This is a genomic window from Streptomyces rishiriensis (assembly GCF_003112535.1).
GTDB lineage: Bacteria > Actinomycetota > Actinomycetes > Streptomycetales > Streptomycetaceae > Streptomyces > Streptomyces rishiriensis.
Genome location: NZ_BEWA01000024.1, coordinates 57,672 through 113,964, shown reverse-complemented (window position 1 = coordinate 113,964; position 56,293 = coordinate 57,672). Strand labels below are relative to the sequence as shown.

Sequence of the window (56,293 nt, the reverse complement as noted above, 5' to 3'; positions counted from 1 at the left end):
CGCCCTGTTCGTGCTGGTCATCACGGTCATCGGCTTCGGCGCGACGGCGCTCGTCGGCCGCGCGGTGATCGCCGCGGCCGACCCGCGCGGCAACACCGCCTACCTGCTGGGCTCCCGCGGCGCGTTCGGCCCGGACGTCTCCACCGCCGAGACGCTCCTGTTCACGACGGTCACGACGGCGATCTTCCTCACCGTGCTCGCCTCCGTCGCCGGCATGATCCTGGCCTGCGCCAACTCCCTGGCCCACGACGTCTTCGCCGCCCGCAACCCGCGGATGTCACCGAGCCGCGAGATGCTCCTGGCCCGGCTCTCCGCGCTGGCCGTCGGCGCCCCGACGATCCTGCTGGCCACCCAGGTCCAGCACCGCAGCCTCCAGCCCCTGGTCACCCTCTCCTTCTGCCTCGGCGCCTCGGCGCTCGCCCCGGCGCTGGTCTACAGCCTCTTCTGGCGCCGCTACACCCGCACCGGCCTCCTGGCCACCCTCATCGGCGGCACCGTGTCCGTCCTGCTCCTCATGCCGGGCACCAACCTCGTCTCGGGCTCCCCCCTCGCCGCCTTCCCCGAGGCCGACTTCAACTGGTTCCCCTTCACCACCACCGGCATCGTCACCGTCCCCCTCGGCTTCGCCTTCGGCTGGCTGGGGACCGCGCTCTCGGGCCGCCACACGGCGGAGGAACAGCGCCGCCGGTACGAGGCGGTGGAAGGCTGGATCCTGGCAGGGGCCCTACGGAGAGAGGACTGACACGGTCAGTCGGCTGTGCGGCCGGTGAGGGCGGAGAGGCTGTTGCGGACGTGGTCCATGTGCGCCTGGACGTCCTCCCCGCGCGCGCCATGCTCCTGCAGCAGCCGTTCCGTCTCCCGCTCGGTGCGCTCCTCGCGGGCGCGCGCCTCGGCGAGGATCGCGGCGGCACGCACGTGTGCCTCCTCCTGACCGCGCCGGGCCGACTCCTCGGCCTCGGCGAACGTCTGCTCCGCCGCGGACAGCGCCGCCTCCGCGACGGCCACGGCCCGGGCGTACCGGGCGTCCAGGGCCGCGGCCCGCTCGGCCACCTCGCGCTCCGCGGCGGCCCACCGCTCGGCCTGCTCCCTCTCCTGCTCGGCGAGCATGCCGGCGGTGCGCTGACGCACCTCGCGCAGCGCGGCCAGCGCCTCCCCGCGGTACTCCTTCACCTCGCGCCGGGCGCCGATGCGGACCTCGTCGGCCTCGGCGCGCGCCGCGAGCAACCGCTGACGGGCGCGGTCCTCGGCGTCCGCGCGCAGCGCGTCCGCCTCCTCCTGGGCCGCCCGGCGCACATCGACGGCGCACGTCTCGGCATACGCGACGTCCTCCATCGCCACCCGCCGCGCGTTCTCGCGCACATCCGCCGCCTCTTCGACCGCGAGCTGCAGGATGCGCCGCGCGCGCTCCCCCAGCGAGTCGTACGTCTGCGGCGCGAGCCGCGTCACGACCGCACGCATCTGCTCGGCCTCCGCCTCCATGTCCTTGGCGAGGACGGTGAGACGCGCGGCCCGCTCCCACGCCGCGTCCCGGTCGGCGCAGAGCGCGGCGGTGTACGCCTCCACCTGTTCGGGCCGGTAGCCGCGGCCGCGGACGGTCACGAACCCGGGCGGTGACACCGATGCGCTGCTCATCCTTGAACCCCTCGCCACCAGACGGACACGACATGATGATTTCGCGCATATCTTGATGGATCGGACGGAAGTGTTCATAACGCGACACTCCGCGCACAGGTCACGGCCAACGCTGAAAGCGAGCCGAGCAGGTCCGAACCGCAGAAGGAGTTCGGCCGAACGCGCGGGAAGCTGGGCCCCACGCGGAGAGGGCCGGACCGAACGCGCAGGGGCCGGACCGACACCAGGGGGGCCGGACCGCATACCAAGGGGGCCGGGCCCGGTCCTCCGACCGGGCCCAACGCCAAGGGGGCCGGACCCGGTCCTCCGACCGGGGCCGACCCCCTGCGCGTCACCCGCGCGACCGCCCGCGGGTCAACGGCCGCCCGTCACAGCAGCCCGTCCCACATCTCCTCCAGCAGCACCGACCACCAGCTCTCCGGCGAACCCAGCGCCGCCGGATCGAGCGCGGCCAACTGCGCCTGGAAGTCCACGGTCCAGCGCCCCGCCTGCTCCTGGTTCAGACCGAACCGCAGCCGCCACATCCGCCCGAGCAGCGCCAGACAGCGCGCGAACTCCGGCAGTCCCGTGTTCACGAACTGCGGCGGCACCGATCCACCGCCCGGCCCGGCCTCCACCGGCACCGCCACGATGTTCGCCGTCCCGTACTGCACACAGATCGCCTTGCCGAAGTCACTGCCCATGACGAGGTACGAGCCCGCGTCCGGGGCCGGCTGGACGCCCCGCTCCGCCGCCAGCTCCGCCAGCGTCGGCACCGGCCGCCCCGGCTGGGCCTGCGCCCAGAAGAACGGCCCCATGTCCGCCGGCAGGCCCGCGACCACGAGCGTGTGCGCCACGACCGGCGGCACGCCCTGCCGCGACACCGCCGCCTGCTCGAACCGGAACACCGCCGGCCCGAACACCGCGGCCAGCTCCTGCCCGACCACCTCCGGCGGAACCGGCGGCACGGGCTGCACCGGCGGCAACGGCGCACGCACCGGCGCCGGACGCGCCGGACCGTCCGCCACCTGGTGCAACTCGCCCTGATGCGCCAGCAGTTGCTGCATGCCCTGCTGCCGGCTCGCGTGATCCGTGCCGTACGGCGCGATGCTCGTGATCCTCGCCTGCGGCCACTGCTCCCGGATCATCCGCGCACAGTACGCACCCGGCAGCTCGCACGACTCCAACTCCGTGTGCAGCTCCAGCACCTGGTCCGGGGGCACGTTCATCGCCCGCAGCTCATGGAAGATCTGCCACTCCGGGTGCGGCGTCCCCGGCGCCGAGCGCCGGATCAGCTGCTGCTCCGAACCGTCCTGCGCGCGATAGCGCAGCACCGCCTGGTAACCCGGGCCGACCGTCGGCAGCCCCGGCTGCTGCGGATACCCGTACGCCGGCGGCTGCCCCGGCGCCGGGCCGCCCGGCGGCGGCATCGCACCCGGCGGCATCGGCGGCCGGTGAGCACCCGGCGGCATACCGGGCGCGCCGGGAGCACCCGGGAAGCCGGGGACGCCCGGGACCGGCGGCGGCGGAGGCACACCGGGACCACTCTGCGCGGGCCCGGCCAGCATCGTCCGAGCATGGTGGACGGCGCCCGGCCCACCCGGGGCCTGCTGCGAGCCGGGGCCGCCGGGAGCACCGGGGGGCTGCTGCGCGCCTCCCGCGCCCGGGCCCATCCGACCGGGGTCGGCCAGCATCGTCGCGGCATGGTGAACGCCGCCGGGAGGCGTGCCCCCGGGCGGGTTCGGCCCACCGGGCGCGCCCGGTGCGCCAGGTGCACCTGGTGCGCCAGGCGGCTGCGGCGCACCGGGCCCGGCGGGCCCGTCGGGGCTCAGGGCAGACACCAGCTGCGTGGGCACGTAACCGCCCGCCGGAGCACCCGGAGCACCCGGAGCACCCGGTGCGCCCGGTGCGCCCGGCCCGGCGGACGGAGGCACGGGCGGCGGCGTGCCGCCCGGACGCACGCCGGGCGCGCCCGGCGCACCCGGCGGAGGCGGCGGCATCGCCCCCGCGCCACGGGCACGACGCGGCGGCGGCGCGGCCTTGCTGGTCGCGGCGTCGGCGATGTCACCGGCGTGCGGCGCGAGCGGCCGCGCGGGCGAACCCGGACCCGCGGCAGCGGAAGGCTGCGCGGCCCCCGCTCCGTGCGGATGACCGTAGGACGAGCCGTCGGACACGGGCGGGCCCTGCGGAGTCCCCGGCAGGGAACTCCCCGGCCCGCCCGGCCCACCGGACGCACCGGCACCCTGCGGATAGCCGTACGACGCGGCCGCCGGCCCCGACGGCACACCCGACCCACCGCCCGACCCGCCCGGCCCCGGAGCGCCGAGCGCGGGCGAGACCGCGGTGGGCGGGAGCTGGCTGCCGCCGGACATCAGCGCCGTCTTGGCGTCCGAGTCCGCCGACGGCGGCGCCGTCTCGTCGTCGGAGCCGCTCAGCGGCGGCGCGAACACCGTCGCGGGCAGCGGCACGGAACGGTCGTCACCCGCGTCGCCGTTGGTGTCCGTCCCGGCCCACGGCGTCGCCCCCGCCGGAGCCGGAGCAGAAGCCGGAGCCGGGGCAGCCGACGCCGCACCGACACCCGCGGGCACCCCGCCCTGGGTCTGCGGCAGCCCGCTCCCGGGCGCCCCGCCCTGCGTACGGGGAAGCGAAGGGTCACCGCCGGCCGGGACGCCCGCACCGGAACCCGGCCCGGCCCCCGCGGCCGCAGCCGGCTCCGCAGCGCCACCGCCACCACCGCCGCCACCGCCACCGCCGTCACCAGAACCAGCGTCCCGCCGGTCCGAGATGCCCAGCTTGTCCGCCGCCTCCTGCAACCACTCCGGCGGCGACAGCAGGAACGACGTCTGATTCAGGTCCACCCGCGCCGCAGGCGGCGGCACCGCGTCGACAGGACCGTCCGGACGGCCGTACTCCTCCTCGTACCGGCGGATCACCTCACCCACCGGCGCTGCGGGCCACAACGTGGCCTCCCCGCTGTCCCGGGCGATGACCAGCCGCTGCGCGCCCCCGTCCGAACGAGGACCCTCCGCCCGGTCCTCGGCCCACACCACGAACCCCAGCCCGAACTCCCGCACCCGCACCTCACGGTGCTGATACGCCGGCACATCCCCGTTGATCCACTCTTCGGCGCGCTCCTGCGCCTGCGCGAACGTCACCATCGTCAGCTCACTCCCCCGCACCCGCGGACGACACCGGAACCGCCCGCGCGAACCCGCCGTCCACCATCAGATTCGCCACCGTCTCCAGCTCCGGCGGATTACCGGCCAGCCGCGACAGGAACACGTCGAAGTCCTCACCGCAGGGCAGCAGCAGCCGCTCCATGCGCTCCGCCGGCGACCACCCCGGATCCACGTCCCGCACGTCGTCGTACGCGCAGAACCACACCGAACCGGCCCGCTCGCCCCGCACCTTCACGGCCAGCAGCCCGCCCTGCACGAAAGCGACGCCCAGATAGTCCTTCGTCAGATGATCACGCAGACACTTGTTCACATACACCAGGTCGTTGACCGCCGCCTCATCCCGCACCGTGAAGAACGGCTGGTCCACCAGCAGCCCCAGCTCCGCGTCCAACGCCGCGTCCACCGGCGCACAACCGCCCGCCGCCTTCAGGAACGACCGATACGCACCCGGCAACCGGTACCCCAGGTCCTCCTCGACCCCCTGCACCTGCTGCTCCGTCACCGCCACACCCGACTTCGGCAGCCCGAAATGCGCCGGACGCGTCTCCTGCAGAGGACGCGTCCCCCGCTTCGACTGATCCACCACCGCCGTCGACACCCCGCCGTGATGCCGCAGCAACGCCTTCACCTCGACCGGCACCAGCTCCAGCCGCCGCGAACCCACCACGTGATGCCACGTCCAGCCGTGCGGAGTCGCCACCGCGGACACCGTGTCCCACAGCTCATGCCCCGCAGCCGCCGACGCCGCGTTCGCCGACACGTAGTCCGTCAACCGCAACTCGTCCACGCCGAAACCCTCCGGCGGATCGGCGATCTCCGCGACCGCGCGCGCGTACGGCGAGAAATCCGGGTAACCCCGCTCGTCCACCCGCACACCCCTCGGGTGCCGTGCCGCCCGGACCGGATCCGGGAAATGCACGACCTGCCCGGCATAGGCCGCGTTCGGCGGCGCGGCCTGCTGCCCGAGCCGACCTGTAGTCATGGCGGTTGCCCCCTGCGGCACTCTGTACGGCCCGCAGCGACCCGTTCCGCCTGCGAACCGGCCACCACGCCCCGTATCGACTGTCTCCAACAATCGCCAACGCGCGTCAACCGCGCGCTCACGGTGGCGACAGCCTATGCGGTACGACGACAGCGGTCACCGGCCCTCCGCTTCCGTGACCTGCCGTCACCCCGCCGTGACAGCCAGCCCAAACCCGGGCGTGTCGCACCGCCCCAGCTTCCGCACCCGCCACGCCATTTGGCACTCTGTGACCTTCCGGGGGATGCACGGGAGGGGAAAACGATCATGAACGCGACGCAGACGGGGTCACACACCGGCAGGCCGGACGACCTGCACCACCACACCACGGGCGACCACCACACCGCCCCCACCGCCGAAAGCCACCCCGGCGCCGGCGACCCACGCATCGGCTGGTCCGCCACCGAAACCCCCCACACCCCCGCCCTGCGCCACCGCCGCGACGGCATACTGCCCACCGTCGCCGCCGCCCTCTCCGTCCGCGGCGCCACCCTCACCGGCACCGCCGCCCGCGGCGACCAGCCCCCACCCCTGCACCCCCTCGTCCAGGACTTCCTCGACACCCTCCCCAGCACCCAACGCGACCGCTTCACCGGCCGCTGCGCCGAAGCCCTCCTCATCTCCCGCCACATCGCCGCCGCCGACGCCGCCCGCAGCAGACGCGCAGCCCGCCGCCCCATGACCAACGGCGAAGCCCGCAAAACACTGAAACAAGCCAAACTCACCACCCGCCACATCCGCGAGGACGGCGACCCCCTCCACGGCAGCTTCGCCACCCCCTGCCGCGCCTGCACCGCCCTCAGCGCCCACCTCGGCGTCCGCATCGTCGACCCCGCCACCACCGACTGACCGCCCCACCCCAGGCCGGCGCCCCCCACACCCGGCCACGCACCACCAGCACGACGAACGAAGGGCAGATGCACCCCGACCGCACCTCCACCACGCGCTTCCCCGTACCCGTCGACGCCGCCCTGCGCGCCGCCGGCTGGCAACCCGGACGCTGGGACATCAAACAAGCCGAGATCTGGGCCGACACCCTCCGCGAACACACCTCACCCGCCGGCCACCGCCACGCCGTCTTCCCCGCCGCCGTCGAAGCCTGGGCCGAATTCGGCGGACTCACCGTCACCCCCACCGGCCCCGGCCGCCAGATCGCCCCCGCCACCCTCCACCTCGACCCCCTCCACGGCCTCCACCTCGCCCGCACCCTCGCCGACCTCGGCCGCGCCCTCGACACCGACGTCGCCCCCCTCGGCACCGAGACCGACACCCACTCCCTCCTCGCCATCGACGCCGAAGGCCGCGTCTACGCCCTCGACCACACCGGCGACTGGTACCTCGGCCCCGACATCGACCAAGCCCTCGGCACCCTCACCACCGGCATCGAACCCACCCGCCTCACCGCGCCCTGACCCCCGGCCGCACCGAGCGGCCCCCGGCCCACGAAGCCGACATCACCACGCCACCACAACGCCGCAACCACCACCCAGCGACCGCCACACCGCAATCACCGCTCAAAGATCACCGCTCAAAGATCACCGCTCAACGATCGCCACTCCGCGATCACCACCCAGCGATCACCACCCAGCGATCACGACGCCGGAATCACCGCCGACACCCGAAAACCCCCCGACTCCGTCGGCCCCGACACGAACACCCCGCCCAACGCCACCACCCGCTCCCGCATCCCCACCAACCCGTTGCCCCCCGACGGCAACCCCGCCGACGACGCCGACCCCGCCTCGGGCGGCGCACCGTTCTCCACCTGCATCGCGATCTCCGCCACCCGATGCGCCAACCGCACCCGCGTCTTCGCCCCCGCCGCATGCTTGTGCACGTTCGTCAACGCCTCCTGCACCACCCGGTACGCCGTCTGCTCCACCTCCCGCGCATACGCCCGCACCTCACCCTCCACCGACAACTCCACCACCATCCCCGCAGCCGCCGACTGCCCCACCAACTCCTCCAGCTCCTCCAGACAAGGCCCCTCCCCCTCCTCCACCACCGCCACAGCCACCAACGGCACCGACGCGGCCCGCGCCCCCGACCCGCCACTGCGCAACACCCCGAGCATCTCCCGCAACTCGGTCAACGCCTGCCGCCCCATGTCCCCCACCAACACCGCGTTGCGCACGGCCTTCTCCGGATCCTTCCGCGCCACCGCCTGCAACGCCGCCGCATGCACCACCATCAGACTCACCCGATGAGCCACCACGTCGTGCATCTCCCGCGCGATCCGCGTCCGCTCCTCACCACGCGCCCACTCGGCCCGCTCCTCCGCACGCTCCGCGAGCAGCTGCAACTCCCGCTCAAGGCTGTCCGCCCGCTCGCGCAGACTCTCCATCAACCGCCGCCGCGCCCCCACGTACATCCCCAGCAACAACGGCGGCGCCGTCAACCCCAGCGACGTCGTGATCGCCGCGAACGGAACGAACCAGTCCCCCAGCGTCAACGAGCCCCGGTTCATGCTCTGCCGCACCTGCACGAACGTCACGATCAACGTCCCCACCAACTGCATCCCCGCCAGCGAACCGATGATCCGTCGAGGCAACTCCGACGCGGCGAGCGTGTACAACCCCACGATCCCCATCAGGAAACCCATCTGCGCCGGCGTGATCGCGATCGCCACGAGCACGACCGCGATCGGCCACTTCCGCCGCACCACCAGCACCGAACCGGCCAGCGCCCCGAACACCACCCCCACCGCCACCGGGATCCCGGCGTCCTGCGCGAACGGAACCCCCTCCACCGCACACTCCACGGCGGACACGAACCCCAGGGTCCAGTCGAACGCCGCGCTACGCCGTCTGCTCCACCACAACGGCCCTCCCCGGGCCGCCGTGTCCTCTTCCCCCGTCGTGGTCATGACTCCACCCTACGGGCGCGGCCCCCGCCTTTTCCGGCGACTTTCTCCGACCGCCCCACACCACACACCGTAACCGAACAACATCGAAACCCACCGGTATCCCTCGAACTGCTGAACCAGACCCGTTCGATCCCGGAACCCAGCATTCCGCCCAGACGGTATGCGCATGGCACATACCCATGGCAAGTACGCGGACTTCGAAGACCTCCGCGAACGGGCGCTCGCCCTGCGACGTGAGGGCCTCAGCCGACGCCAGATCCGCGACCGGCTCCACGTCCACAACAACGACATCCTCAACCGCCTCCTGGAGGGCGAGCCCCCGCCGGACTGGACGAAGCGCCCGAACGCCAAGGACGACCTCCGGGACAGGGCACGCGAGCTACGACTCCAGGGTTGGACGTACGACCGGATCCAGGTGGAGCTGGGTTGCTCGAAGAGCTCGATCTCCCTCTGGGTGCGGGACCTGCCCAAGCCGGAGCGGCGCACATCCGCGGAACAGGCTCGGCTGGCGAACCGGCTGAGGTGGGAGCACGAGCTGGCCGTGCGGGACGAGGCGCGACAGCGGACCAAGGCTGCGGCAGCGGAACAGATCGGCGAGATGTCCGCCCGCGATCTGTTCGTCGCGGGCGTCGCCCTCTACTGGGCCGAGGGCTCGAAGGACAAGCCCTACGCCCGCCGCGAGAGCGTTCTCTTCGTCAACAGTGATCCCGGAGTGATCCGGCTCTATCTCTCGTGGCTCAACCTCCTGGGCGTGGGGCCCGAACGCCTGACGTACCGGCTGATGATCCACATGACCGCGGACGTCAGGAGCGCCGAGCGGTACTGGGCAGAGCTCGTGGGCATTGACGCCTCCGCCCTCCAGAAGACGACGATCAAGAAGCACAACCCCAAGACCGTCCGCAAGAACGTCGGCGAGAACTACCGAGGCTGCCTGGTGATTCGAGTGCTACAAGGAGCCGACCTGTACCGCCGGATCGAAGGCTGGTGGTCCGGCATGGTGGACTCGGCCGGGCGGGATCATGCCCCTCCCTGCCTCCGGTAGTGTTTAGGGCAGCAATCCGCCGTGGGGTAGCGGCATCCCGCAGGCCTTTGGAGCCTTGAGACGCTGGTTCGAATCCAGCCGGCGGAGCTGCCGAGCCGGGCCCTGACATCACTGTCGGGGCCCGCTCTCATGTCCCCCCGGAAACGCCCCGGTATCCTTCGGATGTCCCCACCTCTCCACAGCCGAAGGGCAACTCCGTGAGCGCCATTCGCCCGGCAGCCGTCGTCGTACTCGCAGCGGGTGAGGGCACCCGTATGAAGTCGGCCATACCGAAGGTCCTGCACGAGATCAGCGGCCGCAGCCTCGTGGGCCATGTGCTGGCCGCCGCCCGCGAACTGGACCCGGAGAACCTGGTCGTCGTCGTCGGGCACGCCCGCGAGAAGGTCACCGCGCACCTCGCCGAGGTCGACGCCGCCGTGCGCACCGCCGTGCAGGAGGAGCAGAACGGCACCGGTCACGCCGTGCGGATGGGGCTGGAGCAGCTCGGCGGCGCTGTCGAGGGGACCGTGGTGGTCGTCTGCGGCGACACTCCGCTGCTCACCGGCGCGACCCTGGCGCAGCTCGCTGCGACGCATCAGGCGGACGGGAACGCGGTGACGGTGCTGACGGCCGAGGTGCCGGATGCGACGGGTTACGGGCGGATCGTGCGGGACGAGGCGTCGGGTGCGGTCACGGGGATCGTGGAGCACAAGGACGCGTCGGAGTCGGTGCGGGCGATCCGGGAGATCAATTCCGGGGTGTTCGCGTTCGACGGGCAGCTGTTGGCGGACGCGTTGAAGAAGGTGCGCACGGACAACAGTCAGGGCGAGGAGTACCTGACGGATGTGCTGGGGATCCTGCGTGAGGCCGGTCACCGGGTCGGTGCGTCGGTCGCCGCCGATCACCGTGAGATCGCGGGCATCAACAACCGGGTGCAGCTGAGCGAGGCGCGTCGGATTCTGAACGACCGGTTGCTGACGGCGGCGATGCTGTCCGGCGTGACGGTCGTGGACCCGGCGTCGACGTGGGTGGACGTGACGGTGACGTTCGAGCAGGACGCGGTCGTCCACCCGGGTACGCAGTTGCACGGTTCCACGCACCTGGGTGAGGGCGCGGAGGTGGGTCCGAACTGCCGGCTGACGGACACGGAGGTCGGTGCGGGGGCGCGGGTGGACAACACGGTGTCGTACAGCGCGCGGATCGGCGCGAACGCGTCGGTGGGGCCGTTCGCGTATCTGCGGCCGGGTACGCGTCTGGGTGCGAAGGGCAAGATCGGCACGTACGTGGAGACGAAGAACGCCTCCATCGGCGAGGGGACGAAGATCCCGCACCTGTCCTATGTCGGGGACGCGACGATCGGTGAGTACTCGAACATCGGCGCTGCGAGCGTGTTCGTGAACTACGACGGACAGGACAAGCATCACACCACCGTCGGGTCGCATTGCCGGACGGGTTCGGACAACATGTTTGTGGCGCCTGTCACGGTCGGGGACGGTGCTTACACCGCCGCCGGGTCCGTGATCACGAAGGATGTGCCGCCCGGTTCGTTGGCTGTGGCCCGTGGCCAGCAGCGGAATATCGAGGGTTGGGTGGCTCGTAAGCGTCCTGGCAGTGCGGCGGCGAAGGCGGCGGAGACGGCGTCCCGCGAGGCGGAGAGCGAAGGCTGACCGGAAACAGGCGCGTCGGACTCGGCGTACCGTGATAAGTGCACACCCGCACCCCACCAGCTGAGACGGCCTCGTCGCGCCCAGCGGCGTGGTTTCTCGACATCCAGCTGAGACACCTCTGAGGAGACAGTGCTGTGACCGGGATCAAGACGACCGGCGAGAAGAAGATGATGTTCTTCTCCGGCCGCGCCCACCCCGAGCTTGCCGAGGAGGTCGCCCACCAGCTGGGTGTCGGGGTCGTCCCGACGAAGGCCTTCGATTTCGCCAATGGTGAGATCTATGTGCGGTATCAGGAGTCGGCGCGCGGTGCGGACTGCTTCCTGATCCAGAGCCACACGGCTCCGATCAACAAGTGGATCATGGAGCAGTTGATCATGATCGACGCGTTGAAGCGTGCGTCGGCCCGTTCGATCACCGTGATCGTGCCGTTCTACGGTTACGCGCGGCAGGACAAGAAGCACCGTGGGCGGGAGCCGATCTCGGCCCGTCTGATCGCGGACATGATGAAGACGGCGGGTGCGAACCGGATCCTGACGGTGGATCTGCACACGGACCAGATCCAGGGTTTCTTCGACGGTCCGGTGGACCACCTCTTCGCCCTGCCGTTGCTCGCGGACTACGTGGGCAGCAAGGTGGACCGGGCGAAGCTGACCGTCGTGTCGCCGGACGCGGGCCGCGTGCGGGTGGCCGACCGTTGGTGCGACCGGCTGGGCGCGCCGCTGGCGATCGTGCACAAGCGGCGTGACAAGGACGTGGCGAACCAGGTGACGGTCCACGAGGTCGTGGGCGAGGTCAAGGGTCGCGTCTGCGTTCTCGTGGACGACATGATCGACACGGGCGGCACGATCTGTGCGGCGGCCGACGCGTTGTTCGCGCACGGCGCCGAGGACGTCATCGTGACGGCGACGCACGGTGTGCTGTCGGGTCCGGCGGCCGACCGTCTGAAGAACTCCAAGGTGAGCGAGTTCATCTTCACCAACACCCTGCCGACGCCGGGTGAGCTGGAGGTCGACAAGATCACGGTGCTGTCGATCGCGCCGACGATCGCCAACGCGGTGCGCGAGGTGTTCGAGGACGGTTCGGTGACGAGCCTGTTCGACGAGCAGTGACGGCCACGCTGACGGTCGCTGTGTGGGCCGCCGTGACGGTCCTCGTCTAGATCGATTTCTTGTACGGCCTTCCCGCCGCGTAGACTGTCCCAGTTGCTCGGCGAGGGAGGCCGTACGCGTGCGTTGCGCGTGTGTACGGCGGTCCGTTATCGACGCGCTCTTCGTAGCAGGCCGATGGTTTGGCCGGGTGACCACCTTTCCCCAGTTCTACGAGGAGTGAACATGGCCGAGGTCAAGCTCGCAGCCGAGACCCGCACCGAGTTCGGCAAGGGCGCCGCCCGCCGTATCCGTCGTGCCAGCAAGGTTCCCGCCGTCGTCTACGGTCACGGCGCCGAGCCGATGCACATCACGCTGCCGGGCCACGAGCTCCAGCTGGCGCTGCGCACCCCGAACGTCCTGCTGAGCCTGGAGCTCGAGGGCAAGACGCAGCTGGCCATCCCGAAGGCCGTGCAGCGTGACGCGATCAAGGGCTTCCTCGACCACGTCGACCTGCTGCTGGTCCGCAGCGGCGAGAAGGTCAACGTCGAGGTCTACGTGCACACCGAGGGCGACCTGGCGCCGGGCGCCTACCTGCTCGAGCACGTGCTGAGCACGCTGACCGTCGAGGCCGAGGCCACGCACATCCCCGAGTCGGTCACCGTCTCCATCGAGGGCCTGGAGGCCGGCGCCTCCATCCTCGCGAAGGACATCCCGCTGCCCAAGGGCACCACGCTGGTGATCGACGAAGACGCGGTCGTCCTCCAGGTGCTGGCCGCCCAGGCGGAGGAGGCCCCGGCCGAGACCGAGGCCGAGACCACCGAGGCCTGATCTTCCGGATCAACGTTCCGTCGGCCGCCGCTTCCCCCGGGGAGCGGCGGTCTGCGTATGGTCCCTGTGTGCGGTGCGGTTCCCGCTTCCGGCTCCTGCCTGGAGCCCGTGCCTGTAGCCCCTGTCAGCAGCCCCCGTAAGTCGAGTCGAGGAGACGTGGACGTGACGACCGATGCCAGTGCGCCCTGGCTGATCGTGGGCCTGGGCAATCCGGGTCCGGAGTACGCGATGAACCGGCACAACGTCGGTTTCATGGTGGCCGATCTGCTGGCCGGGCGGATGGGGGGCAGGTTCAAGCGTGCGGGCAAGGCGCAGGCGCAGGTGGTGGAGGGGCGGGTGGGTCCGCCGGGCGTGGGGAGCCGGCGGGTGGTGCTGGCGAAGCCGATGTCGTTCATGAATCTGTCGGGTGGTCCGGTGAACGCGTTGCGGGACTTCTACAAGGTGCCGTTGGGGAATGTGGTGGCGGTGCACGACGAGCTGGACGTCGACTACGGGGTGCTGCGGTTGAAGTTGGGCGGTGGGGACAACGGGCACAACGGTCTGAAGTCGATGACGAAGGCGATGGGCGCGGAGTACCACCGGGTGCGGTTCGGGATCGGGCGGCCGCCGGGCCGGATGCAGGTGGCGGATTTCGTGTTGAGGGATTTCGCGTCGGCGGAGCGCAAGGAGCTGGACTACTTCGTGGACCGGGCGGCGGACGCGGTGGAGGCGTTGGTGCTGGAGGGGTTGGAGCGGGCGCAGAGCACGTACAACTCCTGATCCGTCGTTCGGGAGGTTGACGTGTGGTTCGGGCATGGCCAATGATCCCGGCCATGTCTGCCGTTGCCGTCCGGTCCCATCGTCGTCGGAGTTCCTCGTGGAGGGGGCCGGCCGGGGGGTCGGCGGCGGCGTTGCGGTGGGGGCGGTTCGTGGCGATGGGCGCGGTCGCGGTGGTGATCCTGGTGGCGGGGGTGTGGGGTTCCTGGGGTGCGGCGCAGCACGTGATGCTGACGAAGGGGCGGGAGCGGGGCACGGTGGCGGTGGCGCGGTGTGACGGGGGGTGGTGTGCGGGGCGGTATGCGCCGGTGTCGGCGGGTTCGACGGCTCGTGCGCGGGTTGTGATCGAGGACTCGGTGGCGGTGCGGGTCGGGGGGAGGTACGCGGTGGTGCTCAAGCCGGGCTCGGACGAGGCGGTGCGGTCGGGGCCTGCGGGGGTGTTGTTGGCGTGGGTGCCGTTGGGTGGGGCGTTGCTGTTGGCGTCGGTGGTGGTGGCGGGCGGTCTGGGGCGGGTGCGGGCGGGGTGGGTGCTGGCGGGCTCGGGGGTGGCGTTGTTGACGGCGGCTTTCCTGACGATGTGAGCGTTGCGGGGGTGGTGAGCGTTACGGGGGTTGTTGCTGCGGGGGGGGGTTGCGGGTGGTGGCTGGTGTGGACGTGACGGCGCCCCCGGGTTCGGGTGAACCCGGGGGCGCCGTCGTTTCGTGGGTGTCGGGCGTGTGCGTGTGGGGCGTGGGTGTGCGTATGGGCGAGGGTGTGGGTCAGCCGGTGTTGCGCAGGCCGGCCGCGACGCCGTTGACGGTGAGCAGGAGGGCGCGGGCCAGGAGCGGGTCGGGTTCGGCGCCGGCGGCCGCGGCGTCGCGCTGGCGCTTGAGCAGGGTGACCTGGAGGTGGGAGATGGGGTCCAGGTAGGCGTCGCGGATGCTGAAGGTCTGCTTGAGGGCGGGGGTGGCGTCGAGCAGTTCGCGTTCGCCGGTGATCTTGAGGACTTCGGCGACGGTGAGGGCGTGTTCCGTCTTGATGGTGTCGAAGATGTGGCGGAGTTCGTCGGGGACGAGGGTGTCGACGTAGTGCTGTGCGATGCGCAGGTCGGTCTTGGCGAGGGTCATCTCGACGTTGGAGATGAAGTTGCGGAAGAAGTGCCACTGTTCGTGCATCTCGTCGAGCACGGTGTCCCCGTCTTGCCGCGGGCCTGCCTCGCGCAGTGCCTTGAGGCCGGAGCCCACGCCGAACCAGCCGGGGACGATCTGCCGCGACTGGGTCCAGCCGAACACCCACGGGATGGCGCGCAGGCCGTCGAGGGAGACGCCGGAGCCGGGGCGGCGGGAGGGCCGGGAGCCCAGGTGGAGGTCGGCGAGCTGGTCCACCGGAGTCGAGGCGAGGAAGTACGTCGGCAGGTCCGGGTCCTCGACGAGGGCGCGGTAGGCGGCGTGGGCGGCGTCGGAGACGACGTCCATGGCGGCGTCCCAGCGGGCGAGGGCTTCGTCGGACTGGCGGGGGGCGGTGTGCAGGGCGGAGGCCTGCAGGGTGGCGGCGACCGTCAGTTCCAGGTTCTCCCTGGCGAGGGAGGGGATGAGGTACTTGTCGGAGATGACCTCGCCCTGTTCGGTGACCTTGATCTCGCCTTCGAGGGTGCCCCAGGGCTGGGCGAGGATGGCGTCGTGGGAGGGGCCGCCGCCGCGGCCGACGGTGCCGCCGCGGCCGTGGAAGAGGCGCAGGCGGACGCCGTAGCGGTGGGCGACGTCGCGCAGTCGGCGCTGGGCGCGGTGGATCTCCCACTGGCTGGTGGTGATGCCGCCGAACTTGGAGGAGTCGGAGTAGCCGAGCATGACTTCCTGGACGTCTCCGCGCAGGGCGACCAGTCGGCGGTACGACGGGTCGGAGAGCATGTCCTCCAGGATGGTGTCGGCGGCCTTGAGCTCGTCGGTGGTCTCCAGGAGGGGCACGATGCCGATCTTGGCCCAGCCCGCGTGCAGGTCGACGAGTCCGGCCTCGCGGGCGAGGACGGCGGCGGCGAAGACGTCGTCGGCGCCCTGGCACATGGAGATGATGTAGGACTCGATGACCTCGGGTCCGAAGACCTCCAGGGCGCGCTTGACGGTGAGGAAGACGCCGAGGGTCTTCTCTCCGGCGGCGTCGACGGGGGCCGGGGTGGGCGCGAGGGGCCTGCGGGACCTGAGTTCCTTGGCGAGGAGCTTGGTGCGGTACTCGCGGGGCATGTCGGTGTAGCGCCAGGATTCCTCGCCGAGCCGGTCGAAGAGCTGGCCGAGGGCGTGGTGGTGGGCGTCGGCGTGTTCGCGGACGTCCATGGTGGCGAGCTGGAGGCCGAAGGCGGCGAGGGTGCGGATGGTGCGGTTCATGCGGCCGTCGGCGAAGAGGCCGCCGCGGTGTTCGCGCAGGGAGGTCTGGATGAGGGTGAGGTCCTGCAGGAGTTCGCTGGTGCCGAGGTAGTCGCGGCCGGGCTCGTGGGGGATGCCCTTGGCGAGGCGCTGCTTGGTGTTCTCGAGCTTCTGGCGGATGCAGGTGGCCTTGAGGCGGTAGGGCTCTTCGGCGTTGAGGCGCTTGTAGCGGGGGCTGATCTCGGGGAGTCGTTCGAGGTCGGTCTGGAGGGAGGCGAGGAGTTCGTCGGTGGCGCCGGTGTAGCGGATGGAGTTCGAGAGGAATCCGCGCAGTTCGTCGATGGTCTCCAGGGCGTCGTTGATGCCGTGTTCGTGCTGGAGGATCAGGACGTCCCAGGTGACCTGGGGGGTGACGTTGGGGTTGCCGTCGCGGTCGCCGCCGATCCAGGTGCCGAAGGTGAGGGGGCGGGTGTCGTCGGGGAGCTTGACGCCGACGCGTTCCAGTTCCGCCGTCAGGTCTTCGAGGACGTCTCCGACGGCGCCGGCGTGGAGTTCGTCGAGGTAGTAGATGGCGTTGCGGGCCTCGTCGGCGGGCTCGGGGCGGACGACGCGCAGTTCGTCGGTCTGCCACACGAGGTCGATGTTCTCGGCGAGGCGGGTGTCGTAGCGGCGGCGGTCGGCCTCGATGACGGGGGTCTCGAGGAGTGCGGCGATGCGCCGGAGCTTGTTGAGGACCGACCGGCGCGCGGCTTCGGTGGGGTGCGCCGTGAAGACGGGGCGGACGTTGAGGTGGCGGACCGTCTGGGCGATGTGTTCGGGGTCGGCGTCCTTGAGGCGGTCGGCGGTGCGGGCGAGGAGGCCGCCCTCGGCGGCGCGGCGCTCGCGCAGTTGGCGGCCGCGGTGCACCTGCTCGGTGACGTTGGCCAGGTGGAAGTAGGTCGAGAAGGCGCGGACCAGCTTGGCCGCGGTCTCGAGTTCGATGCCACGCAGGAGTTCGGCGGCGGCTTCGCCGTCTTCTCGGGTGAGGCGGCGGACCTTTTCGACCAGTTCGAGGAGTTCTGGGCCCTCCTGCCGGACGAGGGTCTCCCCGAGGAGGTCGCCCAGTCGGCGGATGTCGGCGCGCAGCTCGGTGCTGGTCGTCGTGGTGGCCTGGCCAAGGTCGTCGGCACTGCTCACAGGTGCGGCTCCTTGCAGTGTTGAAGCTCGTCCGGGAGGGAACTCGGGTGCCGGGCCTCGCGGCGGACGCCGCATACGGGTCCTGACATCCGGGAAGAAAACAGAGCGGACCGCGCTGTCCGACCGTTTCCAAGGATAGGTGTCCGCGGAGACGCGCAGGCTGGCGGGCTCTTGCCGCGGGGCGGTGCGCTGCCATACTTACGTTGCCGTAGGTTACGGAACCGTAGGAATGACGCGGGGTTCCGGCGTCACGGCATCCTCCCTCCTTCCAAGACCCCCCAGGGGACGCGCATGACCACAGGTTCCAACGTGATCGAAGACCCTTCGAAGACGCCGGACGACGCCACCACGCCCTCCGCCACCCTCGGTGGCGAGCAGAAGCGATCGATCGAGCAGATCATGCTGCTGCTCTTCATCGTCGTTCCGTTCCTCGCGGTGCTGGGGGCGGTGCCGCTGGCGTGGGGCTGGGGGGTGAGCTGGCTGGACATGGGGCTGATGGTCTTCATGTACTTCCTCGGCTGCCACGGGATCACGATCGGTTTCCACCGGTACTTCACGCACGGTTCGTTCAAGGCGAAGCGGCCGCTCCGGATCGCGTTGGCGGTCATGGGCTCCCTGGCGGTGGAGGGGCCGCTGGTGCGCTGGGTGGCCGATCACCGCAAGCATCACAAGTTCTCCGACGCGGACGGGGACCCGCATTCGCCGTGGCGGTTCGGGGAGACCGTGCCGGCGTTGATGAAGGGCCTGTGGTGGGCTCACATCGCATGGATGTTCGATGAGGAGCAGACGTCGCAGGAGAAGTACGCGCCGGATCTGATCAGGGACCCGGCGATCCGTGCGATCTCGCGCCAGTTCGTGCTGTTCACGGTGGTGTCGCTGGCGATCCCGCCGCTGGTGGGCGGTCTGGTGACGATGTCCTGGTGGGGCGCGTTCACGGCGTTCTTCTGGGGCTCCCTGGTGCGGGTGGCTCTGCTGCACCACGTGACGTGGTCGATCAACTCGATCTGCCACGCGGTGGGCAAGCGTCCGTTCAAGTCCCGGGACCGCTCCGGCAACGTGTGGTGGCTGGCGGTCCTGTCCTGCGGCGAGTCCTGGCACAACCTGCACCACGCCGACCCGACGTCCGCGCGGCACGGGGTGATGCGGGGCCAGGTGGACTCCTCGGCGCGCTTCATCCGGTGGTTCGAGATGCTCGGCTGGGCGTACGACGTGCGCTGGCCGTCACGCTCGCGTATCGATTCGCGCCGTAACACCGGTGAGGACGGCTCCCGGCAGGGGAGGGCGACCGTCGAGGCGGCATGATTGACGGCGTGGCGACCGATCCCAGCAACACCTCCAGTCCCAGCGGTGAAGTGAAGCCGCGGCGCGCGCGTCGCACCAGGATGACGGGGGCGGAGCGTCGGCAGCAGTTGCTGGAGATCGGCCGCACCCTGTTCGCGGCGAAGGGCTTCGAAGGCACGTCGGTGGAGGAGATCGCGGCGAAGGCCGGGGTGTCCAAGCCGGTGGTGTACGAGCACTTCGGCGGCAAGGAGGGGCTGTACGCGGTCGTGGTGGACCGGGAGATGCGCCGGCTGCTGGACATGGTCACGTCGTCGTTGACGGCGGGCCACCCTCGTGAGCTGCTCGAACAGGCGGCGTTCGCGCTCCTGGACTACATCGAGGAGTACACGGACGGCTTCCGCATCCTGGTCCGCGACTCCCCCATCCCGCAGTCGACGGGTTCCTTCGCCTCGCTGATCTCGGACATCGCCACCCAGGTGGAGGACATCCTGGGCCGCGAGTTCAAGAACCGCGGTTTCGACGCGAAGCTGGCCCCGCTCTACGCGCAGGCCCTGGTCGGCATGGTCGCCCTGACCGGGCAGTGGTGGCTGGACGTGCGCCGCCCGAAGAAGGCGGAGGTGGCGGCGCATCTGGTGAACCTGTGCTGGCACGGCCTGGAACGCCTGGAGGCCAAGCCGCATCTGATCGGGCGGCGCAAGAGCTGAGCCGGTCCGGCGCCGTCGGCATCGGGCGGTTCGACGCATGCGGCAGGCCCCCCGTCCGCTGGGACGGGGGGCCTGTCCGCGTGTGCGCGGCGTCCGCGCGCTCGCTCAGTGCTTGAAGACGTCCTTCGTCTTCTCCTTGGCCTGTCGCGCGTCGCCCTTGGCCTGGTCCACGCGGCCTTCGGCTTCGAGCCTCTCGTTGCCCACGGCTCGGCCGACCGTCTCCTTGGCCTTGCCCTTGGCCTGTTCCATCTTCGCCTTGGACTTCTGCTCGCCTGCCACTGTTCATCACTCCCAGTCAGGTTTGCGTGCGCTCTCTGTACAGCGGGTGACCCGCCTGGCGCGTCTCAAACCCGAACGCTTCGCGAACCCCGTCCCGCCCTCACGGCTCGTCGTCGGGTTCCAGGAACTCCAGTCGGTTGCCGACGGGGTCCTGGGCGTGGAAGCGGCGGTGTCCGGGCAGGGCGTCGTCCCAGGTGATCCGCGTGCCGTGCCGTGCCAGCCGGGCCGCGTAGGCCTCGATGCCGGTGACCCGCAGTCCGGGGTGGGCCTTGCGGGACGGCGTGAAACCGGGCTCCGTGCCCAGGTGGAGCTGGACGGCGCCGGCCTGGAACCAGCACCCCCCGTTCGCCGCGAGCGCCGGCGGCTTGGGGATCTCGGTCATGCCGAGGGCGTCCACGTAGAAGGAGCGCAGCAGGTCCTCGGAGCCGGGCGGAGCGGCGAGCTGGACGTGGTCGACGGCGGCCAGCATCTCAGCCCGCCTTCGTGGCGACGGCGAACAGGCGGCGGAACGGCAGGACGGTGCCGTACCCGGCGCTCGGGTAGGCCTCGCGGAGCAGCTCGCGGTATTCGGCGACGAAGGCGTCGCGGGCCTCGGGGTCGTCGGCGAGGGCGTCGAGGGCGGGGCGCAGTCCGGTGCCCTTGACCCAGTCCAGGACGGGGTCCTCGCCGGGCAGGACGTGCAGGTAGGTCGTGGTCCACACGTCGGTCGCGCAGCCGAGGCGGGCCAGCCGGTCGAGGTAGACGCCGGGTGCGTGGACGGAGTCCTCGTGGCGCAGGACGTGGCCGAGGCGGCTCTTCCAGCGCGCGCTGCCGCTGAGCTCGCGCATCAGGGCGTGCAGGGGCGCGTCCACGTTGTGCGGGACCTGGAAGGCGAGGGTTCCGCCCGGGGCGAGGCCGTCCAGCCAGCCGGCGAGGGCCTCGAGGTGGCCGGGGACCCACTGGAGGGCGGCGTTGGAGACGAGCAGGTCGTAGGTCTCGGCGGGCGTCCAGTCGGTGAGGTCGGCGTGGGCGAAGTCGAGGTGCGGGCGCGCGTGGGCGGCGGCGTCGGCGAGCATCTGCGGCGAGTTGTCGTAGCCGGTGATCCGGGCGGTGGGCCAGCGGTCGGCGAGGGCGACGGTGACGTTGCCGGGGCCGCAGCCGAGGTCGGCGATGCGGGGCGGTTCGCGGGGCAGGGCGGGGACGCGGGCGAGGAGGTCGGCGAAGGGGCGGGCGCGGTGGCCGGCGTGGCGCAGGTACTGGGCCGGGTCCCAGGAGGGGTTCGTCGTCATGCCCCGACTCTCTCCCCGATTTATCTCGACGTCAAGATGCTCGACATCAAGAGACTTCATGTCGACACAACCACTACACTGATCGTCATGGAGGACGAGGTCGATCGGCTGGTCGCAGCGTGGCGCCGGGAGCGCCCGGACCTCGACGTGGAGCCGCTGGAAGTACTGAGCAGGGTGAGCAGACTGGCCCGGCACCTGGACCGGGCCCGCCGGCTCGCGTTCTCCGAGCACCAGCTGGAGCCGTGGGAGTTCGACGTCCTGACGGCGCTGCGGCGCGCGGGAGTGCCGTATCAGCTCTCGCCCGGACAACTGCTGACGCAGACGCTGGTGACCTCGGGCACGATGACCAACCGCATCGACCGCCTCGCGAAGAAGGGCCTGGTGGAGCGGCTGCCGGATCCGAGCGACCGGCGGGGCGTGCTCGTCCGTCTCACGGACGACGGCAAGGACCGCGCCGACCAGGCGCTCGCCGGTCTGCTCGACCAGGAGCGGGCGATCCTGGCCGAGCTCTCCCAGGCGCAGCGCGGCGAACTGGCAGGCCTGCTACGCCAGTTGACCGCCCCGTTCGACAACATCCCCGGTTAGGTCGACCGGCCCGACCCCCGCCCGCCTGGCGAGGGCGACCGCGGCGAGGGTGGAGTGCACGCCCAGTTTGCCGAGGACGTTCTGCATATGGGTGCGGACGGTGTGCGGGGACAGGAACAGGCGCTCGGCGACGGCCTTGCGCCCCAGTCCCGCCACCATGCACCGCAGCACCTCGCGTTCCCTCGGCGTGAGGGACTCCACCAGGCGTTCGCTCTCGGTGCGGTGCTTGCGCGCGGCGGTCAGCTCCCGCAGGACGCCGGTGAGCAGGGCGGGAGGCAGATGCGTCTCCTCGCGCAGCACCCCCCGGATGACGGTCAGCAGGCGGGAGAGCGAGCAGTCCTTCGCCACCCAGCCGGACGCTCCCGCCTGCAACGCGAGTGCCGCGCGGCGCGGGTCGTCCTTCTCGGCGAGCACGACGATCCGGACGTGGGGCTGTGCGCTGCGCACGCCCGTGACCAGCGATATCCCGTCGACGAGCCCGTCCTCGCCCACCTCCTGCACGGGCACGGCGGCCCGTATGCCGGGCAGCGTGCCGCCCAGGTCGGCGTCGACGAGCAGCACGTCGTACCGGCGCCCTTCGGCGGCCGCGCGCTCCAGGCTGCGCAGTGCCGCCGGGCCGCTGCCGGCCGCGGACACGTCGACGTCCGGCTCGGCGGCCAGCGCCGCGGCGAGCGACTCGGCGAAGATGCGGTGGTCGTCGACGACCAGTACACGGATGCGAACCACGAAACCCCCTTCCCCAAGCTCCTTGACGGAGCAGGGGATACCCCAAAGGTCCGGAGACGGAGAACAGCAAGAAAGAGGAAGCACACACAGAACACGGCGAACACGGAGAACACGAAGACCACGGAGAACGTCGACCAGCGCGGACACGGCGCCCACAGGGAGCGCCCTGGCCGCACGGCCGCCGCCGTGCAGACACTGCTACCCCCACCGCGGGCGTCGTACCCGGCTGTCTCGCCCCCCTGATCAGCACCGGCCCCCACCGGTGTTGTTCACAGCGTAGAGCTGTGGGCCGACAGCGGAAGGCAATGTGCAGAACTAATTCGCGGACGCGTTTATGGTGTGCCGCATGTTCCGTCTTGAGACAGAAGTCGACAGGACTCGGCGCGATCTTCTCCGTTCCCGGCTGCTGGCCGCCAACACGGAGGCCTCACCGGTTCTGCGCGCCCTGCGCGGCACCCCGGCGGAACGCGAGTCGCCCCTGCACGTGTGGGCCTGCGGTCCCGGGGGTGAGCTGGCCGGCGGTCTGGTGGGCCACACCTGGACGGCCTGGCTGCACGTCGCCCACCTGTGGGTGGACGCCCGTCACCGCGGGGCGGGCCTGGGCTCCCGGCTCCTGGCCGAGGCGGAGCGCGCCGCCCGCGACGAACGGGGCTGCACGCGGGTCCGCCTGGAGACCTGGGACTTCCAGGCCCCGGAGTTCTACCGGCGGCACGGCTACCAGGTGGTGTGCGTGATCGAGGACTACCCGCCGGGCATCACGGAGTACACGCTGACCAAGCGCCTCACGCACGAACCGGGGTGAGGCGCTCTTCGCCTCACCCCGGTGGGTGACGTCCGCGTCCGGGTCAGATCAGGCGGCGCGCTCCCGCCGAGGGCACTGCCTCGAAGACCCGCGGGGCCTTGAGGCCCGCAGCCGTGAACGCCTCGCCGACGGCCTTGGTGAGCGCCTCGACGTCGGTGGCCTCGGCCAGGACGATCGCCGAGCCGCCGAACCCGCCGCCGGTCATCCGCGCCCCCAGCGCACCGTGCGCGAGCGCGGTGTCGACGACGAGGTCCAGCTCGGGGCACGAGACCCGGAAGTCGTCCCGGAGCGAGGCGTGACCCGCCGTCAGGACAGGTCCGACGGCACGGGTGTCGCCGCCCGACTCCAGGAGGGCCACGACCTGCTCGACGCGCCGGTCCTCGGTCACTACGTGGCGGACCAGCCGGCGGACCTCGTCCTCGTCGCCGAGGCGGGCGAGGGCCGCGTCCAGGTCGGCGTACGCGATGTCGCGCAGCGCGTCGACGCCGAGGAGAGCGGCGCCCTTCTCACAGCCCGCCCGGCGCTTGCCGTACTCGCCGCCGCTGTGGGCGTGCGTGACCTGGGTGTCGACGACCAGCAGACGCAGTCCCTCGGCGGCCAGGTCGAGGGGGATCTGCTTCTGGGAGAGGTCGCGGGTGTCGAGGAACAGCGCGTGGCCGGCCTCGCAGCACGCGGACGCCGTCTGGTCCATGATGCCGGTGGGGGCGCCGACGTAGACGTTCTCGGCGCGCTGGCACAGCCGGGCGAGCTGCCAGCCCTGGAGCCCGAGCTCGAACAGGTCGTTCAGCGCCAGCGCCACGACGACCTCGAGGGCCGCCGAGGACGACAGGCCCGCGCCCGACGGGACGGTCGACGCCAGGTGGACGTCGGCGCCGGTCACCGGGTGGCCGGCCTCGCGCAGGGCCCACACGACACCGGCCGGGTACGCCGTCCAGGCCTTGTCGGACTCGGGCGTCAGCTCGTCCAGGCGCAGTTCGGCGACGCCCGCGTCGAGGTCGGCCGAGTGCAGCCGCAGCACGCCGTCCGTGCGCCGGGAGACCGCGGCGACGGCGGTGTGCGGCAGCGCGAACGGCATCACGAAGCCGTCGTTGTAGTCGGTGTGCTCACCGATGAGGTTGACGCGGCCGGGCGCCGCCCACACCCCGTCGGGTCGCGTGCCGTACAGCTCGACGAAGCCGTCCCGGACCTGCTCTGCCCCCATTACCGCTCCCCTGCGCCGTGTGCGTTGTGCTGTGCGAACTCCCACGCGTCCGCGACGATACCCGCGAGGTCCGCGCGGGACGGGTTCCAGCCCAGCCGTTCGCGGGCGGTGTCCGCCGAGGCGACCAGGACGGCCGGGTCCCCGGCGCGGCGCGCAGCCGCGACCTCGGGGATCGGGTGCCCGGTGACCTTGCGGACGGTCTCGACGACCTCGCGGACGGAGAAGCCGTTGCCGTTGCCGAGGTTGCAGATGAGGTGCTCGCCGGGCTTCGCGGCCGCGACGGCGAGCAGGTGCGCCTCGGCGAGGTCGGCGACGTGGATGTAGTCGCGCACGCAGGTGCCGTCGGGGGTCGGGTAGTCGTCGCCGTAGACCGAGATGGCCTCGCGGCGGCCCTGGGCGACCTGGAGGACGAGCGGGATGAGGTGCGACTCGGGCTCGTGGCGCTCGCCCTGCGCGCCGTACGCGCCGGCCACGTTGAAGTAGCGCAGGGAGACGGCGCCGAGCCCGTGGGCCGCGGCCTCGCCGCTGATCATGTGGTCGACCGCGAGCTTGGAGGCGCCGTAGGGGTTGGTCGGCCGGGTGGGCGCGGTCTCGACGATCGGGACCTGCTCCGGCTCGCCGTAGGTGGCCGCGGTGGACGAGAAGACCAGCTTGCGCACGCCCGCCTCGCGCATCGCGCCGAGCAGCGCCATGGTGCCGCCGACGTTGTTCTCCCAGTACTTCTCCGGCTTGACGACGGACTCGCCGACCTGCGAGAACGCGGCGAAGTGGAGCACCGCGTCGAAGGAGTCGTCGAGGTGCTCGCCCGCGTCGCGGATGTCGCCCTCGATGAACGCGGCGCCCGCGGGGACGCCCTCGCGGAAGCCGGTGGAGAGGTTGTCGAGGACGACGACCTCGTGGCCGGCCTCCAGCAGGTGCTGGGCGACGACGCCGCCGACGTAGCCCGCGCCGCCCGTGACCAGATACTTGCCGCGCGTGCCGGTGGTGCCGCTGCCGGTGGTGCCGCTCATGAACTCGCTACCTCTCGCAGTCGCTGGGCCGCGAACTCCGGCGGCACGTCGTTGATGAAGACGTTCATGCCCGACTCGGAGCCCGCGAGGAACTTCAGCTTGCCGGACGTGCGACGGATGGTGAAAAGCTCCAGGTGCAGCCCGAAGTCGTCGCGGTTGACGCCCTCGAACTCCTCCAGCGCGCCGAACGGCGCCTGGTGCCAGGCGGAGATGTACGGCGTGGGCGGTTCACCTTCGCCGAAGATCCGGTCGAAGCGCCTCAAGAGTTCCAGGTACACCTGGGGGAACTCTGTGCGCGCGTCCTCGTCGAGGGCCAGCAGGTCCGGCACCCGGCGCTTGGGGTAGAGGTGCACCTCGTACGGCCAGTGGGCGGCGTACGGCACGAACGCGACCCAGTGTTCACCCTCCAGGACGACTCGCTCGCCCGCGAGTTCACGCTGCAGGACGGCGTCGAAGAGGTTCTCCCCGCCCGTGGCCTCCTTGTGCGCGGCCACCGAACGCAGCATCAGGGCGGTGCGGGGGGTGGTGAAGGGGTAGGCGTAGATCTGCCCGTGCGGGTGACCCAGTGTCACGCCGATCTCGGCGCCGCGGTTCTCGAAGCAGAACACCTGTTCCACGGAGGGCAGATGCGACAGCTCGGACGTCCGGTCCGTCCACGCGTCGAGGACCAGTCGCGCCTGCTCCTCGGTGAGGTCGGCGAAGGCCGCGTTGTGGTCGGAGGTGAAGCAGACCACCTCACAGCGTCCGGAGTCGCCGGCCAGGGAGGGGAAACGGTTCTCGAAGACGACGACGTCGTACGAGGAGTCCGGGATCTCGCTGAGCCGGTCGCCCTGCGAGGGGCAGAGCGGGCACTCGTCGGCGGGCGGGTGGTAGGTGCGGCCCTGCCGGTGCGAGGCGACGGCGATGGAGTCGCCGAGCAGCGGGTCGCGCCGTACCTCCGAAGTGGTGACCGTGGGGTCCAGCGGACGCTTGTCCACCGCGTCGCGCACCGCGTCGTCGCGCTGGTCGTAGTAGATCAGCTCACGACCGTCGGCCAAGCGGGTCGAGGTCTTCTTCACCGCGACTCTCCTCCGTACCTCTGGACCCGCGGACCCAGATTCGTACACCTAGCGAAGCTTCCAACAGAACCAAACACATAAAACCACAAAGTCCCAGGCTAGTCATCACCACAACCAAACAAAGAACACCAAAAGAAGTGAGCAGGGAATGCGAACCCCCACACACTCGGCGCCGCAGCTGGCCGCGGCGCTGCGCCTCCCGACGAACTGGCTCGACTACACGATCCTCGGCATCTACTTCGTCGTGGTCTTGGGCATCGGCTTCGCCGCCCGCCGGTCGGTGAAGACCAGCCTCGACTTCTTCCTCTCCGGCCGCTCCCTGCCCGCCTGGATCACCGGCCTGGCCTTCATCTCGGCCAACCTGGCCGCCACCGAGATCCTGGGCATGGCCGCGAACAGCGCACAGTACGGCGCGTACACCGTCCACTGGTACTGGATCGGCGCCATCCCGGCGATGGTCTTCCTCGGCCTGGTGATGATGCCGTTCTACTACGGCAGCAAGGTCCGCTCGGTCCCGGAGTTTCTGCTGCTGCGCTTCGACAAGGCCGCCCACCTGCTCAGCTCGGCCCTGTTCGCGTTCGCCGCGATCCTGATCGCCGGGGTGAACCTCTACGCGCTGGCGATCGTCGTCGAGGCCCTGCTGGGCTGGCCGCAGTGGGTGGCGATCGTCGTCGCGGGCTTCTTCGTGCTGGCGTACATCACGCTCGGCGGCCTGTCCTCGGCGATCTACAACGAGGTCCTGCAGTTCTTCGTGATCCTGGCGGCCCTGATCCCGCTGTCGGTGCTGGGCCTGAAGAAGGTGGGCGGCTGGGGCGGCCTGACCGACAAGCTGACCGCGAGCCACGGCGACCACTTCGTCACCGCGTGGGGCGGCACCGGCATCGGCAGCGCCAACCCGCTGGGCGCGAACTGGCTGACCATCGTGCTGGGCCTCGGCTTCGTCCTGTCGTTCGGCTACTGGACGACGAACTTCGCGGAGGTGCAGCGCGCCCTGTCGGCCAAGAACCTGTCCGCGGCCCAGCGCACCCCGCTCATCGCGGCCTACCCGAAGATCTTCATGGTGTTCCTGGTGATGATCCCGGGCCTGGTGGCGGCGGTCCTGGTCCCGAAGATCGGCACGAGCGGCTCGGACCTGCAGTACAACGACGCGATCCCCTACCTCATGCAGGAACTGCTGCCGAACGGCGTGCTGGGCATCGCGGTGACGGGTCTGCTGGCGGCGTTCATGGCCGGCATGGCGGCGAACATCTCGTCGTTCAACACGGTGTTCACGACGGACATCTGGGCCAAGTACGTGGTACTGGGCCGGGAGGACGCCTACTACGTCCGGTTCGGCCGTCTGATCACGGCGGTCGGCGTGGCCGCGTCGGTGGGCACGGCGTTCCTGGCGTCGTCCTTCTCCAACATCATGAGCTACCTCCAGACCCTGTTCTCCTTCTTCAACGTGCCGATGTTCGTCGTCTTCATCGTCGGCATGTTCTGGAAGCGGGCGTCGAAGAAGTCGGGCTTCTGGGGTCTGCTCGCGGGCACCACGGCCGCGATGGTGAACTACTTCGTCCTCTACAAGCGGGACGTCATCGGCATCCCCACCGACCAGGGCGCCAACTTCGTCTCCGCCATCGCGGGCTTCGTGGCGGGCGCGGTCGTGATGGTGATCGTGTCACTGTTCACGGCCCCCAAGCCGGACGAGGAGCTCCAGGGCCTGGTCTACGGCACCGTCTCCCCCGGCATGGCCGAGCCGCCGGCCGCGGGCGACGACGCGTGGTACCGCCGTCCGGCCCTGCTGGGCTGGGGCGCGGTGATCCTGGCCGCCCTCTGCTACATCCCGTTCTCGTTCTGAGCCCTCGCGACACCTGCGGGAGGATGGAAACGCCATGTCCGAGCAATTCGAACCGTCCGAGAGCGCCGAGGCCGCCGCGGAGCGGCTGCGGCGAGCGGGGTACTCCGAGGCCGACGTCCAGCGCGAGGTCACCGAACTGGAGCACAAGTCCGCGACCGCGGCCCGCATCTTCGACCTGCGCCGCATCATCGGCGGTCTGTTCGTCGTCTACGGCGTGATCGTCACGATCGCCGGCATCACGGACAGCGACGCGGAGATCGACAAGGCCCAGGGGATCAACATCAACCTGTGGACCGGCCTGGGCATGCTGGCCCTGGGCGTCTTCTTCCTGGTCTGGCTGAAGCTGCGCCCGGTGGCCCCGGTGACGCCCACGCTGCCGCCGGAGGCCCTGAAGGAGGACCTCCCGCGCGGCGAGTAGCAGCGCTGGAGCGAGGCGGCTCCGGAGCCGGGGCCTGCGCCCTTCGGCTCCGGAGCCGCCCCGTCACCTCTAGTCCTCGTGGCTCGCGACGTTCGCGTTGACGGCGTCGTCACCGTTGTTGCAGATCTGCTGGGTCGCCGTCTGGTTCGACGAGGACCCGAGCAGCGGGAGGTTCAGGTTCGGGATGTTGATCAGACCGAACGAGATGTTCTCCACGTGATTGGCGCACTGCCTGGAGTCGCCGTCCGAGCCCGAGCCGTGGGCGGAGGCGGTTCCGGCCCCGGCGAGACCGAGGCTCCCGATCATGGCAGCCACGAGTACGGTCTTGTGAAGCTTGCGCATTACATTCCCTTTTCCGGCTGAGTGACAGGCTTCGTCACTGAATGGAGCGGTACGATCACTGACCGTATGGCGTGATGATCGGATCCGCACCTCCACAACACCCGTGTCCGCACCTACGCCACCGCCAGCTCGCACCACACGAGCTTGCCCCGGCGCCCCATGCGGGACAGCGGCTGCCAGTGCCAGACGTCCGCGCAGGCCCGGACGAGACCCATCCCCCGCCCGCTCTCCGCGCCGGTCACCTCCTCCAGCCGGCACGGCGGCTCGGGCGGCTCGGGGTCCGCGTCCCACGCCCCGATCTGGAGCACGCCGTCCCGGAACCGCAGCCGCAGACAGGCCGGGCCCTTCGTGTGCAGGACGGCGTTGGACATCAGCTCCGAGGCGAGCAGTTCCGCGGTGTCGACGAGGCCGACCAGGCCGTGGAGGGTGAGGACCAGACGCAGGGTGCGGCGGCAGACGGTGACGGCGCGGGGGTCGCTCGGAATGTAGAGCGAGTACTCCCAGGAGTCGGCTTCAGCGGGCATGGGTCAGCTCCAGGCGGGGGGTGGGGAGTCGGAGTCACGGGCGGTGGCCTGCCGCAGCCGCCATGGCAGGACGGAGCGGTGCGCTTCCGCGGTGTGCGCGGTGCGTCACTGACGGTAGGGTAGAAATTCATACCCTCGCAACCGGCTCCCGTAATCTGTCCCCCGAACGAGGAGTCCCGGAGAGGCAGTTACGCGGATGACCATGCGGAACCAACCCACGGCACGGCAGATGCGCCTGGGCTCCGAGCTGCGCAAACTGCGGGAGGCGGCAGGCCTGCCGGCCAAGGAGGTGGCGGGACTCCTCGGGTCGAGCTCGGCTCACATGAGTCAGATCGAGGCCGGGACATCGGCAATCAGCGAGGAGCGGCTGCGCAGACTGGCAGCGCACTGCGCCTGCGCGGACGAGGCGTTGATCGAAGCGCTCGTGACGATGGCGACGGAGCGCTCACGCGGTTGGTGGGACGACTATCGCGGGGTTCTGCCCCAGGTGCACATGGACGTGGCGGAGGCCGAGCACCATGCGACCTCTGTTCGCGAAGTCGTCATCCCCTATGTTCCCGGACTGCTGCAGACCCCGGACTACGCCCGAGCGGTGTTCAGTTACATGCGTCCCGAGCTCCCCGAGAGCGAACTCGCACCGCGAGTGGAACACCGCATGAGGCGGCGCTCCATCATCGAGGGCGAGGCCCCCACCCCTTACGAGACGATCGTTCACGAATTCGCACTGCGCGTCCGCGTGGCCGATCGGAGAACGTCACTCGCTCAACTGCGTTGGATCCTGGACCAGATCGAACGCGGTCACACCACAGTGCGGGTCATTCCGACGGACCAGGACGGCTTTGCAGGTGCCGGAATCTCGATGATGTACCTGGGCGGACCGGTTCCCGAACTGGACACCGGGCTTCGTGATGGACCCACCGGGGTCACTTTCATCGGCGCGGACGCCCAACTGAAGCAACTCCGAATGCTCCTGAACCGGGTGCAAGAAGCGACGCTGGACCCCACCGCGTCACGGGACTTCATCCACCGCTTGTCGAAGGAGCTGTGAGACACCACATGGACCGGACTATCATGAACTGGCAGAAATCCACCTTCTCCGGTGGCGGCGAAGGGGACACCTGCGTGGAACTCGCCGCCTCCCCCGCCCCCTCGGCCCTGCACCTGCGGGAGAGCGAGGAGCCGGGGACCGCTCTCACGACCACCCCCGCCGCCCTCGCCCACCTCCTGGCGGGGATACGCGCCGGTCTCGGCCGCTGATCAGCCCTCGGCGTCGCAGCCCGCGATCTCGCCGCTGCGGGCCGCCGCCACCAGGGCGATCGTCAAGATCACCGCCCCGTCGACGAAGTGCGACGACGGCGGGTAGCTCGCCAGGGTGTAACCGTCTCCGGTGAGGAGGGCGACGGAGAGCGCGGCGAGCGGCAGGCCCGCGGTGAGGGCGGCCAGCAGGCCTCTCAGCACGGGGCGGGCGAGGAGCCGCCGTGGGGCGAGCGCCAGGGCGACGCCGGTGGCCGTGCCCACGGCGAGGCCGGCCGCCAGGCTGCCGAGCACGGCGAGTCCGGCGGCAGCCGTCAGCGCCCGCGCGGTCCCGTACAGGCCGCCGGTCAGGAAGACGAACGCCGCCACCAGGCACAGGACTCCGCCGATGCCGGCCGGCCAGGCCCCGATCAGCGCGCCGAGGCGGGCGCCGCGCCGGACGATCGCGCGGGCTCTCATACGGGCTGCTCCGGTTCCGTCGCCGTGGCCCGGGTCGTGTGCGGCAGCGGGCCCGCACGGTCCAGGAGGCCTGTCCGGGCGGCCAGGGCCGCCGCCTCCAGCCGGGAGCCCACGCCGAGTTTCATCAGGACCCGCTGGACGTGCGTGCGGGCCGTCGACGGGGCGATGTTCATGCCGGCGGCGATCAGCCGGGTGTCCTCGCCCTCCGCGACCCGGACCAGGACCTCGACCTCGCGCGGCGTGAGCATCTGCAGCAGCCGCTGGCCCTCGTCGTCCGGCTGGGCCGCCGGGTTGAGCAACTCGCTGAACGCGCCCTGGAGCAGCTGCGGAGCCACCGCCGCCTCGCCCGCCCTCGCCTTCATGATGGCCCGCTCGACACCCTCTATGCGCTCGTCGTGGCGTACGTAGCCGGAGGCGCCGGCCGCGAAGGCCGCCGCGATGCCGCGCGGGCTCGGCACCGGTCCGAGGACCAGCACGGCCACCTGCGGACGCTCCCGCTTGATGCGCACCACCGGGTCGAAGATGCCCGGCTCGGCCGGGACCGCCGTGCCCATCAGACACACCTCCGGAGCGCGGGTGATCACCAGCTCCGCCGCGCCCGCGGCCGGGGCCGCCGCGGCGAGCACCCGGTGCCCTCGCAGTTTGAGAGCCGAGGCCAGCGCCTCGGCGAGCAGTCGGTGGTCGTCGACCACCATCAGCCGCACTCCCACCAGCAACCCCCCAGTCCCCCATGGATGCCCACACGGATCCACACGCACCAACGGGGGGCGCCCCCCGGCACCCCCTCTTCATGCCCGAGGAAGCTACACGCTTGTTCGACGTTGCGCTCCCCCTACCGGCGAGAAGTGCCCCGGATCGCCGAAAATCCTCGCATTCGAGGGTCATGCGCGATAAGTGCGCGGCCCCGCCCCTGAACAGGGACGGGGCCGTGACGACAATTAAGATGATCAGCTGCCCGCGGTGCCGAACCCGACGGCCAGGTACTGCGGGTCGCCGTTCGACAGCGCCCCGTCGTCGGCGTACACCTCCGACATGTACAGGCGTCCCTTGGCGAAGAGGACCTCGGAGTACTCCGGGGACATGGCGATCTCCACGTCGTGCACCTCGTCCGTGGCCGGGTTCTCCAGCAGCTTGGTCTCCTTGAAGGAGCTGCCGTCGATGCTGACGACCTGTCCGCCCTTGTCGTACGGCGGCCGCTTGTAGGCGATCAGGTTCGCGCCGTCCATGCGCAGCGGGTAGATCGTGTAGCCGTCGCCGGCGTCCGCGCGTTGGCCGGTGGGCTTGCCGGTGGCCAGGTCGAAGGCGACGATCTCGTTCGTCCGGCTGTGGTCGCCGCCGCTGTCGTGCTCCTCGGTCGGGACGTAGATGCGGTCGTTGCCGACGGCCAGGCCCATGCAGGCCTCGACCCGGGTGATGCCCTCGCAGTCGGCCGCGTACTCCTTGCCCGGCACCGAGATGCGGGTGCGCAGCTTGCCGGTCTTGTTGTCGATGGAGAAGAAGTCCGAGATGCCGCTGCCGTCGCCGGCGCTGTCGCCGACGTCGGCGGCCACGACCAGCGGGTCGGTGGACACGATGGACGCGTACTCGATGCCCGCGGCGAGCTTGTACTCGGAGATCACCTTGCCGGAGACCGGGTCGATGGTCTGGATGTGCAGCTCGGGGTTGTCGTAGGGGCCGCACTTGCGCACGGCCACCAGCTTGGGACCGCCGCCGTAGCCGTCGTCGTAGCAGGTGTCGGCCGGCTTCGGCGCCCACAGCGGCTTGCCGGTGTCGATGTCGAAGGCCGCGCCGCCCTCGGTGCTGCCCAGGGCGACCGTCTTCCCGCTGACCGTCACGTTGTCGAAGGTGACGGTGTTGTCCCCGGAGGCGACGGTCTTCCGCCACAGCTGCTTGCCCGCGACGAGGTCGATCGCCGCGACCTGGTCGCAGCCGGCCGTCTTGGCGGTGCTCGCCTGGAAGGTGACGGCCGTGCGGTGGTCGGCGGTGGCGAACCTGCTGGCCTCGCAGACCGGGCCGGGCAGCGGCACCGTCCAGAGCTTGGTGCCCTTGACCAGGTCGTACCCGGAGACCTCGTTGACGCTCGTCTTCACGTACGCCTTGTCGGTCAGCCAGGAGCCCTTGATGCCGACGCTGGCGTCCTTCTTGACCACGGGCATCGGAACCTTGAACAGGACGCTGGCCGCCGGGTCGGCCGGCGCCTTCTCGGTGCCGCCGGGCGTCGTGCCGCCGCCTCCGGCGCCGCCCGTGCCCTTGTCCCCTCCGCCGCCGTTCGCGCCGCCGGAGCTCGCCTCGTCCTTCTTGCCGCCGTGACCGGAGTTCGCGTACCAGACGCCGCCGCCCACGATGAGCGCGATCGCGGCGACGGCGGAGACGATGATCGCCACCTGCGCGTTGATCTTCCGGCCGGATCCCGTGGACCCCGCGCCGACCTGCGGCTGCATGGGCACGGTCGGCTGCCCCGGATACCCGTAACCGGGCTGGGCCGGATAGCCCGGCTGGGCCGGGTAGCCGTAGCCCGGCTGCTGGCCGTAAGCCGTGGCGGGCTGACCGTAGGGGCCCGGCTGGGGCTGGCCGTACGCGGAGGGCCCCGGGGCGGGGGCGCCCGGCTGGGCCGGGTAGCCGTAGCCGGGGGCGGCCGCGGGCGGCGCCTGCGGGTAGCCGTAGCCCGGCTGGGGCTGCGGCGGCTGCGGGGGCCCGGACGGCGCCGCGGGCGCGGGCGTCTGCGGCGGCTGGGACGGGTGGGGCGCCTGCGGAGGCTGCGGCGGCTGTCCCTGGGGCTGGGCCGACGCCGGAGGCTGGGCCTGGGCCTGGGCCTGGGGCTGTGCCTGGGGGTAGCCGTAGCCCGGCTGCGGGGCCTTGGTCAGGTCGGGCGCGGCAGGCTGCGGCGGGGCGTCCTGGGGCTTCGCGTCCTGCGGGACGGCGTCCTTGGGCGTGACGTCCTTGGGCGTGACGTCCTTGGGCGTGACGTCCTTGGGCGTGACGTCCTTGGGCGTGGCGGCCTTGGGCGTGGCGGCCTGCGGGGGCGGGCCGAACCCGCCCTGCGGCGGCTGCGAAGGCTGCTGCGGGGGCTCGTTCGGCGGCGGGGGCGGCGGCTGGGTCATGGTGTGGGTACCTCGGTACAACGCTCGGGAAGCTGCTGGAAGCTGCGGAAGCTCGGGAAGCTGCGGAAGCTCGACATGCTCGGGAGGACGGGCCTGGTCGACGGTGGCGGGCCGGGAGGCGGCAGGTCGCCCTACTTGCCGTAGGCGAGCATCAGCTTCTCCTTCGTGTCGTCGTTGCCCGTCAGCCTGGTGGTGGAGATGTAGAACCGTCCGCCGACCCAGTCGACGTCCCGCGAGAAGAAGCTGTCCTCGATGCCGGCCGTGCTCTTGGGCAGCTGCATCAGCGTCTTCGGCGTGTGCGCGGAGCCGGCCGTCGGGATGCCCACCACGCGGCCCGGCCCCTCGAACGACGGCTCCACGTAGGCCACGAGCTCGCCGCTCTCGGTCTTCACCGGCAGCATCGCCTCGTCCGTGGGCGACTTGACGCGCCACTTCTCCTTGCCGGTGGACAGGTCGATCGCCACGATCTCGTTGGGACCGGTCTTCGTCTCGGTGGGCAGGTACAGCGTGCCCGCGTCGGAGGCCACGCCCGCGCAGCCCGTGAGGTTGCGCTGCAGGAAGCCGCCTTCGCACTTGGGGGCGAAGTTCTCGTCGACGTGGACCTGCGAACGGAGCGAGCCGTTCGGCGTGAACGTCGTGATGTTCCAGTTCTTCTTGTCCTCGTTGGTGCTGTAGACGACCAACGGGTCGACGGAGAACGTCTTGCCGACCGTCCAGCCCTTGTCGAACTTCTGCGTCCATCTGACCTTGCCGGTCGCCGGATCCAGTTCCTGGATCTCGTCGTGCTCGGTCGGGTCGCTCGCGTCGCAGGAGGCCACCGCGATCAGCCGGGCCCCGCCGGCGAACGCGCTCGGGAAGCACGCGTTGCCGTACTTCTGCTTGTCGTACAGCTTCTTGCCGGTGCGGACGTCGTACGCCGTCCCGGACTGCGAACGGCCCACCATCAGGGTGTTGCCGGCCAGCGACAGCTCCACGCTGATCGCGCTGTCGAACAGCGCGCCGTCCGCGACGACGGCCGTCCAGCCCTTGGCGCCGGTGTTCAGGTCGACCTGCTGGAGCTGGTTGCACTTGGCGCGGTCGCTGGTGCCGCTCATGTACGCGACGACGACCTTGTCGTCCGCCGTCTTCTGCGGGGTGACCGCGCAGATCTTCTGCGGCAGCGTGAGGGCGGCCCAGGTCGGCCTGCCGTCGCCGACGTCGTACGCGACGAGTTCCTTGTAGGCCGCCTTCACGGCCGACTTGGCGGTGATCCACATGCCGGGGGCGTCGGCGCCGGAGGCAGGGGCGTCGGGCGCCTCCTTGTACCAGAGCACCTTCGCCTCGCCGGCCTTGCGGCCGGCGTTGAAGTCCTGGTCGTCCGCGCCGCCGTCTCCGCTGCCGTCGCCGGGGTTGACCGGGACGTCGCTCGCCGTGGCCTTGCCGTCGTCGCTCGGTCCGGCGACCGGCTTCCTGCCGCCCTTGTCGTCGCCCTTGGTGACCGCGAACACCGTCCCGCCGACGACCAGGAGCGCCGCCACCGCGGCCCCGACCACCAGCGCGGGCCGGCCCCTGAAGGGGTTGCGGCCGCCGCCCGGCGGGGTGCCCGGGCCGCCGGGTGCGCCGGGGAACTGGGGCTGCTGCTGCGGGTAGCCGTAGCCGGGCTGCGGGCCGTAGGGGCCGCTCGGCTGACCGTACGGGCCGGGCTGCCCGCCGTAGGGACCGGGCTGACCGTAGGGGCCCGGCTGCTGGGGCGGCCCGTACGGTCCCGGCTGCTGGGGGTAGCCGTAGCCGGGCTGCGGCGAGGGCGGAGCGGGCGGGCCCTGGGGCGGCTGCGGCGGCAGCTGCGGTGCGCCGAAGCCGCCCTGCGGCGGTGCCTGTCCGGCCGGCGGCTGCGGGCGGTCCTGCGGTGCTCCGAAACCACCCTGCTGCGGCGGCTGATCGGGCGGCTGAGCCATCGGCGTGTTCCCCCTAGTCACTGTTTTCTAGCCACGCCCCCAGGTCAGTGACCACCTGGAGCCGTCTTGAGAAGTACGCAGACGGCTCTTTCTATCACCCGGCGCTGACAGGCCAACGGGCCGGATCCGCCCCTGTTTCCAAGGGAGGACCGGCCCGTGATGCCGTCGTTATGCGCCTTCACGCACCCTTCACGCGTCCTCGGCGAGTTCCAGCCACCGCATCTCCAGTTCCTCGCGCTCGGAGGCCAACTCCCGCAGCTGGGCGTCCAGTCCGGCGACCTTCCCGAAGTCGGTGGCGTGGTCGGCGATCTGGGCGTGCAGCTTGGCCTCCTTGTCGGAGACCTTGTCCAACTGCCGCTCGATCTTCTGCAGTTCCTTCTTGGCGGCGCGCTGGTCGGCCGCGCTCTTCTCCGGCGCGGCCTTCTGCGCGGCCGCCGGGGCGGAGGCGGCGGCGGCCTCCTCCATGCGCTGCCGGCGCTCGATGTACTCGTCGATGCCGCGCGGGAGCATCCGCAGGGCGGCGTCGCCGAGCAGCGCGAAGACCCGGTCGGTGGTGCGCTCCACGAAGAAGCGGTCGTGGGAGATGACGATCATCGAGCCGGGCCAGCCGTCGAGGAGGTCCTCCAGCTGGGTGAGGGTCTCGATGTCGAGGTCGTTGGTGGGCTCGTCGAGGAAGAGGACGTTGGGCTCGTCCATGAGCAGGCGCAGGATCTGCAGGCGCCGGCGCTCACCGCCGGACAGGTCCCCGACCGGCGTCCACTGCTTGTCCTTGTTGAAGCCGAACGTCTCGCACAGCTGCCCGGCCGTCATCTCGCGCCCCTTGCCGAGGTCGACGCGCTCGCGCACCTGCTGCACGGCCTCCAGAACCCGCAGGTTCGGGTCGAGCTCGCCGACCTCCTGGGAGAGGTAGGCCAGCTTGACCGTCTTGCCGACGGCGATCCGGCCGGCCACGGGCTGCGTCTCGCCCTCGCTGCGGGCGGCGTCGGCCAGGGCCCGCAGCAGGGAGGTCTTGCCGGCGCCGTTGACGCCCACCAGGCCGATGCGGTCGCCCGGGCCGAGGTGCCAGGTGATGTGCTGGAGCAGCACCTTCTGTCCGGCCTGGACGGTGACGTCCTCCAGGTCGAACACCGTCCTGCCGAGCCGCGAGGAGGCGAACTTCATCAGCTCGCTGCTGTCCCGGGGCGGCGGCACGTCCGCGATGAGCTCGTTGGCGGCCTCCACGCGGAAGCGCGGCTTGGAGGTGCGGGCGGGGGCGCCGCGCCGCAGCCAGGCCAGCTCCTTGCGGACCAGGTTCTGCCGCTTGGTCTCCTCGGTCGCGGCGATGCGCTCGCGCTCGGCGCGCGCGAAGACGTAGTCGGAGTAGCCGCCCTCGTACTCGTGGACGTCGCCGCGCTGGACGTCCCACATGCGGGTGCAGACCTGGTCCAGGAACCAGCGGTCGTGGGTGACGCAGACGAGCGCGGAGCGGCGCTCGCGCAGGTGCCGGGCGAGCCAGGAGATGCCCTCGACGTCGAGGTGGTTGGTCGGCTCGTCGAGGACGATCAGGTCCTGCTCGTCGATCAGCAGCTTGGCCAGCGCGATCCGGCGGCGCTCACCGCCGGAGAGGGGGCCGATGACGGTGTCCAGGCCCTGTGGGAAGCCGGGCAGGTCGAGGCCGCCGAACAGTCCGGTCAGCACGTCCCGGATCTTGGCGTTGCCGGCCCACTCGTGGTCGGCCAGGTCGCGGATGACCTCGTGCCGGACGGTCGCGGCCGGGTCGAGGGAGTCGTGCTGGGTGAGCACGCCCATGCGCAGTCCGCCGGAGTGCGTGACCCGGCCGGTGTCGGCGTCCTCCAGCTTGGCCAGCATGCGGATCAGCGTGGTCTTCCCGTCGCCGTTGCGGCCGACGACGCCGATCCGGTCCCCTTCGGACACGCCGAGCGAGATGCCGTCGAGGAGTGCACGGGTGCCGTACACCTTGCTGACGTTCTCGACATTGACCAGATTGACGGCCATTTCTCTCCTGCCCGGGGGGATCGATCGACCCTCCAGGGTAGTCCGGCGGCCCGCACCGCCCGCCCACCCGTCCGGCCGGGGGGCCGGGGACCCACGGCAGCGGAGCTGGGCGGGCAGGGGGAGACGGCTCTGCGGGGCGCGCGATGTCCGACGTCGGCGCGTGAAAGGCGTGTGCGCTGCTCAGCGGCGGCGCGCACCGGCCGGCTCGCGCCCCTGGGCGTCGGGGCGTACGGGCGGTGGCGGACCGTGGACGACGGCTGGTTGCGCGCCCCCGGCGGACGCTGCCTCCCGCAAGCCCCGGCGGACGGCCCCCCACCCGAGTCCGCGCCCACAGGCCGGTCGTCAGTCGGACTCGCCCACAGGCCGGTCGTCAGTCGGACTCGCCCACCGGCCGGTCGTCAGTGGGACTCGGCGGCGGTCCCCGCCGTGGCCTCCTCGTATCTCCACATCGCCCGCACGAGGTCCCCGTCGGGCCAGCCGTCCGGGTCGAGGGGACGCAGTCGACGGGCGGCCTCCACACAGCGCGGGTCGCCGCGCAGCGCGAGGCCGAGGGCCGCGTGCACCCGGGTCTCCCGCAGTTCGTCGTCGAGGAGTCCGGCCAGCACGTCCCCGATGCCGGGCGCCTCCCCGCGGGCGTGCGTCAGCTGGTAGGCCGTCCGCTCGCGCACCGCGCGGTGCGGATCGCGCGCCAGCGCGTAGAGGGCGTCGAGCGGCGCGGAACGCGCCTGCACGCCCCCTCCTGCCCGTCCTCCCCCGTCCCACCCGGACAGCATGGACGGCACCACACAGCGCACCCGGGGATCGGGATGGGTCGCGTACCGCAGCCCGAGCGCCCCGATCTCCTCGGCGTGCTCCTCGCCCTCGTCGGCCACCGCGTCCAGCACGAGCGCCAGCACCTCGGGGTCCTCCTCCGTCGAGGCCCACGGGAAGAACAGCGCGAAGTCCTGCCCCGCGGACGCCCGGGACCCGTCGAGCGGGTCACTGGCGGCCATGAGCCTCAGCAGGTCCGCGGCGAAGAGGCGGTGCAGCCGGTCCGGGTGGTCGCGCAGGCCGGCCGCGGCCGCCCAGGTCGGTTCGTGCCGCCGCCAGGACAGCCGGACCACCGCCTCCGTCCACACCGCGTGGTCCCGGTCCGGCCGCACGAGCGCCCGCGCGAGCACCTCGTCGAACGGCGCGCCCGTCCCGAAGCACTCCTCCAGCAGGATGAGCACCCCGCCATGACCGTCGCGCACGGTCAGCCCGCCCAGGGTGATCTGCTCGTAGTGGCAGAAGCCGCCCGGGTCCTCGACCCGCTCGCGCCCCGCCGGCCCCGAAGCGCCCGTCCTGCGGCGCAGCTCGGCCTCCAGGTCGGCACCGGTCCAGAGCCGGGCCCGGTCCAGCAGCTCCGCGCGCTGTTCGGGCGTCAGCCGCACGGTCTCCGGCAGCAGCGCGGAGGTCATGGTCGTCGAGCCGCCGTCCACCGCCCGCAGCAGCGGGGTCCCGCCGTCGGGCAGCGGGCGCAGCGGGTCGGCGCCGGCCTCGACCAGCGCCTCGGCGACCTTCTCGTCGTACGCCGCGACGGCCGCGCAGAGCAGGGGAAGACCGTCGGTCGGGTCGCGGGTCTCCGGGTCCGCCCCGCCGTCCAGCAGCTCCCGGACCGCTTCGGCGTCGCCCCGCCGGACGGCCGCGACCAGTTCCGTCGACCTCACGTGCGTCCTCCCCCGGCCGGTCCCACGGTGTGACCGGCCGACGGAGCTTAGAGGGCGGGGACCGCTCACGGCAGCCCGATTACCGGCAGCCGGACCGCCGGACGCCGTACTGCCGGACCGCCCGAACGCCGTACCGCCGGACCGCCCGAACGCCGTACCGCCGGACCGCCCGAACGCCGTACCGCCGTAGCGCTACGCCGCGCCCTCGACGACCGTAGCCCCCGGCGCCGGGCCCGAGGCCACACGCACGCTCCTGCACGTGCCCGACGCGCGCAGCGTCCGCGCGATGTGCTCGGCGGCCTCGGGGTCGCGGGCGAGGAACGCGGTGGTCGGGCCGGAGCCCGAGACGAGGCACGCGAGCGCCCCGGCCGCCCGCCCCGCGGCGAGCGTGTCCGCCAGCTCGGGGAAGAGCGAAAGGGCGGCGGGCTGGAGGTCGTTGGAGACGGTGGCCGCCAGCGCGTCGGGGTCGCCCTTGGCGAGGGCGTCGAGGAGTGCGCGCGAGGCGACCGGCTCGGGGACGTCCAGCCCCGCCGTGAGCCGGTCGAACTCGCGGAACACGGCCGGCGTCGACAGCCCCCGCCCGGCCATCGCGAACACCCAGTGGAACGCGCCGCGGGTCTCCAGGGCCGTCAGCTTCTCGCCGCGCCCGGTGCCCAGGGCCGCGCCGCCGACCAGGCTGAACGGCACGTCGCTGCCCAGCTCGGCGCAGATGTCGAGGAGTTCCTCGCGGGACGCGCCGACGCCCCACAGCGCGTCGCAGGCCAGCAGGGCGCCCGCGCCGTCCGCGCTGCCGCCCGCCATGCCGCCGGCGACGGGGATGTCCTTGGCGATGTGCAGATGCACGTCGGGGGTGCGGCCGTACCGTCCGGCCAGCGCGATCGCGGCCCGCGCGGCCAGGTTCGTGCGGTCCAGGGGGACCTGCGCGGCGTCCGGGCCCTCGCAGGTGACACGGAGGCCGGCGGCCGGGGTCACCGTCACCTCGTCGTACAGACCGACCGCCAGGAAGACGTTGGCCAGGTCGTGGAAGCCGTCCGCGCGGGCGGCGCCCACCGCCAGCTGCACATTGACCTTGGCGGGCACCCGCACCGTGACGCTCACTCGGACGACTCCTCTGACGGCCCGTCGGACGGCCCGTCGGACGGCTCCTCGGGCAGCTTGTGCTCGGCGATCCTGGCGAACTCCTCGACCGTGAGGGCCTCGCCGCGGGCCTGCGGGGAGACTCCGGCCGCCACGAGGGCGGCCTCGGCCCGCGCCGCGGAGCCCGCCCAGCCGGCCAGCGCCGCCCGCAGGGTCTTGCGGCGCTGCGCGAACGCCGCGTCGACGACGGCGAACACCTCGCGCCGCGACGCCGTGGTCGCGATCGGCTCGGTCCGCCGCACCAGCGACACCAGCCCGCTGTCCACGTTCGGCGCGGGCCAGAAGACGTTGCGCCCGATCGCTCCGGCCCGCTTGACGCGGGCGTACCAGTTGGCCTTGACGGACGGCACGCCGTACACCTTCGAGCCGGGCCCGGCCGCGAGCCGGTCGGCGACCTCCGACTGGACCATGACGAGGGTGCGCTCGATGCTCGGGAAGGTCTCCAGCATGTGCAGCAGCACGGGCACGGCCACGTTGTACGGCAGGTTCGCGACCAGCGCGGTCGGGGCCGGACCCGGCAGCCCGGTCACGTGCATGGCGTCGGAGTGCACCAGCGCGAAGCGCTCCGCGCGCTGCGGCATGCGCGCCGCGATCGTCGCGGGCAGCGCGCCGGCCAGGACGTCGTCGATCTCGACGGCCGTGACCCGGTCGGCGGCCTCCAGCAGCCCCAGGGTGAGCGAGCCGAGCCCCGGGCCGACCTCGACGACGACGTCGTCGGGCCGGACCTCCGCGGTGCGGACGATGCGGCGGACCGTGTTCGCGTCGATCACGAAGTTCTGGCCGCGCTGCTTGGTGGGCCGCACGCCGAGGACCGCCGCGAGCTCGCGGACGTCGGCGGGGCCCAGGAGGGCGTCGGGGGTGGGGCTGCTGGTCACGGGACAAGGGTACGGGGGTGAGCCGGCCCTCCCGCCCGCCACCGGGCCTCACCCGTGCAGCCGCGTCCCGCAGTGCGGCCAGGGGCTGCCCCCACGGCGCACGTACAGCTTCTTCGCGCGGAACGTCTGCTCCGCGGCCGGCGCGTCCTGGGGCCGTCCGCTGCCGCCGAGGCTCTGCCAGGTGCGGGTGTCGAACTGGTAGAGCCCGCCGTAGGTGCCCGAGGGGTCGACGGCGTTCGGCCGGCCGCCCGACTCGCAGGCGGCGAGGGACTGCCAGTTCAGGCCGTCGGCCCCCTGCACGGACGTCGGCCGCGGCTTCGTGCCGACCTTGACCACCTGGGTGCGCGGCGCCCGAACGACCTCGTCGCGGATCCGCCGCGGCCGCTGCCGCACGCCGTTGACGGTGCGCAGGGCGTACGTGATGCGGCGCAGTCCGGGCTGTCCGGACCGCTCCACCACCTCCGTGCCCTTGAACAGCGAGGGGTCCTCGACACGGCGCACCGCGAAGGGGATCTGCTCCTCGCGCACCTCCTGGGATCCGGTGATCCGCAGCACGGTGACCGTCTGCCCGTCGCGCGGGAAGCTGCCGGGGTCGACGGAGGTGGTGTCCTGCCCGCGCAGGACGATCCCGGCCGCCTGCACCGCCTCGCGTACGGTGGCCGCGTTGGTGCGGACGGTGCGGGCGCGGCCGTCGGCCATGACGGTGACCGAGCGCTCGGTGCGCACGTCCAGCGCCAGCCCGGCGCGCCCGATGGGCTGCGAGCGCGACACGGACATGTACGCGCCCTCCGCTCGCACCCCCAGCTGCCGCAGCGCCTCCTCCACGGTGTGCGCGGTCGTCCACATCTCCTGGCGGTGGCCGTCCAGGGTGAGCCGGACGGGACGTCCGTAGCGGACGGCGATCTCGTCGCCGCTGGTGAGGGCCGTGCCCGGGGCGGGCGCCACCACGTCGTGGGCCCCCACCTTCACGCCCTCCTCGGCCAGGAGTTCGCTCACGTCGTCGGCGAAGGTGTGCAGGGTGCGCGGCTTGCCGTCGACGGTCAGCTCGACCGCCTTGTCCTCGGCGACGAAGGCGGTGGTGCCGCCGGCCAGGAACGCGACGACGAGCGCCTGCGGGAGCAGCCGGCGCATCGTGGACTCCGGGCGCTCGGCGGAGCGGGATCTGCGGCGGCGCTCGGCCCGTCCGCCCAGGTCGTCCGGTCCGGACGGCGGCACGGGCCGGCGCTCGGTCAAGGACGGGGGCGGGAACGGGTGCGAGGGCGAGGGCACGGCCAGGAGCCCGGACACGGGCAGGGACATGGGCAGGGGCGCGGGCAGGGACATGGGCAGGGGCGCCGGGAGCTGGAGGGTCTCGGGCGGCCGGGGGCGTGCCCCGTAGGGGTCGTGCGATCCGTAGGACCCGTACGCCGCGCGGGGCCCGTACGCCGCGTCCGCCGGGTAGGCCCCGTGCGCTCCCTGAGCCCCGTAGGGGTCCTGCGCCCCGGGCGCCGGGCAGGGCTCGCGGAACGGGGGCGGCGGAGGCGGCTGCGGGGGCTCGTAGGCCTCGTACGCGGGCCGGTAGGTGTCGTCGTAGGCCTCGTACGCGGGCCGGTAGGTGTCGTCGTAGGTCCCGGGGGCCGCGTACACGCCGTACGCGACCGTCTCTGCGTTGTGCAGGTCGACGTACGGCCCGCCACCGCCGTACGGCTCGTACTCGAGGTGCTGCGAGTTGCTCACGCCGACACGCTCCAGGGGGTGGGCTCCGGATCGGGCCCCCAGAACCTAGCGGAGCGACGGTCACTCTCCAAAGTGGCGCGGCTACCTAGAGTTGTTCGACTCCGTCCACTCGCCGTCAGTAGCCGAACGCGCGTGCCGTGTTGGCGGCGAGTGCGGTGGCCAGAGCGTCCTCGTCGACGCCGCGCACGGCGGCCAGGGCGCGCACCGTGACCGGGACGAGATACGGGGCGTTGGGCCGTCCGCGGTAGGGCGCGGGGGTCAGGAACGGGGCGTCGGTCTCCACCAGGAGCAGTTCCGGCGGGGCCACGGCGGCGGCGTCCCGCAGGTTCTGCGCGTTCTTGAAGGTGACGTTGCCGGCGAAGGACATGAAGTATCCGGCGCGGGCGCAGATCTCCGCCATCTCGGCGTCGCCGGAGTAGCAGTGGAAGACGGTGCGCTCGGGAGCGCCCTCCTCCTTCAGCACGCGCAGGACGTCGGCGTGCGCGTCACGGTCGTGGATGACCAGGGCCTTTCCGTGCCGCTTGGCCATCTCGACGTGCGCGCGGAAGGAGTACTCCTGGGCTTCCTTGCCCTCGGGGCCGGTGCGGAAGTAGTCCAGCCCCGTCTCGCCGACGCCCTTGACGTGCGGGAGCGCGGCCAGGCGGTCGATCTCGGCGAGCGCCTCGTCGAGCGCCGCCGCGCCGCCCGCCCTGCGGGCGCCCTGCCGGGACCAGTTGTCGGGATCGCCGTGCACGATGCGCGGCGCCTCGTTGGGGTGCAGGGCGACGGCCGCGTGGACGCTGTCGTGCGCCGCCGCCGTCTCGGCCGCCCACCGGGAGCCCCGTACGTCGCAGCCGACCTGGACGACCGTCGTCACGCCGACCGACGCCGCCTTCGCGAGGGCCTCCTCGACCGTGCCCGACTGCATGTCGAGGTGGGTGTGGGAGTCGGCGACCGGCACCCCGAGGGGGGCCGGAAGCGGCGGCGCGGCGCTGATGTCGGCGTTCCTGCCGGCGTTCGAAGACATGCCCCGATCCTACGGAAAGGGCGCGCCCCCCCGGCCCCCCTGGCGGCTCGGCCCGCCTAGCCCGCCTTGCGGTGGAAGGGGTGCAGCAGATCGGAGAGGTGCCAGTGGTGGCCGGTGTGATCGGTGCGCTCACCGGTCCCGCCGGTCTCGTCGGAGGGCTGCTCGGCCGCGGGCGCCGGGGCCTCCACGGGTCCGGCCGGGGGCACGGCCTTGCGCGGGCGGGCGGCGTCGAGCACCGACGAGACCTGTCCGGCCCGCATGATCCGCACGACGTGACCGTCGCAGTTCAGGCAGGCGGGGCGGCTCAGCGGCGACGGCACGACCCGGCCCTCGGCGACGTAGAGAACGAACTGGTGCCCGTCGCCGTCGGTGTGGTGCTCGATCTCGTACGACTGCTCCCAGCCGTGCCCGCAGCGCATGCAGGCGAAGGAGTACGACTCGTTGACGACGGCGCTCGCACCGTCGCGGAGGCCGGTCTGCCCTGTGATCTCACTCATGCCAGCTCCTGCTGTCCGCTGGACTAGCGCTCCCGGCGCGCGAGTTCCCCCCGGAACGCCCTTGGGAGCGAGGGACGGGTGCGTCCCTGTCACCAGTGGACTCCTCGGCGGCCTCGAAGGCATCAGGTCTGCGCACTGTTGGAGCCGATTTGGACTTTCCTTGCCGTAGCGGCCCCGGCGAGGGGGCTGGGCTTTGCTTTCGGCCACCGCCCTTTGCTCCCGCATGGGGCGCACGCTCAGACGACATGCGCCCTGCTCAGAGGGGGTGTGAGCGGCTTCACAGCACCTCGGCAACAGCCGTCACAGACCCCTGGCGCCGCCGTCACCCGAACGCGCGGGAACCCTCACAGTTCCCCCGCGTTCTTCGCCGCGACCACCGCGTCGAACACCTCGCGCTTGGGCAGTCCGGTCTCCGCCGCCACCGCCGCGATGGCCTCCTTGCGCCGTTCGCCCGCCTCCTCGCGCACCCGCACCCGGCGCACCAGCTCCGCCGCGTCGAGCTCCTCGGGACCGCGCTCGGGCGCGCCGGTGACGACGACGGTGATCTCACCGCGCACCCCCTGCGCGGCCCACTCCGCGAGCTCGCCGAGGGGCCCGCGCCGCACCTCCTCGTACGTCTTGGTCAGCTCACGGCAGACGGCGGCCCGCCGGTCCGCGCCGAACACCTCGGCCATCGCGGCGAGGGTGTCGTCGAGCCGGTGGGGGGCCTCGAAGTAGACGAGGGTGCGCCGCTCCTGCGCCACCTCCCGCAGCCGCGACAGCCGCTCCCCCGCCTTCCTGGGCAGGAACCCCTCGAAGCAGAACCGGTCGACGGGCAGCCCGGACAGCGCCAGCGCGGTGAGCACGGCGGACGGGCCGGGGACGGCGGTGACGCGGACGTCCCGCTCCACGGCCGCGGCGACCAGCCGGTAGCCCGGGTCGGACACGGAGGGCATCCCGGCGTCGGTGACCAGCAGCACCCGTGCGCCGTTCACGAGCTCCTCGACCAGCTCGGGCGTGCGGGCGGACTCGTTGCCCTCGAAGTAGGACACCACCCGCCCCTTGGTCGTCACGCCGAGCGCCTGGGTCAGCCGGCGCAGCCGGCGGGTGTCCTCGGCGGCGATGACGTCGGCGCCCGTCAGCTCGGCGGCGAGGCGGGGCGGGGCGTCCGCGACGTCGCCGATGGGGGTGCCGGCGAGCACGAGGAGTCCGGAGGCGGTTCGGGGGGTGGCTGTCACGTTTCCATCCTCGCAGGGGAGAGACACGGGACTCACACAGACCTGTTCCCTACGATGGCGCGGTGACCAGTACCGCGTCCTCCATGGACTCAACGGACTACCGGCCGGGCCGGACGCCGCACGACCGGCGGCCGTCGTGGCAGCAGCGGCTGCGCCGCTTCGGATACACGGCGGAGCCGTCCGCCGACGTCCGCGAGCGGCTGTCGCCGCCGTACGCGCAGCCCAGCCCGCGGTTGTGGCAGGCGCTCGGCGTCCCGCAAGCGTGGGCGGACCGGATCGCGCGCTGGTCGCCGTGGGGGGGACCGCTGCTGGTCACGCTGATGGCGGGGGTGCTGCGGTTCTGGAACCTGGGCAGCCCCAAGGCGGTGATATTCGACGAGACGTACTACGCCAAGGACGCGTGGGCGCTCGTCCACCGCGGGTTCGAGGTCAACTGGGACAAGAACGCCAACAATCTGATCCTGTCCTCGGGCGGTCACGTCAGCGTTCCGGCGGACGCGGCGTACGTGGTGCATCCGCCGGTCGGCAAGTACGTGATCGGACTGGGCGAGCTGCTGTTCGGGTTCGATCCGTTCGGCTGGCGGTTCATGACCGCCCTGCTGGGGACCCTCTCGGTCCTCCTGCTGTGCCGGATCGGCCGCCGCCTCTTCCGCTCCACGTTCCTGGGCTGCCTCGCGGGCGCCCTGATGGCCGTGGACGGGCTGCACTTCGTGATGAGCCGCACCGCGCTGCTCGACGGGGTGCTGATGTTCTTCGTCCTGGCCGCGTTCGGCTGTCTGGTCGCCGACCGCGACCGGGCCCGTGCGCGGCTCGCCGCCGCGCTGCCGCCGGACGCAGACGGCAGGTACCGCCCGAACGCGGCGGTCGCGGAGGGCGCCCGTCTGGGCCTGCGTCCCTGGCGCTGGGGTGCGGGCCTGTTCCTGGGGCTGGCCATCGGCACCAAGTGGAACGGCCTCTACATCATGGTCGCGTTCTGCCTGATGTCCGTTCTGTGGGACGTCGGTTCGCGCCGGGTGGCCGGCGCCCGTCACCCGTACCGGACGGTGCTCAGGCGCGACACGGGTCTCGCCTTCCTGGCCACGGTCCCGGTCGCGCTGGTCACCTACCTGGTGTCCTGGACGGGCTGGATCCGCTCGGCCGCCGACGGCAAGGGCGGCTACTACCGCAACTGGGCGGCCACCGACGGCAAGGGCGGCCACTGGACGTGGCTGCCGGACTGGCTGCGCAGCCTGTGGCACTACGAGCACGAGGTGTACGAGTTCCACACGCACCTCACCTCGCCGCACCGGTACCAGTCGAACCCGTGGAGCTGGCTCGTCCTGGGCCGTCCCGTGTCCTACTTCTACGAGTCGCCCGCGCCCGGCAAGGACGGCTGCCCGGCCGACGCGACCGAGAAGTGCGCCCGCGAGGTCCTCGCGATCGGCACGCCGCTGCTGTGGTGGGCGGCCTGCTTCGCCGTCCTCTTCGTGCTGTGGCGCTGGCTGTTCCGCCGGGACTGGAGGGCGGGCGCGATCGCCTGCGGCATCGCGGCCGGCTATCTGCCCTGGTTCCTGTACCAGGAACGCACGATCTTCCTCTTCTACGCGGTCGTCTTCCTGCCCTTCCTCTGTCTGGCGGTGGCGATGATGATCGGCGCGCTCGTCGGCCCACCGGGCGCGAACGACACCCGCCGGGTGGCGGGAGCAACGGGCGCAGGCGTCCTCGTCCTGCTCATCGCCTGGAACTTCATCTACTTCTGGCCGCTGTACACGGGCCAGGCGATCCCCATCGACAGTTGGCGCTCCCGGATGTGGCTGGACACCTGGGTCTAGCCGGGCGACCGGGCGGCGACGGCCACGAGTCCCCACGGCGGCCACGAGTCCCCACGAGGGTCATGACGGCCAGACGGCCACGGCGGCCACGACGAGCAGTCGGGCGGGCGTCGTGGCCGTCGTCGTTCCCGGGTACGGCGCCGACGTGCGCAGTCGCATCGGCGGCCGGAGTTCATGTACGTGGCCGGATACATGGGGCTAACGATTGCGGAAACTGATGCCCCGTCCGCCGCCGTTACCGCTTACTGTGAGCCGGAGAAGAGCTTTCTGAACGCGTTCAGAAAACGCGGGCCGGGGAAGCCGCAACGGGGAGGGGTTCACAGATGCACAAGGGGGCCAAGGCAGCCGTGATCGGCTCGGTCTTCGCCGTGATGGTGGGCGGGGCCGGGTACGGGGCCTTCAACATCGTGAACGCGCTGGACGGGGGCGGGGGCGCCGGGTCGGGGGGCGCCGAACCGGCGGCCGTGAAGAGCGGGCCGCCGAGCGGGTCCGAGGTGAAGGACACCAGCGCCGCCTTCTTCGCCGCCTGGACGAAGGGGCAGGCCGCCGCGGCCGCCGATCTCACCAACAACGCGGCCAGGGCCGAGCCGCTGCTCGCCTCCTACGGCGCCGCGCACATCACCGGCCTGAAGATCACGCCGGGCACGGCATCGGGCGCCGTCGTGCCCTACAAGGTCGAGGCGACGGTGTCGTACGAGGGGAAGTCCAAGCCGCTCTCCTACGCGAGCCGCCTCAGGGTCGTGCGGGGCGTCACCACCGGCAAGGCGTTAGTGGACTGGCAGCCGTCGGTCGTCCACCCGCAGCTGAAGAACATGGACGACACGCTGGTCACGGGCGCGTCGTCGACGCCGTCGATCGAGGCCGTCGACCGTGACGGCAAGGTGCTGAACAAGGAAAAGTACCCCTCCCTGGGGCCGATCCTGGACCAGCTGCGCACCAAGTACGGCGACAAGGCGGGCGGCACGCCCGGCGTCGAGCTGATGATCCGACATGCCGCCGAGGGCTCCGCCGACACCTCGCTGCTGACCCTCGCCGAGGGCAGGCCCGGCAGGCTCCGCACCACACTCAGCGCGGCGGTGCAGGCGGCCGCCGAGAAGGCGGTGCAGAAGTACCCCCAGTCGTCGACGGTGGCGGTCAAGCCCAGCACCGGCGAGGTGCTGGCGGTCGCCAACAACCGCACCGACGGCTGGAACGCCGCCTTCCTGGGCGAGGTCGCGCCCGGCTCCACCATGAAGATCGTCAGCGCGGCCACCCTCATCGACAAGGGGCTCACCAGCGCGAACCGGCCCGCGCCCTGTCCGGACTCGGCCGTCTCGGACAGCCAGACCTTCCACAACCTCACAGGGATGAAGCCGAACGAGAACGCCACGCTCTCCGAGAGCTTCGCCCGTTCCTGCAACACGGCGTTCGTGAAGTTCGCGGACGACGTCGAGGACGGCTGGCTGAACGCCGAGGCCCGGGACCGGTTCGGGATCGGCCTCGACTGGAAGACCGGCATCCCCTCCTTCGACGGCTCCGTCCCGGTCTCCGCGGGCCCGGACACCGCGGCCGGCCTCATCGGCCAGGGCCAGGTGCAGATGAACCCGCTGAACATGGCGTCGGTGACGGCGACCGCGATGACGGGCACGTTCCGCCAGCCGGTGATCGTCCCGCTCAGCCTCGACGGCCGCGAACCGGCGCGGGCGCGTGGGCTGTCGCCGAGCACCGTGCAGCAGTTGCGTTCAATGATGAACCGCACCGCGACCAGCGGCACCGCGGCCGACGTGATGGCCGGGCTCAGCGGCCGGATCGGCGCGAAGACCGGCTCCGCCGAGGTGGACGGGCGGACCAGGTCCGACAGCTGGTTCACCGGCTACCGCGACGACGTCGCCGCGGCCGCGATGACCCAGGACGGCGGTCACGGCGTCGACGCGTCCGGTCCGCTCGTGGCGGAGGTGCTGCGGGCGGGCTGAGCGCCCCCGCGCGGGGGTGCGCGAGGGGCGGCGAGCGGGGTTCGCGGGGTGGCTGACGTCACACGTGACGTCGCCGTCGGCAAGGGGACTCTAGGGTGGTAGCCGTCGTTGGGGTCAGTGAGGGCAACGAGGGCAGCGGGGCTGGGGGGAGAGCCCCTGGGGATCCGGAGGATCTGGCAGTGGGCAAGAGAAGGCGCGTCGAAGAACGAAGCAGCAAGCGGCGTCCCGCCGTGGTCGGCGGCATGATCGCCGTCGTGGTCGGCGGAGCCGGGCTCGGCGTCTACGCGCTGTACGGCGGAGCGGCGGCCGACGACGGTTCGGCCGCGTCCGCCAATGGCAGGCAGGTGCCCAGGGTCCGGGCCGACGCTCCGTCGGCGACCGAGGCGAAGGCCCTGGCCACCCGGTTCCTGACGGCCTGGCAGAAGGGCGAGGCGGCCCGGGCGGCCGCCGTCACGGACGACTCCGCGGCCGCCACCGCCCTCCTCACCGCCTACACCAAGGACGCCCACATCACGGACGTCACCGTCACCCCGGGCACGGCCGCCGGCGTGAAGATCCCGTTCTCCGTCAAGGCCACGGTGAAGTACAAGAACGTCGGCAAGCCGCTGGCGTACGACAGCGCGCTCACCGTGGTGCGCAACCCGAAGAACGGCAAGGCGCAGGTCGACTGGCACGCGTCCGTCGTCCACCCCGACCTGCAGGACGGCGACACGCTCGTCACCGGCGAGGCCGGCACCCCGCCGGTCAAGGCGGTCGACCGCGACGGCGGCGAGCTGACGGCCGCGAAGTACCCCTCGCTGGGCACGGTGCTGGACGGGCTGCGGGAGAAGTACGGCAAGAAGGCGGGCGGCAAGGCGGGCGTGGAGCTCCAGGTGGTCCGCGGAAAGGCGTCGAGGGCGAAGAAGGCCTCCGACAAGACGCTGCTGGAGCTCAGCAAGGGCACCCCGGGCACCGTGAAGACGACCCTCAGCCCGGCCCTGCAGGCCGCCGCCGAACGGCAGGTGGCGAAGACGGCACGCTCGTCGGTGGTGGTGATGCGGCCCTCCACGGGCGAGATCCTCGCGGTGGCCAACGCGAGCCCCGGCTTCAACACCGCGTTCAACGGCTCGCTCGCGCCCGGCTCCACGATGAAGGTCATCACGTCCTCGCTGCTCCTCGACAAAGGGCTGGCGTCGGCGGACAAGACCCACCCCTGCCCGAAGACGTTCACCTACGGCGGCTGGAAGTTCCACAACGACGACGACTTCGAGATCAAGGGCGGCTCGTTCAAGGCGAGCTTCGCGCGCTCCTGCAACACCGCCTTCATCAGCCAGGCGCCCGAGTTGGGCGACGACAGCCTGACCAGGCAGGCCCAGCAGGTGTTCGGTCTGTCGATGAACAACTGGGCCATCGGCGTCCCGTCCTTCGACGGGTCGGTGCCGGTGCAGTCGAAGGCGCAGATGGCGGCCTCGCTCATCGGGCAGGGCGGGGTGCGGATGAACCCGCTGAACATGGCGTCGGTCGCCGCCACCGTGAAGGCGGGCTCCTTCCACCAGCCGTACCTGGTCGCCCCGTCGGTGGACGGCCGCAAGCTGGCGTCGGCCTCGCGCACGATGTCGTCGTCGACGCTGTCGCAGCTGCGCGAGCTGATGAACTACACGGCCGCGGCCGGCACCGCCGCCGAGGCGATGTCCGGTCTGGGTCCCGACTACGGCGCCAAGACGGGCTCGGCCGAGGTCGACAACCAGGACAAGCCCAACGGCTGGTTCACCGCCTACCGCGGCGATCTGGCAGCCGCGGGCGTGGTCCAAGCGGGCGGCCACGGCGGCGACACGGCAGGCCCGATCGTGGCGTCCTTGCTGCGGATGGGCGGCTGAGAGCCGGCTAGCCAGGTGTACTGACCCGCAGGGTTGTTCACACGACAGACCCTAGTGCGGCACGGGCTGCTGGGCGGTCGCCATGTAGGTGCGGCGCAGGAAGCGCAGCAGCGTCTTCGACTCGAACTGGACGACCGAGACGCCGTGCGCGGAGTGGAACTCGACCACGGCCTGGACGCGCCCGCACGGCCAGACCCGCACCTCGCCGGTGCCGGACGGGGCGCGCAGGCCCTGTTCGAGGAGGGTGCGGGAGAACGTCCACTCCCGGCGGTCGGGCAGCCCGACGCGCACGGAACGGGGTTCGTCGGGGTCGTAGCGCAGGACGACCGGGACGGCCGTGTCCTCCTCGACCCGGTCGGCGTCGGTGACGATATGGGCTCGCGCGTACTGTTCGACTACAGACATCGGCCGACCCTCTCACGCAGCGTGACCTGTGCGGAAGCTGTGCATCCGCTTCCCCTCCAATGTCGCATATTTTGCGGATTGCGCTCTCCTGCGCCGACATATCTCACCTGTGCGATACACGGACCCGGGCCGGTTCCCGCGCGAAACGAATTCCTCGCTCTTGCGAACCGTTCGCATTAAGCCACTATCATCGTCGGGTGCACGTACCCGACGGATTCATCAACGCCCCGACCTCCGCCGTGACCGGAGTCGTCGCCGCCGGCGCCATCGCCGTGAGCCTGCGCGGCGCGCGCCGCGAGCTCGACGACCGGACCGCGCCGCTGGCCGGCCTCGTCGCGGCGTTCATCTTCGCCGTGCAGATGCTGAACTTCCCCGTCGCGGCGGGGACCAGCGGCCATCTGCTGGGCGGCGCGCTCGCCGCGATCCTCGTGGGTCCCTTCACCGGGATCCTGTGCGTCTCCGTGGTCCTGCTCATGCAGGGCATCCTCTTCGCCGACGGCGGACTCACCGCCCTCGGCGTGAACATCACCGACATGGCGATCGTGACGACGGTCGTGTCGTACGCCGTCTTCCGCGGCCTGGTGAAGGTGCTGCCCCGCGGCCGCCGGTCCCTCACGGCCGCCTCCTTCGTCGCCGCCCTGCTGTCCGTGCCCGCCGCCGCCGTGGCCTTCACGCTCATCTACTGGATCGGCGGCACCACCGACGTGGCGATCGGCAAGGTGGCCGGCGCGATGATCGGCGTGCACGTCCTGATCGGCGTCGGCGAGGCCACGATCACCGCGCTCACGGTGGGCGCCGTCGTCGCCGTCCGGCCGGATCTGGTGCACGGTGCGCGCGACCTGCGACAGCGGCTCCAGCTGCGGGTGAACGGCGAACTCGTCGAGGCCCCGGCGCCGGACGGGGCGCGCACGGCGCCCGCGGCGGCCCGCGCCTCGCGGCGCACGCTGTGGGTGACCGGTCTGGTCACCTCCCTCGTCCTGGCCGGCTTCGTCAGCTTCTACGCCTCCGCGAACCCCGACGGCCTGGAGAAGGTCGCCACCGACCACGGCATCGACAGGAGGACCCAGAAGCACCCCTCCTCCGACTCCCCGCTCGCCGGCTACGGCGTCAAGGACGTCGCCGACGCCCGTCTCTCCGGCGGCCTGGCGGGCGTCATCGGCGTCGGCACCACCGTCGTCGCGGGCAGCGCGGTGTTCTGGACGGTGCGCCGGCGCCGCACGCGCGACGTGTCCCCGGCCTCGACGAGCGGGGTCTGACGCCATGGGAGCAGGACACGCGCACCGGCTCTACCGCCACGGGCACTCGCCCGTGCACGGCCTGCCGCCGCACACCAAGCTCGCCGCCGCGTTCGGGTTCGTGGTCGTCGTCGTGTCGACGCCGCGGGAGGCGCTGTGGGCGTTCGGCCTGTACGCCGTCCTGCTCGCCGCCGTCGCGCACCGGGCGCGCGTGCCGGCCGGCTTTCTGCTGAAACGGCTGCTGATCGAGGTGCCGTTCGTCGCGTTCGCCGTGCTCATGCCCTTCGTGGCCGAGGGCGAGCGGGTGGACGTCCTCGGACTCTCCCTCAGCGTCAACGGACTGTGGGGCGCCTGGAACGTCCTCGCGAAGGGCACCCTGGGCGTCGCCGCCTCCGTCCTGCTGGCGTCCACCACGGAGCTGCGCGAGCTGCTCCTCGGCCTGCAACGGCTGCGCCTGCCCCCGCTGCTGGTGCAGATCGCCTCCTTCATGATCCGCTACGGCGACGTCATCACGGACGAGATGCGGCGCATGCGGGTCGCCCGGGAGTCGCGCGGCTTCGAGGCGCGGGGCGTGCGGCACTGGGGGGTGCTCGCGAAGTCGGCGGGCGCGCTGTTCATCCGCTCCTACGAACGCGGGGAGCGCGTGCACCTGGCCATGGTCAGCCGGGGGTACGCCGGTTCGATGCCGGTGATCGACGAGGCGACCGCGACCCGGGCGCAGTGGTCGTACGCCCTGACCCTCCCGTTCGCCGCCCTCGTCGTCTGCGTGTTGGGATGGGCCCTGTGACTGACGTTTCCCTGGAGGTCTCCGGCCTCGCCTTCGCCTATCCCGACGGCCACCAGGCCCTGTTCGGCGTGGACTTCACCGTCGCGCGCGGCGAACGGGTCGCGCTGCTCGGGCCGAACGGCGCCGGCAAGACGACCCTGGTGCTGCACCTCAACGGCATCCTCAGCGGCGGCGCCGGCACGGTGACGGTGGCCGGGCTGCCGGTCGGCCGGCAGCACATGGCCGAGATCCGGCGCAGGGTCGGCATCGTCTTCCAGGACCCGGACGACCAGCTGTTCATGCCGACCGTGCGCGAGGACGTGGCGTTCGGACCGGCGGCGGCCGGGCTGAAGGGGGCCGCCCTGGAAGCGCGCGTCGACCACGCCCTCGAACAGGTGGGAATGGCCGGGTTCAAGCACCGTCCGCCGCACCACCTCTCCTTCGGCCAGCGGCGGCGCGTGGCGGTCGCGACGGTGCTCGCGATGGAGCCGGAGATCCTCGTCCTGGACGAGCCGTCCTCCAACCTCGACCCCGCCTCGCGCCGCGAACTGGCGGACATCCTGCGGTCGTTGGACGTCACGGTGCTCATGGTCACGCACGACCTGCCGTACGCCCTGGAGCTGTGCCCGCGCGCCCTGATCCTCAGCGAGGGCGTGATCGCGGCGGACGGCGGGACCGGCGATCTGCTCGCCGACGACGCCCTCATGCGCGCCCACCGTCTGGAGCTGCCCTTCGGGTTCGACCCGCGCTCCGCGACAATGGGCGCGTGACGAACGACGGACCCACCGCCGACGGCTCGCTGCTCCTCGACGAGCAGTTGTGCTTCGCCCTGTACGCCGCCCAGCGCGCGGTGACGGCCGCATACCGTCCGCTCCTGGACGAACTGGGCCTCACCTACCCCCAGTACCTGGTGCTGCTGGTGCTGTGGGAGCGCGGCGAGACGACCGTCAAGGAGCTGGCCGCGGCCCTGCGGCTGGACTACGGCACGGTGTCGCCGCTGCTGAAGCGGCTGGAGGCGGCGGGCCTGGTGCGCCGGGAGCGCTCGGCGCGGGACGAGCGCACGGTGCTGGTGGCGTGCACCGGGCGCGGCGAGGAACTGAAGGAGCGCGCGCGGCGCGTGCCCGGCGCCCTGCTCGCGTCCACCGGCCTGGAGGCGACGGAGGTCGCCCGGCTGCGCGAGGAGCTGTGGGGCCTCGCGCAGCGGGCGCAGACGGGGGCCGACCGCACCCGCTAGACCCGCGAGCCGTTTCGCCTCCCCCACCGGCGAGTTACCGGTGTTACCAGCGGTTACCACCCCCTGCCGGGAAGCCGCCCGCCTACCGGCCGGTACCTTGTGCACGATGTAATTGGGGAAGACGCTGGGGAGGGTCCGCCGTGACAGAAGGCGCCGCAGTCGGCACCACCGGGAGCGCCGACGCAGCCGGCACTGCCGACACCCGTCCGACGAAGATCATGTACGTCGCCGAGGCGACCGCGCACGGGGGCCGCGACGGGTACGTGACCAGTCAGGACGGCCAGATCGAGCTGAAGGTGGCGATGCCGCCGCAGCTCGGCGGCGACGGCAACGGCACCAACCCGGAGCAGCTCTTCGCGGCCGGATACAGCTCCTGTTTCCACAACGCGCTGATCCTCGTCGGCAACCGGGCGGGCTACGACCTCACCGGGTCGACGGTGGCGGCGAAGGTCGGGATCGGCCCGAACAGAAGCAAGGGCTACGGTCTCGCGGTCGCGCTCAGCGTCTCGCTGCCCGTCCTCGACCCGGGTCTCGCGGAGAAGCTGGTGGACGCGGCGCACCAGGTGTG

The 56,293-nt window shown here is 71.8% G+C and carries 52 protein-coding genes and 1 tRNA gene (2 of these 53 only partly in view); 26 read left to right on the top strand and 27 right to left on the bottom strand.

What is annotated here, in order from left to right:
• A protein-coding gene (locus tag Sri02f_RS34640; protein WP_109005298.1) for a sodium/solute symporter crosses the window boundary here: on the top strand, nt 1-742 show its end. 869 nt of this gene lie to the left of the window's left edge; the window shows 742 of its 1,611 coding nt (coding positions 870-1,611); its start codon lies beyond the left edge, outside the window; the stop codon is at nt 740-742.
• A 5-nt stretch (nt 743-747) separates the two neighbouring features.
• On the opposite strand, the gene Sri02f_RS34635 is transcribed toward Sri02f_RS34640, so the two are convergent.
• From Sri02f_RS34635 to Sri02f_RS34625, 3 genes are all read right to left on the bottom strand, one after another.
• Entirely contained in the window at nt 748-1,632 is an 885-nt protein-coding gene (locus Sri02f_RS34635) for a coiled-coil domain-containing protein (RefSeq protein ID WP_167467681.1), read from the bottom strand.
• 368 nt (nt 1,633-2,000) lie between these two features.
• Nucleotides 2,001-4,769: an SUKH-4 family immunity protein gene (locus Sri02f_RS34630; RefSeq protein WP_109005296.1), complete on the bottom strand. Its 2,769-nt coding sequence runs from the start codon at nt 4,767-4,769 to the stop codon at nt 2,001-2,003.
• A gap of 7 nt (nt 4,770-4,776) precedes the next feature.
• Nucleotides 4,777-5,772 (bottom strand): SMI1/KNR4 family protein, encoded by a 996-nt coding sequence (locus tag Sri02f_RS34625; RefSeq protein WP_109005295.1) that lies wholly within the window; start codon nt 5,770-5,772, stop codon nt 4,777-4,779.
• A 306-nt stretch (nt 5,773-6,078) separates the two neighbouring features.
• Between Sri02f_RS34625 and Sri02f_RS34620 the strand changes: the two genes are divergently transcribed.
• The gene (locus Sri02f_RS34620) at nt 6,079-6,660 is read left to right on the top strand and encodes a YwqJ-related putative deaminase (RefSeq protein WP_109005294.1); all 582 of its coding nucleotides are present in this window, start codon (nt 6,079-6,081) and stop codon (nt 6,658-6,660) included.
• A 68-nt stretch (nt 6,661-6,728) separates the two neighbouring features.
• Entirely contained in the window at nt 6,729-7,223 is a 495-nt protein-coding gene (locus tag Sri02f_RS34615) for an SUKH-3 domain-containing protein (RefSeq protein ID WP_109005293.1), read from the top strand.
• Nucleotides 7,224-7,402: 179 nt separating this feature from the next.
• Here the strand turns inward: Sri02f_RS34615 and Sri02f_RS34610 are convergent, their stop codons facing one another.
• The gene (locus Sri02f_RS34610; RefSeq protein WP_109005292.1) at nt 7,403-8,677 is read right to left on the bottom strand and encodes a sensor histidine kinase; all 1,275 of its coding nucleotides are present in this window, start codon (nt 8,675-8,677) and stop codon (nt 7,403-7,405) included.
• 166 nt (nt 8,678-8,843) lie between these two features.
• Between Sri02f_RS34610 and Sri02f_RS34605 the strand changes: the two genes are divergently transcribed.
• The 7 genes from Sri02f_RS34605 to Sri02f_RS34575 all read left to right on the top strand — a co-directional run bounded on the left by Sri02f_RS34605 (nt 8,844) and on the right by Sri02f_RS34575 (nt 14,618).
• Complete coding sequence (locus Sri02f_RS34605) at nt 8,844-9,719, top strand: hypothetical protein (RefSeq protein ID WP_109005315.1); 876 nt, start codon at nt 8,844-8,846, stop codon at nt 9,717-9,719.
• Between the two features lie 15 nt (nt 9,720-9,734).
• A tRNA-Gln gene (locus Sri02f_RS34600) sits at nt 9,735-9,806 on the top strand.
• A 110-nt stretch (nt 9,807-9,916) separates the two neighbouring features.
• Nucleotides 9,917-11,365 carry a bifunctional UDP-N-acetylglucosamine diphosphorylase/glucosamine-1-phosphate N-acetyltransferase GlmU gene (gene glmU / locus Sri02f_RS34595; protein WP_109005291.1) on the top strand — a complete coding sequence of 483 codons (1,449 nt, stop codon included), beginning with the start codon at nt 9,917-9,919 and terminating at the stop codon, nt 11,363-11,365.
• A gap of 134 nt (nt 11,366-11,499) precedes the next feature.
• The gene (locus Sri02f_RS34590) at nt 11,500-12,474 is read left to right on the top strand and encodes a ribose-phosphate diphosphokinase (protein ID WP_109005290.1); all 975 of its coding nucleotides are present in this window, start codon (nt 11,500-11,502) and stop codon (nt 12,472-12,474) included.
• A gap of 222 nt (nt 12,475-12,696) precedes the next feature.
• The gene (locus Sri02f_RS34585) at nt 12,697-13,281 is read left to right on the top strand and encodes a 50S ribosomal protein L25/general stress protein Ctc (RefSeq protein WP_069768599.1); all 585 of its coding nucleotides are present in this window, start codon (nt 12,697-12,699) and stop codon (nt 13,279-13,281) included.
• A 156-nt stretch (nt 13,282-13,437) separates the two neighbouring features.
• Complete coding sequence (pth, locus tag Sri02f_RS34580) at nt 13,438-14,040, top strand: aminoacyl-tRNA hydrolase (protein WP_109005289.1); 603 nt, start codon at nt 13,438-13,440, stop codon at nt 14,038-14,040.
• A gap of 41 nt (nt 14,041-14,081) precedes the next feature.
• Entirely contained in the window at nt 14,082-14,618 is a 537-nt protein-coding gene (locus tag Sri02f_RS34575; RefSeq protein ID WP_109005288.1) for a hypothetical protein, read from the top strand.
• 177 nt (nt 14,619-14,795) lie between these two features.
• Here the strand turns inward: Sri02f_RS34575 and ppc are convergent, their stop codons facing one another.
• Nucleotides 14,796-17,549, bottom strand: coding sequence for a phosphoenolpyruvate carboxylase (gene ppc / locus Sri02f_RS34570; RefSeq protein WP_109005287.1), 2,754 nt, complete (start codon nt 17,547-17,549; stop codon nt 14,796-14,798).
• Between the two features lie 291 nt (nt 17,550-17,840).
• Between ppc and Sri02f_RS34565 the strand changes: the two genes are divergently transcribed.
• Entirely contained in the window at nt 17,841-18,851 is a 1,011-nt protein-coding gene (locus Sri02f_RS34565) for an acyl-CoA desaturase (RefSeq protein ID WP_109005286.1), read from the top strand.
• The gene (locus Sri02f_RS34560; protein WP_109005285.1) at nt 18,848-19,534 is read left to right on the top strand and encodes a TetR/AcrR family transcriptional regulator; all 687 of its coding nucleotides are present in this window, start codon (nt 18,848-18,850) and stop codon (nt 19,532-19,534) included. Before Sri02f_RS34565 ends, Sri02f_RS34560 begins: the two co-directional genes overlap by 4 nt.
• A gap of 105 nt (nt 19,535-19,639) precedes the next feature.
• On the opposite strand, the gene Sri02f_RS34555 is transcribed toward Sri02f_RS34560, so the two are convergent.
• The 3 genes from Sri02f_RS34555 to Sri02f_RS34545 form a co-directional block, all read right to left on the bottom strand.
• On the bottom strand, nt 19,640-19,813 hold the full coding sequence (locus Sri02f_RS34555; RefSeq protein ID WP_109005284.1) for a CsbD family protein: 174 nt from the start codon (nt 19,811-19,813) through the stop codon (nt 19,640-19,642).
• Between the two features lie 100 nt (nt 19,814-19,913).
• The gene (locus tag Sri02f_RS34550) at nt 19,914-20,282 is read right to left on the bottom strand and encodes a VOC family protein (RefSeq protein ID WP_109005283.1); all 369 of its coding nucleotides are present in this window, start codon (nt 20,280-20,282) and stop codon (nt 19,914-19,916) included.
• A 1-nt stretch (nt 20,283) separates the two neighbouring features.
• Entirely contained in the window at nt 20,284-21,081 is a 798-nt protein-coding gene (locus tag Sri02f_RS34545) for a trans-aconitate 2-methyltransferase (protein ID WP_109005282.1), read from the bottom strand.
• Nucleotides 21,082-21,168: 87 nt separating this feature from the next.
• On the opposite strand from Sri02f_RS34545, the gene Sri02f_RS34540 reads away from it, so the two are divergent.
• Complete coding sequence (locus Sri02f_RS34540) at nt 21,169-21,666, top strand: MarR family winged helix-turn-helix transcriptional regulator (RefSeq protein WP_109005281.1); 498 nt, start codon at nt 21,169-21,171, stop codon at nt 21,664-21,666.
• Here Sri02f_RS34540 and Sri02f_RS34535 read toward each other — a convergent pair.
• Nucleotides 21,625-22,392, bottom strand: coding sequence for a LuxR C-terminal-related transcriptional regulator (locus Sri02f_RS34535; protein ID WP_109005280.1), 768 nt, complete (start codon nt 22,390-22,392; stop codon nt 21,625-21,627). The two genes, Sri02f_RS34540 and Sri02f_RS34535, sit on opposite strands and share 42 nt — an antisense overlap.
• A 334-nt stretch (nt 22,393-22,726) precedes the next feature.
• Between Sri02f_RS34535 and Sri02f_RS34530 the strand changes: the two genes are divergently transcribed.
• The gene (locus Sri02f_RS34530; RefSeq protein WP_109005279.1) at nt 22,727-23,194 is read left to right on the top strand and encodes a GNAT family N-acetyltransferase; all 468 of its coding nucleotides are present in this window, start codon (nt 22,727-22,729) and stop codon (nt 23,192-23,194) included.
• 43 nt (nt 23,195-23,237) lie between these two features.
• Here Sri02f_RS34530 and galK read toward each other — a convergent pair whose 3' ends face one another.
• The 3 genes from galK to galT are packed head-to-tail and all read right to left on the bottom strand — an operon-like array spanning nt 23,238 to nt 26,463.
• Nucleotides 23,238-24,395, bottom strand: coding sequence for a galactokinase (gene galK, locus Sri02f_RS34525; protein ID WP_109005278.1), 1,158 nt, complete (start codon nt 24,393-24,395; stop codon nt 23,238-23,240).
• Nucleotides 24,395-25,405, bottom strand: a complete 1,011-nt coding sequence (galE, locus tag Sri02f_RS34520; protein WP_109005277.1) for a UDP-glucose 4-epimerase GalE — start codon at nt 25,403-25,405, stop codon at nt 24,395-24,397. Before galE ends, galK begins: the two co-directional genes overlap by 1 nt.
• Entirely contained in the window at nt 25,402-26,463 is a 1,062-nt protein-coding gene (gene galT / locus Sri02f_RS34515) for a galactose-1-phosphate uridylyltransferase (protein ID WP_109005276.1), read from the bottom strand. Before galT ends, galE begins: the two co-directional genes overlap by 4 nt.
• 148 nt (nt 26,464-26,611) lie before the next feature.
• On the opposite strand from galT, the gene Sri02f_RS34510 reads away from it, so the two are divergent.
• Together Sri02f_RS34510 and Sri02f_RS34505 are read left to right on the top strand one after the other, a co-directional pair.
• The gene (locus tag Sri02f_RS34510) at nt 26,612-28,303 is read left to right on the top strand and encodes a sodium:solute symporter family protein (protein ID WP_109005275.1); all 1,692 of its coding nucleotides are present in this window, start codon (nt 26,612-26,614) and stop codon (nt 28,301-28,303) included.
• A gap of 34 nt (nt 28,304-28,337) precedes the next feature.
• Nucleotides 28,338-28,721 carry a hypothetical protein gene (locus Sri02f_RS34505; protein WP_109005274.1) on the top strand — a complete coding sequence of 128 codons (384 nt, stop codon included), beginning with the start codon at nt 28,338-28,340 and terminating at the stop codon, nt 28,719-28,721.
• 69 nt (nt 28,722-28,790) lie between these two features.
• Here the strand turns inward: Sri02f_RS34505 and Sri02f_RS34500 are convergent, their stop codons facing one another.
• Nucleotides 28,791-29,063, bottom strand: a complete 273-nt coding sequence (locus Sri02f_RS34500) for a hypothetical protein (protein WP_109005273.1) — start codon at nt 29,061-29,063, stop codon at nt 28,791-28,793.
• A 113-nt stretch (nt 29,064-29,176) separates the two neighbouring features.
• Nucleotides 29,177-29,587 carry an ATP-binding protein gene (locus Sri02f_RS34495; protein ID WP_109005272.1) on the bottom strand — a complete coding sequence of 137 codons (411 nt, stop codon included), beginning with the start codon at nt 29,585-29,587 and terminating at the stop codon, nt 29,177-29,179.
• Between the two features lie 196 nt (nt 29,588-29,783).
• On the opposite strand from Sri02f_RS34495, the gene Sri02f_RS34490 reads away from it, so the two are divergent.
• Both Sri02f_RS34490 and Sri02f_RS34485 read left to right on the top strand, forming a co-directional pair.
• The gene (locus Sri02f_RS34490; RefSeq protein WP_109005271.1) at nt 29,784-30,635 is read left to right on the top strand and encodes a helix-turn-helix domain-containing protein; all 852 of its coding nucleotides are present in this window, start codon (nt 29,784-29,786) and stop codon (nt 30,633-30,635) included.
• Nucleotides 30,636-30,658: 23 nt separating this feature from the next.
• On the top strand, nt 30,659-30,844 hold the full coding sequence (locus Sri02f_RS34485; RefSeq protein ID WP_245970932.1) for a DUF397 domain-containing protein: 186 nt from the start codon (nt 30,659-30,661) through the stop codon (nt 30,842-30,844).
• Here the strand turns inward: Sri02f_RS34485 and Sri02f_RS34480 are convergent, their stop codons facing one another.
• The 12 genes from Sri02f_RS34480 to rsmI form a co-directional block, all read right to left on the bottom strand.
• On the bottom strand, nt 30,845-31,300 hold the full coding sequence (locus Sri02f_RS34480) for a hypothetical protein (RefSeq protein WP_109005269.1): 456 nt from the start codon (nt 31,298-31,300) through the stop codon (nt 30,845-30,847). It lies immediately after the preceding gene.
• Complete coding sequence (locus Sri02f_RS34475) at nt 31,297-31,995, bottom strand: helix-turn-helix transcriptional regulator (protein WP_373865151.1); 699 nt, start codon at nt 31,993-31,995, stop codon at nt 31,297-31,299. The genes Sri02f_RS34480 and Sri02f_RS34475 overlap by 4 nt, the downstream gene beginning before the upstream one ends.
• Nucleotides 31,996-32,247: 252 nt before the next feature.
• Nucleotides 32,248-34,401 (bottom strand): outer membrane protein assembly factor BamB family protein, encoded by a 2,154-nt coding sequence (locus tag Sri02f_RS34470; RefSeq protein WP_109005268.1) that lies wholly within the window; start codon nt 34,399-34,401, stop codon nt 32,248-32,250.
• Between the two features lie 131 nt (nt 34,402-34,532).
• The gene (locus Sri02f_RS34465) at nt 34,533-36,335 is read right to left on the bottom strand and encodes an outer membrane protein assembly factor BamB family protein (RefSeq protein WP_109005267.1); all 1,803 of its coding nucleotides are present in this window, start codon (nt 36,333-36,335) and stop codon (nt 34,533-34,535) included.
• A gap of 189 nt (nt 36,336-36,524) precedes the next feature.
• A complete protein-coding gene (locus Sri02f_RS34460) occupies nt 36,525-38,330 on the bottom strand; it encodes an ABC-F family ATP-binding cassette domain-containing protein (RefSeq protein ID WP_109005266.1) in 1,806 nt (601 codons plus the stop codon).
• Nucleotides 38,331-38,728: 398 nt separating this feature from the next.
• Nucleotides 38,729-40,018: an ankyrin repeat domain-containing protein gene (locus tag Sri02f_RS34455; RefSeq protein WP_245970931.1), complete on the bottom strand. Its 1,290-nt coding sequence runs from the start codon at nt 40,016-40,018 to the stop codon at nt 38,729-38,731.
• Between the two features lie 192 nt (nt 40,019-40,210).
• Nucleotides 40,211-41,116 carry a 4-(cytidine 5'-diphospho)-2-C-methyl-D-erythritol kinase gene (locus Sri02f_RS34450; RefSeq protein WP_109005265.1) on the bottom strand — a complete coding sequence of 302 codons (906 nt, stop codon included), beginning with the start codon at nt 41,114-41,116 and terminating at the stop codon, nt 40,211-40,213.
• Nucleotides 41,113-42,030 carry a 16S rRNA (adenine(1518)-N(6)/adenine(1519)-N(6))-dimethyltransferase RsmA gene (gene rsmA / locus Sri02f_RS34445; protein WP_109005264.1) on the bottom strand — a complete coding sequence of 306 codons (918 nt, stop codon included), beginning with the start codon at nt 42,028-42,030 and terminating at the stop codon, nt 41,113-41,115. Before rsmA ends, Sri02f_RS34450 begins: the two co-directional genes overlap by 4 nt.
• A gap of 48 nt (nt 42,031-42,078) precedes the next feature.
• Nucleotides 42,079-43,746, bottom strand: a complete 1,668-nt coding sequence (locus Sri02f_RS34440; RefSeq protein WP_109005263.1) for a resuscitation-promoting factor — start codon at nt 43,744-43,746, stop codon at nt 42,079-42,081.
• A 115-nt stretch (nt 43,747-43,861) separates the two neighbouring features.
• Nucleotides 43,862-44,752, bottom strand: a complete 891-nt coding sequence (locus Sri02f_RS34435) for a TatD family hydrolase (protein ID WP_109005262.1) — start codon at nt 44,750-44,752, stop codon at nt 43,862-43,864.
• A gap of 56 nt (nt 44,753-44,808) precedes the next feature.
• A complete protein-coding gene (locus tag Sri02f_RS34430; protein ID WP_109005261.1) occupies nt 44,809-45,249 on the bottom strand; it encodes a hypothetical protein in 441 nt (146 codons plus the stop codon).
• 344 nt (nt 45,250-45,593) lie between these two features.
• On the bottom strand, nt 45,594-46,466 hold the full coding sequence (gene rsmI / locus Sri02f_RS34425; protein ID WP_109005260.1) for a 16S rRNA (cytidine(1402)-2'-O)-methyltransferase: 873 nt from the start codon (nt 46,464-46,466) through the stop codon (nt 45,594-45,596).
• 62 nt (nt 46,467-46,528) lie between these two features.
• Here rsmI and Sri02f_RS34420 point away from each other — a divergent pair, with 62 nt between their 5' ends.
• The 3 genes from Sri02f_RS34420 (at nt 46,529) to Sri02f_RS34410 (ending at nt 52,085) form a co-directional block, all read left to right on the top strand.
• Nucleotides 46,529-48,277, top strand: a complete 1,749-nt coding sequence (locus tag Sri02f_RS34420; RefSeq protein ID WP_167467680.1) for a dolichyl-phosphate-mannose--protein mannosyltransferase — start codon at nt 46,529-46,531, stop codon at nt 48,275-48,277.
• A 323-nt stretch (nt 48,278-48,600) separates the two neighbouring features.
• Nucleotides 48,601-50,229 (top strand): penicillin-binding transpeptidase domain-containing protein, encoded by a 1,629-nt coding sequence (locus Sri02f_RS34415; RefSeq protein WP_109005258.1) that lies wholly within the window; start codon nt 48,601-48,603, stop codon nt 50,227-50,229.
• A 179-nt stretch (nt 50,230-50,408) separates the two neighbouring features.
• Nucleotides 50,409-52,085 (top strand): penicillin-binding transpeptidase domain-containing protein, encoded by a 1,677-nt coding sequence (locus Sri02f_RS34410; RefSeq protein ID WP_109005257.1) that lies wholly within the window; start codon nt 50,409-50,411, stop codon nt 52,083-52,085.
• A 51-nt stretch (nt 52,086-52,136) separates the two neighbouring features.
• Here the strand turns inward: Sri02f_RS34410 and Sri02f_RS34405 are convergent, their stop codons facing one another.
• Nucleotides 52,137-52,490: an SsgA family sporulation/cell division regulator gene (locus Sri02f_RS34405; protein WP_109005256.1), complete on the bottom strand. Its 354-nt coding sequence runs from the start codon at nt 52,488-52,490 to the stop codon at nt 52,137-52,139.
• A gap of 197 nt (nt 52,491-52,687) precedes the next feature.
• On the opposite strand from Sri02f_RS34405, the gene Sri02f_RS34400 reads away from it, so the two are divergent.
• The 5 genes from Sri02f_RS34400 to Sri02f_RS34380 all read left to right on the top strand — a co-directional run.
• A complete protein-coding gene (locus Sri02f_RS34400; protein ID WP_109005255.1) occupies nt 52,688-53,746 on the top strand; it encodes an energy-coupling factor ABC transporter permease in 1,059 nt (352 codons plus the stop codon).
• 4 nt (nt 53,747-53,750) lie between these two features.
• Entirely contained in the window at nt 53,751-54,512 is a 762-nt protein-coding gene (gene cbiQ / locus Sri02f_RS34395; protein ID WP_109005254.1) for a cobalt ECF transporter T component CbiQ, read from the top strand.
• Nucleotides 54,500-55,261 carry an energy-coupling factor ABC transporter ATP-binding protein gene (locus Sri02f_RS34390; RefSeq protein WP_174855766.1) on the top strand — a complete coding sequence of 254 codons (762 nt, stop codon included), beginning with the start codon at nt 54,500-54,502 and terminating at the stop codon, nt 55,259-55,261. Before cbiQ ends, Sri02f_RS34390 begins: the two co-directional genes overlap by 13 nt.
• A complete protein-coding gene (locus Sri02f_RS34385; protein WP_109005252.1) occupies nt 55,258-55,725 on the top strand; it encodes a MarR family winged helix-turn-helix transcriptional regulator in 468 nt (155 codons plus the stop codon). Before Sri02f_RS34390 ends, Sri02f_RS34385 begins: the two co-directional genes overlap by 4 nt.
• Before the next feature lie 218 nt (nt 55,726-55,943).
• A protein-coding gene (locus Sri02f_RS34380) for an organic hydroperoxide resistance protein (RefSeq protein WP_109005312.1) crosses the window boundary here: on the top strand, nt 55,944-56,293 show its 5' portion. The gene runs 55 nt beyond the window's last position; only the first 350 of its 405 coding nucleotides appear in the window; it begins with the start codon at nt 55,944-55,946; its stop codon lies beyond the right edge, outside the window.

Coding starts and splice junctions, on each gene's coding strand:
- Sri02f_RS34635 (WP_167467681.1), bottom strand. CDS start 1,632: ATGAGCAGCGCATCGGTGTCACCGCCCGGGTTCGTGACCGTCCGCGGC.
- Sri02f_RS34630 (WP_109005296.1), bottom strand. CDS start 4,769: ATGGTGACGTTCGCGCAGGCGCAGGAGCGCGCCGAAGAGTGGATCAAC.
- Sri02f_RS34625 (WP_109005295.1), bottom strand. CDS start 5,772: ATGACTACAGGTCGGCTCGGGCAGCAGGCCGCGCCGCCGAACGCGGCC.
- Sri02f_RS34620 (WP_109005294.1), top strand. CDS start 6,079: ATGAACGCGACGCAGACGGGGTCACACACCGGCAGGCCGGACGACCTG.
- Sri02f_RS34615 (WP_109005293.1), top strand. CDS start 6,729: ATGCACCCCGACCGCACCTCCACCACGCGCTTCCCCGTACCCGTCGAC.
- Sri02f_RS34610 (WP_109005292.1), bottom strand. CDS start 8,677: ATGACCACGACGGGGGAAGAGGACACGGCGGCCCGGGGAGGGCCGTTG.
- Sri02f_RS34605 (WP_109005315.1), top strand. CDS start 8,844: ATGGCACATACCCATGGCAAGTACGCGGACTTCGAAGACCTCCGCGAA.
- Sri02f_RS34585 (WP_069768599.1), top strand. CDS start 12,697: ATGGCCGAGGTCAAGCTCGCAGCCGAGACCCGCACCGAGTTCGGCAAG.
- Sri02f_RS34575 (WP_109005288.1), top strand. CDS start 14,082: ATGATCCCGGCCATGTCTGCCGTTGCCGTCCGGTCCCATCGTCGTCGG.
- Sri02f_RS34565 (WP_109005286.1), top strand. CDS start 17,841: ATGACCACAGGTTCCAACGTGATCGAAGACCCTTCGAAGACGCCGGAC.
- Sri02f_RS34560 (WP_109005285.1), top strand. CDS start 18,848: ATGATTGACGGCGTGGCGACCGATCCCAGCAACACCTCCAGTCCCAGC.
- Sri02f_RS34550 (WP_109005283.1), bottom strand. CDS start 20,282: ATGCTGGCCGCCGTCGACCACGTCCAGCTCGCCGCTCCGCCCGGCTCC.
- Sri02f_RS34545 (WP_109005282.1), bottom strand. CDS start 21,081: ATGACGACGAACCCCTCCTGGGACCCGGCCCAGTACCTGCGCCACGCC.
- Sri02f_RS34540 (WP_109005281.1), top strand. CDS start 21,169: ATGGAGGACGAGGTCGATCGGCTGGTCGCAGCGTGGCGCCGGGAGCGC.
- Sri02f_RS34530 (WP_109005279.1), top strand. CDS start 22,727: ATGGTGTGCCGCATGTTCCGTCTTGAGACAGAAGTCGACAGGACTCGG.
- galK (WP_109005278.1), bottom strand. CDS start 24,395: ATGGGGGCAGAGCAGGTCCGGGACGGCTTCGTCGAGCTGTACGGCACG.
- galE (WP_109005277.1), bottom strand. CDS start 25,405: ATGAGCGGCACCACCGGCAGCGGCACCACCGGCACGCGCGGCAAGTAT.
- Sri02f_RS34510 (WP_109005275.1), top strand. CDS start 26,612: ATGCGAACCCCCACACACTCGGCGCCGCAGCTGGCCGCGGCGCTGCGC.
- Sri02f_RS34505 (WP_109005274.1), top strand. CDS start 28,338: ATGTCCGAGCAATTCGAACCGTCCGAGAGCGCCGAGGCCGCCGCGGAG.
- Sri02f_RS34500 (WP_109005273.1), bottom strand. CDS start 29,063: ATGCGCAAGCTTCACAAGACCGTACTCGTGGCTGCCATGATCGGGAGC.
- Sri02f_RS34495 (WP_109005272.1), bottom strand. CDS start 29,587: ATGCCCGCTGAAGCCGACTCCTGGGAGTACTCGCTCTACATTCCGAGC.
- Sri02f_RS34490 (WP_109005271.1), top strand. CDS start 29,784: ATGACCATGCGGAACCAACCCACGGCACGGCAGATGCGCCTGGGCTCC.
- Sri02f_RS34485 (WP_245970932.1), top strand. CDS start 30,659: ATGAACTGGCAGAAATCCACCTTCTCCGGTGGCGGCGAAGGGGACACC.
- Sri02f_RS34480 (WP_109005269.1), bottom strand. CDS start 31,300: ATGAGAGCCCGCGCGATCGTCCGGCGCGGCGCCCGCCTCGGCGCGCTG.
- Sri02f_RS34475 (WP_373865151.1), bottom strand. CDS start 31,995: ATGGTGGTCGACGACCACCGACTGCTCGCCGAGGCGCTGGCCTCGGCT.
- Sri02f_RS34470 (WP_109005268.1), bottom strand. CDS start 34,401: ATGACCCAGCCGCCGCCCCCGCCGCCGAACGAGCCCCCGCAGCAGCCT.
- Sri02f_RS34465 (WP_109005267.1), bottom strand. CDS start 36,335: ATGGCTCAGCCGCCCGATCAGCCGCCGCAGCAGGGTGGTTTCGGAGCA.
- Sri02f_RS34460 (WP_109005266.1), bottom strand. CDS start 38,330: ATGGCCGTCAATCTGGTCAATGTCGAGAACGTCAGCAAGGTGTACGGC.
- Sri02f_RS34435 (WP_109005262.1), bottom strand. CDS start 44,752: ATGTCTTCGAACGCCGGCAGGAACGCCGACATCAGCGCCGCGCCGCCG.
- Sri02f_RS34430 (WP_109005261.1), bottom strand. CDS start 45,249: ATGAGTGAGATCACAGGGCAGACCGGCCTCCGCGACGGTGCGAGCGCC.
- Sri02f_RS34415 (WP_109005258.1), top strand. CDS start 48,601: ATGCACAAGGGGGCCAAGGCAGCCGTGATCGGCTCGGTCTTCGCCGTG.
- Sri02f_RS34405 (WP_109005256.1), bottom strand. CDS start 52,490: ATGTCTGTAGTCGAACAGTACGCGCGAGCCCATATCGTCACCGACGCC.
- cbiQ (WP_109005254.1), top strand. CDS start 53,751: ATGGGAGCAGGACACGCGCACCGGCTCTACCGCCACGGGCACTCGCCC.
- Sri02f_RS34390 (WP_174855766.1), top strand. CDS start 54,500: ATGGGCCCTGTGACTGACGTTTCCCTGGAGGTCTCCGGCCTCGCCTTC.